Source organism: Microcoleus sp. B7-D4, from assembly GCF_036705125.1.
Taxonomy (GTDB): domain Bacteria; phylum Cyanobacteriota; class Cyanobacteriia; order Cyanobacteriales; family Microcoleaceae; genus Microcoleus.
Genome location: NZ_JAUBTT010000033.1, coordinates 1 through 57,671 on the forward strand (window position 1 = coordinate 1; position 57,671 = coordinate 57,671).

Here is a 57,671-nt window from a genome sequence, read left to right on the forward strand (position 1 = left end):
TCTTCCTTCTTCCTTCTTCCTTCTTCCTTCTTCCTTCTTCCTTCTTCCTTCTTCCTTCTTCCTTCTTCCTTCTTCCTAACTAATTGAGCCGCATAAATATAGTAGCTTTGCGAATTCCTGTTATTTCTCCCGTACTGGTGACAGTGAGCGATCGCAAGTGGTCGAACAATGGTCTTGCCGAAAGTTCAATTAACCTCAACAGCGGGATTTGTTTTTCCCAAATTGCCCTGCTGGAGGGCCAGTCTAAATAAAAATAGCCGTCGTTAGATGGCGGTAGCGGTTCAATGCTGGTTTGAAAATCTTGATTGGCAACTAAAGAGCCTGTTTCTGCTGCTTCTAGTGCTGCGTCCATTGCTTCTACTGAAGTGGTGAAAATTTCGTATTTGCCGACGGTGGCTCGGACTCCTTTTGCCTCGGTTTCGATCGCACTTTTTCTATTATTTTCTTTACCATAATTGGGGTTCGTTGTCAACTGCGTCCAAGCGGTAATTTTCTGGTTTCTGAGAGTGAAGCTGCCGATGCTGTATTCTTTGCTGCGGGCAATTTCATCGAGTTTGTCGAGATCCTTTTGGGAATCAGCAGATTTTTCGGCGGCAAAAATCCAATCGGCACTATTTGACGAATTCGGAAGCACTGCTAAAGCGTATTCTCCTTGTACCCAGCCAAATATATCCTGCGGCAGGTTGACGCCCCAAAGTTGTTGAATATCTGCCAGAGTGCGATCGACTAAATTTGAGACTTCAGCGTTAGTGGAAACCGCCGATGACAAATCAGCCCAAAAATTCCTTAAGTCGGTGCTGGCGACCGCGAAAGGACTCGCTGAGGGAATGTATTGCAAGGCTTGCACAGGTTCGGAGAGTGTGGGAGAAGCTGTGTTTTCTCGCGATGTCACTAAAGCAGTTTGAGCCAGCAATCCCCGTCGGTTGACTCCGACAGCAACTGCGAGGGAATTAAGAGAAACTTGGGGATTTTGCTCGGTTGCTGATTGCGGGAGATTGACAAATGCTAAAGCGATTCTGCCTTGAGTTAGCTGCTGCAAAGCTTTTTGATATTCCGGGGTATTGTCGAGATTTAGGTTGGCTGATTCAACGTTATTAATTGCATCTCGAATCACAATTGGGCTATTGGAAAATAAAACAAAACTTTGGTTATTCCCATAATTTAAATTACCGCCGATGGCTGCTGTTGCGAAGCTGGATGGCAACTTGGAAGTCGGCAGAGAAAACGGGTTAAAAGGCGAAAGCGAAGCAGATTTTTTCTTGGCTATGGGTGCTTGTTTATAATTAATTTTCACGCCTTTATATATTTCCGACTGCACTGTTTTATCGCCACGAGATTGTTGGCGCCAGTAGGAGTCGAGAAATTTTTGGCTGCGATCGACCTTTTGGGAGGAAACCGCCAGCAAAAACCCGGCTTGTTTGCCGTTGCTGCTGTCGCCATCGAAATCAGGGGTTGTGACGGCGAGGGTAATTTCGTCACCTATCCAAGGTTGGATATCTCGACTGTAATCCAGACCTGTATTGGCGAGGAAACTTTTTTTGATTTGCTCAAATTCTGCGTGCGATCGACTTCTTTCTTCGGGAGTGGCAAAAACTTGTCGCAATGCTTCGAGGCGATCGGGATTTACCAGCATTGAAGCTAACAAAGGTGCTTGTTTCGAGACAAACACAGCCGCAGCCGGAGTAGTTGTCGGCCCGCCGGCGAGCAAATTCAGGGGAGTGTGAGTTGTCAGCCAGTAAAAACCACCGGCACTCAAGCCTAAGAGTGCCAAGACGCCAGCAATGAGGAAAGAAAAGAACGATCGCAACTTCATACAACAAGGACTAATGACCACAGTCTATTATTAACTATAGCCTTTCTCAGTAAATGAGGTGCTCGTAGGGCATAGGGCATAGGGCATAGGGCATAGGGCATAGGACTTGCCCCCATACCTCACCACGCTTGAGAACCGCTATAGAGTAGCGCATAACCGTGGCTATCGGCAGATACTTTTTGTGCGGTTCGCAAAAAAAAAAGGCTAAAATAAAATATTCTCAATATCTAAAACCAAGTAAAATGCTAACAATATCAACGCCCCCCGAACAGCGAATTTTACTCCCCAATATCAGTTGGCACTTATATGAAAATCTCCTAGGGGAACTGGGCAACAAACGTTCCACCAGAATTGCTTATCATCAAGGTCAATTAGAAATTATGGTGCCACTACCCGAACATGAAAATCGCAACAGGCTGATCGATCGCTTAATTGTAACTCTCATAGAAGAACTCAATCTTGAGTACAACCCCTTTGGCTCGATGACTATAAAAAAACGCAAAAAAGCAGCGGGTAAAGAACCAGATTCATGCTATTATATCCAGAATGAAGCACTGGTCAGAGGGAGAACTGAATTAGACTTTGCTCAAGATCCGCCGCCAGATTTAGCACTGGAAATTGATATTACCAGCAGTTCCTTAAATCAATTCGATTTATATGCAGATTTAGGCGTACCAGAAATTTGGCGGTACGACGGACGAAGCATCAAGTTTTATCAATTGCAAAATGGTGAATATGCCGAGTGCAATTTTTCCCTGGCTTTCCCGATGCTACCGACTGCAAAAGTTGACGAATTTATCGATCGCTGTCAAACTACAGGCGCAACCGCAGCAGTGCGAGAATTCCGGGAATGGGTAAAAAATCAGTAATTGTGTAGTCTACCACGGCACTCCTCGCGCATCGGAAAAATCTGCATCTAGAACCGCCCCTCGATCGAAAACAGCATCAGTTAAATCAGCCTTTCTAAATGACGTTATCGACAATTTTTCTATCTGTTCAACAGCGATAAAAAATCCGATCGCAGTTAACCCAAGAATTACCCCAGAAACCAAAAATAAGACAATTCCCCTGAGAGTATCTCCCCCCAAAAATGTCACAATACCGCTAGCGCCGATCGCCGCAGCAGCCCCAGCCACAGCCCCCGCCACAATCCCAGCCTCGCACCGAGTCGCAGCAATCGCCGTCGCAGCGGTTCCGGCCACCGCCACAGCCCCCGCATCTGCCCCGGCAATCAGTCCAATCAAAGCCCCAGCCGTCGTCACTGTCACCGCAGTCACCCCAGCCCTAGCAATCAAATTTCTCACCCGCCTGCGGCTTTGTCCGGTTCGGACACCCTGAAAATTTGCCCCCCTCAAAATCGCCCCGGTGAAATTGCAGCCTCGAATGTCGCAACCGCTGAAATTCGCCCCTGACAAGTCAAGCCCTTTAAAAGAAAGGTTCCGCAAGTTTTGGTTAGCAAAATTGAGATTTCGAGGTAAAGTCATTCGATTTTAGATTTGAGATTTGAGATTTTAGATTAACCAACGCATTGCGCCTAGGATTGTAGATTTTAGATTAACCAACCACAGGGCATTTAGCTAAACCGCCGAAATACCCACACTAATCTGATTACAGCTATAGTGTGGGATGAATAGGCGAGTCAAGGTAGGTACGGAGTTGACCAATTAATTTTCGTAGTCACTGATCAATTTATCAACAAATTCTCTGAGACGTTCAGGCCAGTCGGGAACAGCCTTAAGTTTCTCTTTTTGTCCTTCGTAACCTTTGAATCCGATCGTTTCCTTGTCTAGAGGGCGTTTGAGCCGTTTTTTGGCGCCGAATGTATTATTTTTCTGGAATGGCATTGACACGCTTGCTGACAGTAAGTTAACTTACATATAACATAATTAACAAAATCTAGGGAATGAGAACCTCTTACCAGTATCGATTACGTCCAACAAAGTTACAAGCCATTGAGATTGACAGATGGCTGTCAATGATGTGTAGCCAGTATAACTATTTGTTGGCGGATAGGTTTAACTGGTATGAGCAAAACCGTTCTCCCATCAATGCCTGTCCTCTGGTTTGCCACTTACCCCAACTGCGGGACAACCCAGATTACTACAGTCAGAAGAAGACGTTACCTCAACTCAAGAAAACTCACCCTTGGTATGGCGAGGTTTATTCTCAAGTTCTCCAAGATGTAGTTAAACGAGTTAAGGTAACTTTTGATCGTTTCCTAAAAGGTGATAGCAATGGAAAGCGTAGCGGTAGACCTCGATTTAAACCACGCAGTCGTTACCGCACATTCACTTATCCTCAAGTTAAAGACGGCTGCTTGCAGAATAACTTAATCAACTTGCCGATGCTCGGAAAAGTTAAAGTTGTTTTACACCGTTCCATACCTGATGGATTCAAAATCAAAACCGTTTCTATCACCAAAAAAGCTGATGGGTACTATCTTACGCTCTCCCTAGAAGATTCAACAGTCCCTGAAATCAAGGCAGATTTTAATCCAAACAAGATTACTGGAATTGATGTTGGGCTGAAGGAATTTTTGACAACCTCAGAGGGCGAGACTGTTGCAATCCCTCAACATTACCGCAAAACCCAAAAACGCCTACGAACTATCCAGAAGCGAGTCTCACGCCGCAAAAAAGGTAGCAACCGCAGGCAGAAAGCAGTTAAGCAATTGGGGAAGTGTCACAAAAAAATAGCGGACAAGCGTAAAGACTTTCATTTCAAGACTGCTAACGCTCTATTGAATAAATATGATGTTATTGCGGTTGAAGACTTGAATATCAAGGGACTTTCCCGCACAAAATTAGCTAAATCTGTGTTGGATGCTGGGTGGTCAAGCTTTCTGTCGATACTAACAAATAAAGCCGTAAATGCTGGCTTGTTGGTAGTGCCAGTAAGTGCCTATAACACTTCACAAGATTGTTCAAGTTGCGACGAAAAAGTACCGAAAAAGCTGCATGAAAGATGGCATCACTGCGCTCGTTGTGGGTGTAGTCTTGACCGCGATCATAATGCAGCCATAGTGATAAGAAATAGAGCGGTGGGTCATCCCGTTCTTAACGCTCAGTCAATGTCCGAAGCAATAGCTGGAGTCGCTGAGAAACCTACACAATATTGTACTCAGTTGGTGTAGGAGTATGTCACAATAAAGCCTGTGGTTTATAACAAGTTTCCATGTCTCCCATCTCCGAATCCCCATTTTCCCCCGAACAAATTGCCGCTGAAAGACTCAAACCAGAAGAATATGAAGAAATCGTTCAGCGTCTAGGTCGCCATCCTAATAAAGCTGAATTGGGAATGTTCGGCGTCATGTGGAGCGAACACTGCTGTTACAAAAATTCGCGGCCACTATTAAAACAGTTTCCCACAGAGGGCGATCGAATTCTCGTCGGGCCTGGAGAAAATGCCGGCGTCGTAGACTTGGGAGACGGCTTGCAACTCGCCTTCAAAATTGAATCCCACAACCACCCGTCAGCAGTCGAACCTTTCCAAGGTGCAGCAACCGGTGTCGGGGGGATTCTCCGCGATATCTTCACAATGGGTGCACGCCCGATCGCACTTTTAAATTCCCTGCGTTTCGGCAACTTAGACGATGCTAAAACTCAGAGATTGTTCAAAGGCGTAGTATCGGGAATTTCCCATTATGGAAATTGCATCGGAGTACCCACAGTTGGCGGCGAAGTTTATTTCGATCCTGCTTATTCCGGCAACCCATTAGTTAACGTCATGGCCTTGGGTTTAATGGAAACTCAAGAAATCGTCAAATCCGGGGCATCCGGCATCGGAAATCCCGTGCTTTATGTCGGTTCAACTACCGGGCGAGATGGCATGGGAGGAGCAAGTTTTGCCAGTGCAGAATTGACAGACAAATCAATGGACGATCGCCCCGCAGTCCAAGTAGGAGATCCATTTTTAGAAAAATCCTTAATTGAAGCTTGTTTAGAAGCATTCAAAACCGGTGCAGTCGTCGCCGCCCAAGACATGGGTGCGGCGGGAATCACCTGTTCCACATCAGAAATGGCAGCCAAAGGTGGCGTTGGCATTGAATTCGATTTAGACAAAGTTCCCGTTCGAGAAAGCGGCATGATTCCCTACGAATACCTGCTTTCGGAATCCCAAGAACGGATGTTGTTTGTTGCCCAAAAAGGACGGGAACAGGAATTAATCGATATTTTTCACCGCTGGGGATTGCACGCGGTAGTAGCGGGGACAGTCATCGAAGAGCCGATCGTCCGAATTCTCTTTAAAGGCGAAATCGCTGCCGAAATTACCGCAACTGCTTTGGCAGATAACACACCAATTTATCACCGAGAATTGTTGACAGAGCCGCCCGAATATGCTAAAAAAGCATGGGAATGGACGGCGGATTCCCTGCCACAATCCACAGTTAAAGGTATCGAAATTAACGGCATTTTCCAAACTTGGAATCAGATTTTGCTGACGCTTTTAGATACTCCCACCATCGCTTCTAAACGCTGGGTTTATCGCCAATACGACCATCAAGTGCAAAACAATACTGTTGTTTTACCGGGAGGCGCTGATGCTGCGGTTGTCAGATTGCGTCCGCTAGAACCTTGCCACTCTTCCCTTGCTAACGGGTTAGAAGTACACCCCCTTGCTAAGGGGGATCTACTGAGAGAAAATGCTGTTTCTCTAGCTTCCGAAAGCAAACAGGAAGAAGAGGTAATTCCTCTATTTACAAAGGCACAAGGTAGGGAAACTCCCAAACTTTCTCCCCCCCTTAGCAAGGAGGAAGCGCCGCAGGGGGCTATTCCCGGAGTTGCTGCAACGGTTGATTGCAATTCTCGTTATGTTTATCTCGATCCTTATGAAGGTGCAAAAGCAGTCGTAGCGGAAGCAGCGAGAAACTTAAGTTGTGTGGGCGCTGAACCTCTGGCAGTTACGGATAATTTGAATTTTGGCAGTCCCGAAAAGCCGATCGGATATTGGCAGTTAGCGTCAGCTTGTCGCGGGATTGCTGATGCTTGTCGGGAGTTGGGAACGCCTGTTACTGGTGGCAATGTTTCTCTTTACAATGAAACGGTTGATGCTGAGGGGAATCCTCAACCAATTTATCCGACTCCGGTAATCGGAATGGTGGGGTTAATTCCCGATTTGACCAAGATTTCTGGCCAAGCTTGGCTAAAGAAAGGTGATTTAATTTATGTGCTGGGAATTGGGGAATCATCCCAAAACTCAGAACTTCCATCTGAAAGCTCAACAATCGATACTTCTCCTACTTTGGGAGGTTCGGAATATTTAGCAGCAATTCACGGGATTGTAGCTGGGAAACCGCCAAGGATAGATTTTGAGTTAGAAAGAAAAGTGCAATCGGTTTGTCGGGATGGAATTCGGCAAGGTTGGGTATGTTCTGCCCATGATTGTGCGGAAGGTGGAATTGCGATCGCCCTCGCGGAATCCTGTATTTCTGCTAAAATGGGTGCAGAAATTCATCTCAGTTTCAATTCGGCAAATGTCAGCCGCTGGGATGAAATTTTGTTTGGTGAAATGGGCAACTGCATTGTAGTTTCAGTCGCACCGAAAAATCAAGAAATTTGGGAGTCTTACCTGGAAGAACATTTGACCAAAATGTGGCATAAAATTGGTGTAGTTTGCTGTGCTGAATCACCTTTGCGGGTTGTGACTGCTGACAATCAAGCGTTAATTGAGGTGGCGATGGGTGAGATGGGCGATCGATTCTATAATGCGATCGAGCGTCGGATTGCATCTGTCTAATCCCATTCCATATACAGGGCGTTTGAAACCACGTCTACACAGTTGAAGCCGTAGGGTGCGTCGCATCAAAAATCTGTAAGGAAGATCGACAATTTCACAGCGACGCACCACACAATAGTAAGGTGCGTCGCCATCTAAAATCTGACAGCGACGCACCCTACAAATTATCACTCATAAAATCGCCTGGTTGAATCGCCCAATTAATCTATACAATATAAACAATATCATTCATAAAATAAATGATTTGCTGCATCAACCCCAACTGCGAAAAGCCTGAAAACCCCGACGGGCAAACATATTGCATCACTTGTGGCGTCAAACTCGTACCAATTCTGCGAAGCCGTTTCCGCATGATCAAATTTCTTGGTCAAGGCGGCTTCGGCAGAACCTATTTAGCAGAAGATATTGATAAACTCAATCAACGCTGTGTCGTTAAACAATTAGCACCCAATGTCCAGGGAACTTGGGCGATTAACAAAGCAGTAGAATTATTTCAGCAAGAAGCCAGACAACTACAACAGCTAGGACAACACCCCCAAATTCCATCCCTTGATGCCTATTTTGAACAAGACAACTATTTGTATCTGGTACAACAGTTTGTCGATGGTGATAATTTATTAAAGCTTTTCCAAAATCGGGGAATTTGGCAAGAAAGCCAAGTTAAGCGACTATTACTCGAACTCTTACCTGTTCTCAAGTTTATTCACGAACAAAAAATCATTCACCGCGATATCAAGCCTGAGAATATTATGCGCCGTCGCAGCGATGGTTTGTTAGTTCTCATTGATTTCGGAGTTTCCAAACAGTTGTCTGGAACAGTGATGTCGAGACTGGGAACACAAATTGGTTCGGATGGTTATGCACCGCTTGAACAAATGCAAGGGGGTGAAGCTTATCCAGCCAGCGATTTATTTAGCTTGGGGGCGACGGCTTTTCATCTACTGACGGGGGTATATCCTTTTAGTTTGTGGGTGGAACATGGTTATAGTTGGACTGCAAATTGGCAGCAACATTTGAAAATTCCCATAGACAATGGATTGGCATTGATTCTTTCTAAGTTGTTAGCAAAAGATATCCAGCAGCGCTATCAATCAGCAGAGGAAGTTCTCAAAGATTTTCGACGTCAGTCAATACCAACTTTTGCGCCGACACCAACTTTTGCGCCAATATCAACTCCCAAGCCGACACCAACTCCTGCGCCAATATCAACTCCCAAGCCGACACCCAATCCTGCGCCAATATCAACTCCCACGCTGACTTTACCAACTTTTGACTTTGAAGTGGTGACAGTTAATGCACGGGGTAATATAACTAACCGTCAACGCCATCAAGCACAATTTATTAGTGAAAATTTAGGTAGCGGTGCAATCTTGGACATGGTAGCAATTCCAGGTGGCAGTTTTGTGATGGGTTCCCCCAGTACGGAAACAGGACGAAGTGACAATGAAGGGCCACAGCATAATGTGAATATCCCTCCTTTTTTTATGGGTAAATATGAAGTCACTCAAGCACAATATCAAGCGGTGATGGGAAATAACCCATCTAATTTCAAAGGTGCGAAACGTCCAGTAGAAAATGTAAGTTGGGATGAGGCTGTGGAATTCTGCCAAAAACTTTCTGAAAAAACAGAGAAGACTTATCGTTTACCATCGGAAGCGGAATGGGAATATGCTTGTCGCGCGGGAACTACAACGCCTTTCTATTTTGGTGACACAATTACGCCAGATTTAGTTAATTATGACGGCAATAATCCCTACGGTGCTGCACCCAAAGGACTTTGGCGTGAACAAACAACAGATGTAGGGAGTTTTCCGCCGAATGCTTTTGGTTTATACGATATGCACGGCAATGTTTGGGAATGGTGCAGCGATAAATGGCATGGTAATTATAACGGCGCACCGACTGACGGAAGTTCTTGGGAACCTGGAACAAATAATAACCGAGCGCGGCGTGGCGGTTCCTGGGACAGCAATGCGGTCTATTGCCGTTGTGCCTATCGTGACTTCCTCTCGGCGGGCTTCAGGTGGAGGCTCAGGGGTTTTCGCGTAGCTCTGGTTTCCGCGTAGTCTCCGGTTTTTGGTTCTGTGCTGTAGCTAAGTAGTAGGGTGCGTCGCCCGCAACAATCTACAAATCAAATCGACAATCTCGCAGCGACGCACCGCGAGAGTCAGTCAATCGATTTTAGATTTTAGATTTTAGATTAAAGAATTCAAAAATCGACCTCACGGATGAATCCGGGGGCTTGTGAAGAGGATTCCGAGATTAGGCCGGGGCTGGTTTATTATGTTGTTGGTTCCGACATAGATGGTTGGTAAAACCCGCTCCTACCGCAGACTTAAGCCGACCGAGCTTGATAACTAATAGACATATCGCCTTACAATATCAAATAGCTACACAATTCATAAATCCCCAAATTTATATGACAATCGAAGAATTAGAAGTACAACTCCTGGCCTTAACCGCGATCGAAAAAGCTGAGGCGATCGGCATCTTAACTCAAAGCCTGAAAAACAGCGGCCGCCCGATAACCAAAACTCCCGGCGTGATGGGCGGTGATGCTTGTATTGACAAAACTCGCATTCCCGTTTGGTTGCTCGCCAGCTATCGCAATGACGGCGCTACCGATGCTTTTATCCTAGACTGCTACCCCCATCTCAGTGCTGCTGATTTGGTAAATGTTTGGGCTTATACTGAAGCTTATCCTGACGAAATTGAGTCAGCAATTCGACAGCAAGATGATGCTGACGAAATCTTAGATACACCGGAAAATATCAAATAAACCTATGGCACGTCTCTATGCAGACGAACACTTTCCCCGACAAGTTGTGCAAAATCTGCGCTCTTTGGGCCATGATATCCTGACTGTTCAAGAAGCAGGAAATGCTGGACTACCTGATGAGGATGTATTAGTATTTGCCATCAGTGACAATCGAGCTGTTTTGACCATCAATCGGCGCGATTTCTTTCAACTGCACAAGCTGAAACCTGACCATTGCGGTATTATTGCCTGCACGCGAGATGACGATATGCCTAGACTGAGTGCGAATATTAATGATGCGATATCTACTGCTGAGATACTGACGGGGAAAGTGATTCGTGTCTATCGTTCTGGGCCGCCGTCCATATCTTAATTGAATTTAATAATTCTATCTACAATCTCCAAGTAAGATGCAAATCTCACATATCCGCACCCTACAAATTAGACTACTGGACGCCCTCCGCCTTCATAAGCGGGTTTTTTACCGAATCTACGAGAGCGAACGAAGTATTTTCATAAAAAAAAACCGGTTTCTGGGCCCCATGCGTAAGTCCTATACAATATAAACAATATCATTCCTAAAATAAATGATTTGCTGTATCAATCCAGACTGCCCCAATCCTCAAAACCCCGACGGGCAAACATATTGCATCAGTTGTGGCCTTCAACTCGTACCCATCCTGCGAAATCGTTTCCGCATGATCAAACTCCTCGGTCAAGGTGGCTTCGGCAGAACCTATTTAGCAGAAGATATTGATAGACTAAATCAACGCTGTGTCGTTAAACAATTAGCACCCGATGTCCAGGGAACTTGGGCGATTAACAAAGCGGTAGAATTATTTCAGCTAGAAGCTAGACAACTGCAACAGCTAGGACAACATCCCCAAATTCCATCACTAGATGCCTACTTTGAAGACAACAAATATTTGTATCTCGTACAGCAGTTTGTTGATGGTGATAATTTGTTGACGCTTTTCCAAAATCAGGGAATTTTGCAAGAAAGCCAAGTTAAGCAACTATTACTCGAACTTCTACCTGTTCTCAAGTTTGTTCACGAACAAAAAATCATTCACCGAGATATCAAGCCTGAGAATATTATGCGCCGTCGCAGCGACGGTTTGTTAATGCTGATTGATTTCGGAGTTTCCAAACAGTTGTCGGGAACAGTGATATCGCGACAGGGAACGCAAATTGGTTCGCATGGTTATGCACCGCTTGAACAAATGCAAGGGGGTGAAGCTTATGCAGCCAGCGATTTGTTTAGCTTGGGGGCGACGGCTTTTCATCTACTGACGGGGGTACATCCTTATGGTTTGTGGACGGAACACGGTTATAGCTGGACTGGAAATTGGCAGCAACATTTGAAGAGTCCCATAGACAAGGAATTGGAATTAATTTTATCTAAGTTGTTGGCAAAAGATATCCAGCAGCGCTATCAATCAGCAGAGGAAGTTTTCAGAGATTTTCAACGTCAGTCTGGACAATCTCCCGCACCGACACCAATTCCCACAATTCCTGTGATTCCACAGCACTCTTTGCCGTTACGAACTAACACAACAAGGCGAGGTTTCTTGCAATTAGCGGGTTTTGCTGGGGGAGGATTTGCATTAGCTGTGCTGAGTCAAAGTTTGTTGAACAACAAAACTTCTTCATCTTCACCAAATCTTCCACCTTCATCCAAAAATGCGGCCCCATCTCCTAAATCATCAGCTCAAAAATCATCTCCAAAAACTACAGCCAAAAGTTCATCGCCCAAACCCTCTCCACAATCTGTAGCAGAAAGTCCATCGCCAAAACCATCTCCAAAACCATCTCCAAAACCATCTCCAAAACCCGCACCAGAAACTCCAAAACCTACGCCATCTTCCAATGCTTTAAAAAGCTTTACTTTTGAAACAGTGACAGTCAACTCAACGGGGCAAATTGCCAACCGCCGTCAAGGAAAAGCACAGGCTTTTATAGAAAATATGGGGAATGGTATTACTCTAGACATGGTAGCAATTCCTGGTGGCAGTTTTGTGATGGGTTCGCCCGATACGGAAGCCGGACGAAGTAGTTATGAAGGGCCGCAGCGTACCGTGAATATCCCTGCTTTTTTTATGGGTAAATATGAGATCACTCAAGAACAATACCAAGCGGTGATGGGAAATAACCCTTCTGAGTTCAAAGGTGCGAAACTTCCTGTCGAAAAAGTAAGCTGGAATGACGCTGTGGAATTCTGCAAGCGGCTTTCTAAAAAAACAGGCAAGACTTATCGCTTACCTTCAGAAGCGGAATGGGAATATGCTTGCCGCGCCGGAACTAAAACACCTTTCTATTTTGGTGAAACAATTACCCCAGATTTAGTTAATTATAATGGCAATAATCCCTACGCTGGGGCATCGAAGGGACTTTACCGCAAACAAACAACTGATGTCGGGAATTTTTTACCCAATGCTTTTGGACTTTATGATATGCACGGAAATGTTTGGGAATGGTGCAGTGATCTCGATAACGATCGAAGCGATCGCCGGGTGCGGTGTGGCGGTTCCTGGAAGGACGCTGCGGTGAATTGTCGCAGTGCGTATCGTCTTAGCAATTTGGCGGGCGATGGTTACTCGGACATCGGTTTTCGCGTGGCTTTGGTTTCCGCGTAGCCGGTTGAAGCCGTAGGGTGCGTCGCCCGAAACAATCTACAAGTTCGATCGACAATCTCGCAGCGACGCACCGCGAGAGTCAGTCAGGTGCGTCGCCATCTCAAATTTGTAAATTCCACCCTTAAATCTCGCAGCGACGCACCCTACAATAACGGAAATCGATCAAACCTGGTTTATTTTCGTTAAAATATGCCAAGGTCACACATCAGGAAGGATAAAAAATATGACCCTCAATCTTCCTCTTCCCGATTCAATTCAAAATTTTATTAACGAACAAGTGGCAATCGGAGGCTACAGTAATGCAGCGGAATACATCTTGCACCTAATTCGCCAAGAACAAGCAAGATCCGCGCGGGTTGAGTCGTTATTGTTGGCTGGTTTGGATAGTGGCAATTCTCTAGAGATTACCGATGATTGGTGGGAGCAAAAACGGGCTCAGTTGGTGCAGAAACTTGACCCACAGCAGCAATGACTAAACGGATTGTCATTACACCAAGAGCGAGTCAAGATTTAGACGAAAATTTTGCTTATATTGCTCAAAATAATCTTGATGCTGCATTGCGTTTTTTTGATGCAGCACGTCAGACCTTTGCGAGATTGGCTCAAATGTCGGGAATGGGTCGCCTGTATCCGGTTCAAAATCCACGGTTGGAGGGTTTGCGAAGATTGTCAGTTAGGGGTTTTGAGAATTATCTGATTTTCTATCTGTCTTTTGATAACTATATTAAGGTAGTGAGAATTCTGCACGCCGCGAGAGATTTAGAGGAAGTTTTGTCAGGAGATGAAGCTGATTGACTTTGTAGAGTAGGAAAATTTTTCAGGCTGCAAACTCTCCATCCCACCGTTAACTCCTGTCGAGATTACTTAATACTCGATCGCGCCCAAAATTGACATTACATGGTCGCACAGATTCCCATGATAATATAGTATGTCAATCTCACAGAAAAGTCAAGCTCGATCGCCCTTAAATCCTAATATTTGAAAAAGCCCATCAAGCAAGTTTCTAATTTATTTTCCATTGCACGATCGCCTATCTCTTCGTTCCCCTCTCCTGAGACGAGAGTTTTACTTTTAAGCGATTTCAAGAGACTGCTGGCGAATTTAAAAATTGTTTCACCCCTTACCCCCTAAAAATAGTGGCTTTGGACTAAATATTTAATTAACCATATAGCTATTAAGTAGCCAGAACGAAAGAAAATGCTGCATTCGTGATGTGAGGGGTAACACCCTTGGTGAATTCGCCAACAGTATTTTTCAATCGCCGAATCCCTCGCCCACAATTAATCAAGGTTAATATAGGATCAGGGGGCGATCGATACTACAATGCCATTGAACGCCGCATCGCTTCTGTCTGAAATGCTACACGAGTTGGAAATAATGACAGATCCGTGGCAAGATTAAGGGAATGTTAAGTTATGCGACGCCTTCGCAAACAAGATTTCCCGCTGAAACTGTCCCCCTAACCCACCTTCCCCATTAGGAACCCACCCATCTATGATTCCCAACCATTCCTTCGCGGCTGACGAGCATTCTAGCAAACCCGACAAGCCCGAGGAAGCTTGTGGCGTTTTCGGTATCTACGCACCGGGTGAAGATGTCGCCAAGTTGACCTACTTCGGTTTGTATGCCTTGCAGCACCGGGGTCAGGAATCAGCAGGGATTGCCACCTTTGACGGTGAAAAAGTACACCTGCACAAAGATATGGGACTGGTTTCCCAAGTCTTCAACGAATCGAGTTTAGGTCACTTGCCCGGTAACTTAGCCGTAGGACACACTCGCTACTCTACTACCGGCTCGTCGCGCGTGGTCAACGCTCAGCCTGTGGTTGTCGAAACTCGTTTGGGAAGTCTGGCATTGGCACATAACGGGAATCTTGTCAATACAAAAGAATTGCGGGAAGAATTGCTGTCTCGGAAGTGCGAATTTGTGAGCACGACGGATTCAGAGGCGATCGCCGTGGCGATCGGTTCCGAGGTAGACAAGGGCAAAGACTGGCTGGAAGCAGCGATCAGTGCGTTTGCTATGTGCCAAGGAGCCTTTAGTTTGACGATCGCCACTCCCAAAGGCGTGATGGGAGTCCGCGACCCCCAGGGCGTCCGCCCGCTGGTAATTGGCATCCTCCCCACAACTCCGGTACGATACGTTTTAGCATCGGAAACTTGTGGCTTGGATATTATCGGTGCTGAATTTTTGCGGGACGTAGAACCGGGGGAATTAGTTTGGATTACAGAGGAAGGTATGGCTTCCTTCCACTGGAGTCAGCAGCAGAAGCGCAAACTTTGCATCTTTGAAATGATCTATTTTGCTCGCCCCGATAGCCAGATGGAAGGTGAAAGTTTGTACAGCTACCGACTGCGGATCGGGCGTTTGTTGGCAGCAGAATCTCCGGCTGATGCTGATATAGTGATCGGGGTTCCCGATTCTGGAATCCCGGCGGCGATCGGCTTTTCTCAAGCTTCCGGCATTCCTTACGCCGAAGGATTGATTAAAAACCGCTACGTGGGGCGCACTTTTATTCAACCGACTCAGACAATGCGCGAGTCAGGAATCCGCATGAAACTCAACCCTCTCAAAGATGTCTTGGAAGGGAAGCGGGTAATTATTATCGATGATTCGATCGTGCGCGGTACAACCAGTCGCAAAATCGTCAAAGCCTTGCGGGATGCTGGCGCAACCGCAGTTCACATGAGAATTTCTTCGCCACCGGTGACTCATCCGTGTTTCTACGGGATCGACACCGACAATCAAGATCAGTTGATTGCTGCTACTAAGTCAGTCGCAGAAATCGGCATCCAAATAGGGGTAGATTCTTTGGCTTTCTTGAGTTGGGATGGAATGCTGAAGGCGACTAACGAAGACCCGATGAGTTTTTGTTCGGCGTGTTTCACTGGTGATTATCCGATCGACGTTCCAGAAATGGTAAAACGGTCTAAGCTCATATTAGAAAAAGCTGCAACCTAGAAAATCCAAAAGCGAGAAAGCGATCGCCCGTCACTTTCCGCAATTTAGGGATTTTCAAGTTTTTCTGGTAAGTCATTGCCAGAATGTGTGTAGAAATGTTACATTAACTTAGCTTTAGCAATTCTTGCAGAATTGGTGAACTGTAGTAAACAGTCGCTTGGGCACCACTTGTGTGAAACCCAACACTCGGATTGGAGATTGGAGATTGGAGATTTGAGACTTGTGCTTGAATCTAAAATCGCCAATCTAAAATCGATGGTTTTTCCCTACACTCTCGTTCACAATTCCTGCTCGAAACGCTGTATGCTACCTGCAGACTGGAGGTAGTTCCTCCAGATGTCCACTCTCAGATGGAAGTCGCATTTCGCACCAACAACGGGCACATGAGATTTTTTCAGATAACAGGGTCGATCGCACTAATTTTTCCGACACAAGTATTCGACAAGCCAACTTGCTTGAGAATCGCGGACGGGCTATTCATGCGAACTAAATAACTTTAGAAACCCTTGCAGAGTAAAAATATGGCTCCTTGCAGGTTGAATGTTACCTCACCTGCATAGGGGATACAACCCCCCGACTCCTGTCCGGGAGAGCCAAAAAATTTAGATATTAGTTAACCCCCCAGATTCATCTGTGGAGTGAATCTAAAATCTAAAATCTAAAATCTAAAATCGATTGACTGTTAAAAGAAGGCGGAATGCGGTTTCTCAAGTCAGCTTAAATCGGAAACTTCGTGCAATCAAATACTGTTCTCAATCCCGCGAGCAATCCAGGCTCATCCTCTCGTACAACAGAGTTACCTTTTACTCTTGCTGATATCAAGGCAGCCATTCCAGCCCACTGTTTTGAGCCCTCGGCATGGAAATCTCTGGCTTATTTCTTTTTAGATATTGGCATCATCGCAGGTTTGTATGCGATCGCCTACACCCTCGATTCCTGGCTCTTTTATCCAATCTTTTGGTTGATGCAAGGAACCATGTTTTGGGCATTGTTTGTAGTGGGCCACGACTGCGGACACGGTTCATTTTCTAAGAGCAAATGGCTCAACAACCTGATCGGACACCTTTCCCACGCTCCAATTCTCGTGCCCTTCCACGGTTGGCGGATTAGTCACAGAACCCACCACGCAAATACAGGCAGCTTAGATAACGATGAAAGCTGGTATCCGGTATCGGAAAGCAAATACAATCAAATGCCTTGGTACGAAAAGCTAGGACGCTTTTATTTGATGTTATTTGCCTACCCAATTTATCTATTTCGGCGATCGCCCGATCGGGTAGGTTCTCACTTCATGCCCGGTAGCCCGATTTTCCGTCCCTCCGAAAAATGGGATGTGTTGACAAGTTCCGCATCCTTGGTACTGATGGTAGGCTTTTTAGGCGCGCTAACCTATCAGTTTGGTTGGCTGTTTTTACTCAAGTTCTACTTGGTTCCCTATGTAGTGTTCGTGATGTGGCTGGATTTGGTAACATTCCTGCACCACACTGAGGCGGATATTCCTTGGTACCGCGGAGATGATTGGTATTTCTTGAAAGGTGCATTGTCTACGATCGATCGCGACTACGGAATCATCAATTCCATCCATCACGATATCGGCACCCACGTAGCCCACCACATTTTCTCGACAATGCCGCACTATCACTTGAAGGAAGCAACGGAAGCAATTAAACCAGTGTTGGGCGATTATTATCGCAAGTCAACCGATCCAGTTTGGAAGAGCTTTATTCGCTCTTACTGGGATTGTCATTTTGTCTCCGATACAGGTTCTGGAGTTTACTACGAATCACCTAACAGTCGGCGATCTGCTGAAGTTAAGTAGTTTAAAGAAACAATAGAATATGCAAAAACTCGGCTTCTTAAAGAAACCGGGTTTTTCTTTTTTGCGCGTGTTTGATAATAAAATGTTCCACATCTGGAGGGGTGACAAGCCACCCCAAACCCAGAGGTCTCTTCTTTGTGGAACAGGCCGGAAAGCCGGTTACGAAAAAATATATCAGCCACTGGTTTGTACCCCAAACATCCGGGATAGCCGACAGTTTTTAAATTTAAGACTGCGATTTTTCCAAAGCTTGTATTACTACTTCAGCCTTTGCAGTCCAACCAATAATACCGCCTTGGGCGCGAATCATATCGATCGCACTCTGTTTAAATTCTGGAAAGTAGCTGGCTGTAGCATCCTCAACAAGTAAACATTCAAACCCCCGATCGTTAGCCTCACGCATAGTTGTTTGAACGCAAACCTCAGTCGTGACTCCAGTAAAAATTAGGTGAGTAATCGCTTTTTCACGAAGAATTAATTCCAAATTAGTGTGATAAAAAGCGCCCTTGCCTGGTTTATTAATTACTATTTCATCAGGCATAGGTGTCAATTCTGAGATAATTGAATTCCCCGGCTCACCCAAAATTAAAATTCGTCCCATCGGGCCTCGATCGCCAATTTTTAGTGTACTTTGACCCCGCTTTTGCTTAGAGGGAGGACAATCAGAAAGGTCAGGTTGATGACCTTCAATAGTGTGAACAATAGGGAGATGGCGATCGCGAAATGCCTCTAACAACAGCTTTACCGTTGGCACGATCGCCCGTAGTTGGCTGACATCATTGCCTAAAGCTTCACCAAATCCCCCAAGCTCCAAAAAATCTCGCTGCATATCGATGATGACTAAAGCCACACCGCCAGAGGCTGGCAGTTCATAATCATAAGGTTGAGCAGATATTAAGACCATAATGATATCGGTTTTTCCCAAATTACTAGAACTATGCAACCAGCTTGACTGACAACACTGTGATTACTGTTAGGGGGATTAATCACAAAAGTTCCGGCTTTGTGTTCGCCATTTTGGTCAGTTTGCGATCCAGTTAGTACGTAAATATGTTCAAAACCAGTATGCGTGTGCCTTGGGACACTCGCTCCCGGCTGATACCGCAGTAGAGCAGCAGCCGATCCACTTGTGTTGTCACCATAAAGTCGGTAGATTTCCACCCCATCACGAAATGGTTGCCAAGCCAACTCATTCTGCCACGCGGCGATATTAGGTAAATCCTTAAGGAGCAAAGTTTTGTTCAGTAGTTCAGTCATAGGTATTCCCAAATTGATTAGTGTCCTGCCATACTCTTACCGATCTGAACAAAATCTGCATCTGCGATCGTACTTTCATAAGTAAAATTCCCGCCACTTATTACTAGAATTCGATCGGACAATTTCAGCAGTTCATCTAAATCTTCGCTCACCAATAACACAGCTACACCTCGGTTGCGAGCCTCAATAATCTGACCGTGAATGTACTCCACAGCAGCAAAATCTAGACCAAAGCAAGGATTAGCGGCAATTAGTAACCTAATATGTTCGGAAGAGAGTTCCCGCGCTAATACTGTGCGCTGTACATTTCCCCCCGACAGATTGCCGATAGGGGTATCTGGCGAAGGCGTTTTTATTTTGAAAGTATTAATTAAGCTTTGAGCCGCCTGTCTAATTTCTTTGAGGATGAGTAAGATACTTGCTTTAGCTTGGGGAGGGCGGTCAAACGTCCGCAGGGCTAAATTTTCTGCCACACTCATGTGTGGCACACAAGCATTATGAAGGGGTTCTTCTGGTAGTGCGAAGACCTGATGTTTAAACATCTCGGCTCGTGTTGCTGTATAAACTTCGCCATTAACCAGCACATCTCCACCTGTAGCAGAACGCTGACCTGCCAACACCTCCACCAGTTCCCGCTGACCATTGCCAGAGATACCTGCAATCCCAACAATTTCGCCACTGTGAACTGTGAGATTTATTCCTGTCAATACCTCCATACCGTTGTCTTTATTGGCATGAAGGTCTTTAACTTCAAGAATAGGAATAGTCGTTGGGGGGGCTATCTTTTCAACTTGTTTTGGCTCACGCCTTTCACCCATCATCATTTCCGACATATCCGAGACAGTCAGATCCTTTACCAAACCCTGACCTGCAAACTTTCCTTTACGCAGCACCGTAATGCTATCGCAAAACGCCATCACTTCCCGGAATTTGTGACTGATAATTAAGACGCTTAATCTTCCGGCAGTAACTTCTGCGCGCAGTAAACCTAAAACCTCATCCGCTTCCTGCGGAGTCAGCACCGAAGTAGGTTCGTCCAGAATCAAGATCCGACTCTGAAGATATATCTGTTTAAGAATTTCTAGCTTTTGTTTTTCCCCCGCAGCTAATTGAAAGACCGGAGTATCTAGAGGAACTTGGAAAGGAGCAGTTTTCATAAAAGCCTTTAACCGCTCATACTCGGCTTTCCAGTTAATCAAATTTGGGCTATCAAAGCGGGACAAAACCAGATTTTCGGCTACAGTCATCGCAGGCACAGAGGTGAAGTGCTGGTAAACCATGCCAATGCCATACTTATGAGCATCGCGAGGACTTGCGATCGTGCTTTCCTGTCCATCAATCAAAACTTGGCCTGAAGTAGGAGTATAGAAACCCATGACACATTTAACAAGGGTACTTTTGCCTGCTCCGTTCTCGCCCAGCAAAGCATGAAACGTCCCTGGTTTTAGCGTCATCGAGAAGTTATCAAGTGCAGTCATCGTGCCAAACCGCTTAGTCATGTTAACCACCTCTAGTTCGGGTGGTTGCAGAAACTTTTGAGTTGTGAAGTTTGAGTTTTGAGTGTCTAGATAATTTTGAGTATTTAGTGCTGAGTTTTTGGGTAGAGAGTCTTTCACTTCTGTCATGTTTTTATCTCCTGTCAAGTTTTCATTTCATCGGCTATTTATGAGATTTGATTATTTAGTTAGATGGCGGGATTCATTTCAATGCTTGAACTATTTACTTTTTGTTTCCTCAAAATTAAACACTTAAAGCTTTGATAAATGCTTCTGAATCAGCAACAGTTCCAAACACTCCTCCCTGCATCTGGATCATCTTAAGTGCCGCCAAATGGTTGCCATAATCTGTTGCGCCTGTACAGTCAGATAAGAGCAAACATTCATAACCGCGATCGTTTGCATCTCGCATTGTGGTATGGACGCAGACATCGGTTGTAATGCCAGCCAAAACAATATTTTGAATGCCCTTACGTTTCAGTAACAGATCTAGATCCGTAGCATAGAAAGAGCCTTTTCCAGGCTTGTCAATCACCGCTTCTCCAGGCAAAGGCGCGAGTTCTGGAATGATTTCCCATCCTGCTTCGCCTCGAACGAGAATTCTACCGCAGGGGCCGGGATCGCCAATTCCGGCGTTAATTTGGCGCGATCGCCACTGCTTGTTTTCTGGTAAATCTGCTAAGTCGGGGCGGTGTCCTTCGCGGGTGTGCATGATATGGAAGTGCTTCGCCCGTGCCACTTCTAAGACTTGCTTGATTGGCTCAATAGGAGCGCGAGTCAGTGACAAGTCGTAGCCCATCTTATCAACATATCCACCAATGCCGCAGAAATCAATTTGCATATCAATTATCAGCAGCACCGTATTTTCTGGGCGCAAATCGCCATTGTAAGGATAAGGATATGGTTCAGCTTCTACAAAACGTCCCATGTTTTCTTCCTTGCGATAAATTCCTGTTTTATGTGCTAGTTCCTAAAGATCCAGGCGCGCCGGTCAAAGTTCGTTTCGGCGAACAAGTAATAATCATGATCGCCAGCGTCAGGATGTAGGGCGAAGCATTGAATAAGTAGTAATAGGAATCGACCCCTACTGATTGCAAAGCGGGGCCGATCGCCTGCGCCCCCCCAAATAGCAACGAGGCGTATAAGCACTGTACAGGATTCCAACGGGCAAAAATTACCAGCGCTACCGCCATCAGTCCTTGACCACTAGAGATGCGTTCTGTCCAACTACCGGGATAGTAAAGGGATAAATAAGCACCACCAATTCCAGCTAAGAAACTGCCCGCGATAATGCAGAGCATACGAACTTTATTAATCGAGATTCCCATTGCTTTGGCAGCATCTGGACTATCCCCAACTGCACGAATAAATAACCCCCAGCGAGTTGATTTAAAGAACCACTGCATTAGAGGGGCGATCGCTACACCTAACAAAAATAGGGGACAAATTTGTAGCGCTGATTGCACCGGAGGCAGATGACTCCAAGCACCCAGAGGTAAACTAGGCAACTGGGTGGCACTTGGTTGAATAAAAGGTTTGCCAAAAAAGAAAGCAATGCCGCTACCAAAAATAATCATGGCGATGCCTACGGCAATGTCATTTACTTTTGGTTGTATGCACAGCCAAGCGTGGATACAACCTAGTACCATGCCCGCTAAACCAGCGGCTAAAACACCTAACCAAGGCGATCCAGTCTGATAAGAAATAGCATAGGCACTCATCGCACCCGTTAACAGTGTCCCTTCTAAGCCCAAATTAATCTTGCCGCTTTTTTCAGTTAGGCATTCGCCCAAACTGACGAACAAAAATGGAGCGCTACCCCGCAAAGTTCCTGCCAAGATACCTAAAGGTACTCCCCACCAACCTAATACTTCTGCTGCCATTGTGGATTCCTCCGATTTGAGATTTTGGCTTAACGTATTGCTTAGTTAGACAGTGGCTACTGATGGCTGCTCGCTAGAAGGTGGTTGCTGAGGGCTATCGGTTGACCGTTCTTTGAAAAATGGCAAACGTCCGTAGAGCGATTCGCTATACAGAACTACCAAAAAGACTAACCCTTGGAACACTAAAACCGTTGCATCGGGCAGTCCATGTGCCCGTTGCAAGATGCCACCACTAGCAAGAATGCCGCCAAGCAGAATTGCCACAATAGTTGCAGCAAGAGGGTTGTGTCGAGCAATGAATGCGACTAAGATACCGCTGTAGCCATAGTTAGCATTAAGTGATTCGTTAGCTCGACCATGCACGGCTGCGACTTCCACCATGCCTGCCAAACCCGCACAAGAGCCAGCTAAGAAACAGATTGCCATTGTCAACTTGCCGACAGGAAGTCCGGCAATTCGAGCAGCGCGGATGTTGCCTCCTGCTGTCCGCGCTGCAAAGCCAAATGTAGTACGTTGGATCAGGAAGTAGGCGATCGCACAAGCAACCAACCCATAAATTAGACCGTAGTGAACGCGGGTTCCTGGAATATTTCCTAACATATTCACATCAGGAATCGGGTAACTAGAAATTTTATTGACACTGCTGGGGTCACGCATCACGCCGCCGACTAAATGATTCAGCAGGGCGATCGCAATATAGTTCAACAACAAGCTGCTAATTGTCTCATTCACTGCCCGGTAATAGCGCAAAGCTCCCACTGCACCAATCCACACACCTCCACAGACAATTCCTGCCAGCGCCATTGCAATTTGGACTAACGTCGGCGGTGCAGAAGATAAAGCCAGTCCAGTGGCTACAGCCCCCAGACCCCCAACTACTAAAGCGCCTTCGTTGCCGATAATCACCAACCCCAAACGCGCAGGCAAAGCCGTACACAGGGAACTCAACATCAACGGTGCAGCCCTGATCAGGGTGTTTTGGAATGAATGCCAACTGCCAAACGCTGCTTTGTAGATTGAGGCATAGACAGCAAAGGGATTAGATCCAGCCGCAGCACAAAAAATTCCAAACAATACCAATGAGAAGAGGATGGCGGCGATCGGGATACCAACCGCTTCCAAAGTTGTACGCCAGTTTTGACGGTTAATCATCATCAGAATAAAAGATGAATTACTAAGAAAATGATGAGTGTTGAATGAAAAACTTGCTTGTATAGCAGTTGCCGACGGGCGTGAAATACTTTCTTAGGAATGAGAATTAAATAACTTACAATGCGTGATGGTTCTTGTGGGATGGGCGTCCCGCCCGTCCAGAAAGGGCGGGCTAAGAGTGCCCAACCCCTACTCCCCACTTTCAAGAGTGTAAATTATTTAATTCGCGATCCTAATTAACTCGTAACTTTGCCGATGACGCCTGATGCCAGCCAATTCATCTTTTCTAGTTCTGCGTCTTGCTGCTTGTAATCCTTACCTTCAGCAATCACAACTTTCCCGGTGTTATCTTTTATTTCCCCCTTATAAATGACCATGCTGCCATCAAGAAACTTACTCTTAGCAGCATCAGCATCCTTTTGCGCTTCGGCCGTTACGGCGCTACCGTAGGGCGACAGCTTCAAAAAACCATCCTTCAAACCACCACGTACTAAATGGGGAATGCCTCCGTTCATTAGCGTCTTGCCAGCATTAAGCATTTCAGCATACTTAGAATAGACATTCGTCCAGTCCCACTCGGCACCTGTTAAATATCCCTTGGGCGCAAGTTGGGCTTGACTCGCATGGTAGCCAGTACAGAAAATGCCTCGTTTCTCAGCCGTTTCTATCACCACTTTGGGGCTATCTACGTGACAGGTAATTACATCAACACCCTGGTCAGCCATACTATTAGCAGCATCAGCTTCTTTAACAGGCAAAGACCAATCTCCTGTAAAAATCACCTGAGTTGTAACTTCTGGCTTAATGCTACGTGCCCCTAATGTAAAGCTATTGATATTGCGTAATACTTGCGGTATGGGTTTAGCAGCAATAAATCCTAATTTTCCGGTTTTGGAAGCGTGGGCGGCAACAATGCCTGCTACGTACTCACCCTCATCAATGTAGCCAAAATAGCTGCCAACGTTATTTGGATGCTTACCTTCCTGATAAAGTCCACCGCAGTGGAAGAATTGCACCTCCGGGTAATCCTTTGCCAGTTTCAGAATATGGGGGTCAAAGTACCCGAAGGACGTAGGGAACAGAACCGTTGCCCCATCCTGTTCGATCATGTTCCTCATGGTTTCTTGTACCGCCGTAGTTTCAGGAACATTTGCTTCCTCTACGGTTTTTACCCAGGCTAATTTTGAAACCCCAGCGTTCCCTTCGGCTTGGGCTTGATTGTAGCCGTAGTCATCTTTGGGGCCAACATAAATAAATCCCATCACAATTGGCTTATCTTTTCCAGGGGAGTTTGCTTGAACCTCTTTAGCAGGAGTACATCCAGTCCAAAGGCGCGAGGTGACTGCAAACGCTGTAGTAGATAAAATCCCACGAATTACTTGACGCCGAGGTATAAACAATGACTTTTGGGTACTCATTCTCTATGTTCTCACTAAAAGTATTTAAGAGGAATTCATAGCTAAGCTGTAACGCTTATACTTGCTGGGAATTGCTAGATATATTCACGCTACATTTGCCAGCTTTTAGTCGAGCTATTCAGCAATGAGATTAAATGCGTTAATAACTATTTACATTCACATCACATCGTGAATTTAATGAAAAAGATACATGGTAAACCAAAACTAATTCTAATATAAAATTAGTTTTTGCTGGAAAGGTTCTTTTAGGAAAGTCGAATCCCCTAAAATTTAATGATGTTTATCTTATACCAATTACTTTTAGTGGTAACTTTTTTTATAAAAACTTAATAATATTGGCCAAATTGTCTCCCAAAAAGTTCGCTAGAAACAAAATTAAACAAGAATGTTCACCACAAACAAAAAATATGTTTTGAGTTCGGACAGGCAACTAGCTTTTTAGTCTTGGAGGCAACTTAAAAATAAGTCGAGGCTGAATCAAAAATAATAGAAATCGATCTTATAAAATCAGAAAAAATGTTATTGATTTCTAATAAGAGTCAATAATCCGAGCAAGTTTTATGAGGACTGAAGTCTTCACTACCAACTCTATAACGGTTCTTGTACCGGAGATGTTGCATCATTCTCAATAAGCTTTTTATGTAAGGATTCAGGTCAGTAAACTCCTTGCTGGGCAAAGACTTTAGATATGGAGCTTGATACTAAATCAATCTCTATTCTCAATAAACCACGAAAAACTGTCACTTCTCCTCGTTTATTGACAATTAACCACGAAAGACAAAAACCCTTATTTTGCCCTAAAACCCTTGCCAGACAAGCGTTGGAGCCGCAAGTTTTTAGACCTGAATCCTTACCTTTTTATGAACAGGCTTTTCGGCCTGTTCCACAAAGACTGAATTTTCTTGTGGAACAGGCCGAAAAGCCTGTTAAGCGAGAATGGTGCAAGATGTGAGTTGTAGCGGAGATAATATTACAGATTGCCTTTAAGCCCGATCGCCGTGACAATAGTCCACGTATCTACCAACAGCAGAAGCAGCGTACATCCCAGCAAAATAAGATACATCCAAGGCTGCGACAAAGGGCGGACATCTCTAGTATCAATACCTGTTTTTGCTTCCACCAAACCGACTAATTTACCAAATCCAGCCACTCGCATTGGCAACAAATAACCTTCACCCGAATGACTCAAAAAATAGTAAACTAAACCTCCTTGACCGGTCGATCGAGGTTTGAGAGCTTTTACCTCAGTCCAAGGTAGCGACCAACCCTTGCGAAACAAACGCGGAAACCACTTGGGATATGTGACTTCAATCCCTTCCTCGCTCAAAATTACCCTTTCACTGAGCACGCCGTAAAGGCCCACAGCCCCGACAACAATTCCTGCCCAGAGTGCGGCGGGAGGAACGGCTGCTTTCGTTACTTCCGACAAAAAAGGCAAGGGAATTGTCAGGGCTGTGTACAAACTCAACAGCGTGATTCTAATCAGGGGAGAAAGCCGGAATACCGCCGGCTCAAATACTGGGGCAGAAGATGGGGAAGAAGCAATAGGTTGTGCTGACATGGCTGAAAGTCGAGAAGCTGTTTAATGATATTTTTGCACAGTTGTCGAGGCAGCCAAGCACACTCAGGGAAATACGAAAAACCGGACAATATTTGCAGTTGTGAGTTTTGATCTAAAATTCATTTCAGAAACTTTGATTCTTAACTGTTGAGTTTTTACCGCTTTGCAGAAGTTGGAATTTTGAGCGCGGAGTTATCAATTAACTGACAATTATATAACTCAAAACTCACAACTCCGATTAATCGACGGCGGTTAGTGCCGGTACAGTCAAAGGTTCTGAGATTTCTCGGGATTTGGGGCGGCCGGCCATGATTGTTCGATCGCCCTGAACAGCCTCTGGGGATCTGCTAGGATGGACGTTTGAATAGGGGCCTTCGTTAATCTGCAAGCGATCGCAAGGAATTTTATCCGACAAAATTGCACTGGCCATCATCCCGGTGTGAATTTCCAATGCTGCAGCGGGCATCGCTTCAAACACTAAGCGCTGTCCGGGAAAAACTACTCGTTCAAAGTACCAGTTAGGAATGTTGGCGATGCGAGCAATCTGAATCTGACTGGTGGCGTTGACGTAGCAGCACAGAATCTTGCTGTCGGTGTCTGAGGGTACGGGGTCAAGAATTTGAGCCATAACTGCTGAGGGAGCCTTGCCTAAAAGTTTTAGTTATCTTCTCAGGCTAACACTAGGCGATCCCGCCTACTGTAAAGCCGACTACCAACTCCCTAATACATGAGAGACCGATCGAACTTAAATTAAAATTTATTCGTAAAATTATACTTTTTTTGACCCCCTGGTTAAATATTCGGTCAATCTACGCTGTATTTGCTTAAAAATTAGCTTTTTTCTGCTGCTCTCGCCGATCGACACCAACAAGCTCGGCTTTTAGCCAGTTTTAAAAAATTTAAGAATATTTAATGTCAAATTGCGAAAATTAGACATATTGTAAAGTTATATTAAAAGAATATTAACATAGCTGAAAAAGTTCCACTTTAGGATATGGCAATCATGGAAAACCGAGAAAACCGAGTCCTGTACGTTCGCCTCCCTTGCAATCCGATTTTCCCGATCGGAGTTGTGTATCTTTCGGATCACGTACACAAGCTGTTTCCCGATGTCGAACAACGCATTTTTGATTTAGGTGCCGTACCCCCCCTGGATTTCGCTAAAGCTTTGGATGCCAGCATAGACGAGTTTAAGCCGACTCTGCTGGTTTTCTCTTGGCGGGACATTCAAATTTACGCGCCCGTGGGCGGCAGAGGCGGCAACCCGTTGCAAAATGCCTTCGAGTTTTACTACGCCAAAAATCCGCTGATCAAGTTCCGGGGAGCACTCGGAGGACTGCGTTTAGCCGCGTCTTACTACACCGAACTCTGGCGCAATTTGGGACTGATTAAGCGCGGATTGAAGCGGGCCCGGAAATACCGCCCCGAAGCTCGTGCAGTGGTCGGAGGCGGTGCTGTGAGCGTGTTTTACGAGCAGTTGGGTCGCAGTTTGCCCACGGGAACTGTGGTTTCGGTGGGGGAAGGCGAAGCTTTGCTGGAGAAGTTGATTAAGGGCGAAGATTTGGCCGAGGAAAGGTGTTATGTGGTGGGAGAAACCGTGCCGCGCGCGAAGCTAATTCACGAAAAGCCAGCCAACATCGAGAAAAGTGCTTGCGACTATAACTACATCGAAACGATTTGGCCGGAATTTTCCTATTATCTACAGGATATGGACTTCTACGTGGGAGTGCAAACCAAGCGCGGCTGTCCTCACAATTGCTGTTACTGCATTTATACGGTGATTGAAGGGAAGCAAGTGCGGATCAATCCGGCGGATGAGGTGGTGGCGGAGATTCGGCAATTGTACGATCGAGGTATCCGCAATTTCTGGTTTACCGACGCTCAATTTATCCCAGCACGCAAATTCATTGATGATGCAGTTGAATTATTGCAAAAAATCATCGCCGCCGGCATGACTGACATACACTGGGCCGCTTACATCCGTGCGGATAATCTCACACCAGAGTTGTGCGATTTGATGGTAAAAACGGGGATGAATTACTTTGAAATCGGCATCACCAGCGGTTCCCAGGAACTGGTTCGCAAAATGCGGATGGGCTACAACTTGCGAGTAGTTTTGGAAAATTGTCGCGATTTAAAAGCAGCAGGTTACAACGATGTGGTTTCCGTTAATTACTCGTTTAACGTCATTGACGAAACCTTTGAAACCATCCGGCAAACTATTGCTTATCACCGAGAATTAGAGCGGATTTTCGGAGCCGATAAAGTAGAACCTGCGATTTTCTTTATCGGGTTGCAGCCGCACACTATTTTAGAAGAATACGCCTTTAAGAAGGATATTCTGCAACCTGGTTACGATCCCATGAGTTTGATGCCTTGGACAGCGCGCAAATTGCTATGGAATCCCGAACCTTTGGGTTCGTTTTTCGGACAAATTTGTTTAGAAGCTTGGCAGCGGAATTCCAATGATTTCGGTCGCGAAGTGATGGCAATTTTGGAGGAAAAACTCGGCTGTGCGGATTTGGAAGAGGCATTAACCGCGCCGGTGGAAATCAAAGATAAACAGTTGGCAGCCGTTAATTAATTACCAGGTTCGCAGTCAGGACGACCGTCCGTGAAAAAAGGGGAAATGGAAGAAAAAATGTGTTTTCTGTTTCCCTTTTTATTATTCAATAAATAGCTAAGCGTAAATAAACATTACCGTGTAATATCAAATCCGCCCTTCATCGTCCTGTATTCATCTCTCTGTTCTCTGACTCTGCGTTCTCTGCGTTCTCTGCGGTTTAATCATTCCAATGCAACCGGAATTGATATAACAGAGTCAGTTCGCGACATGGGGGCGCTTATTCCCGGTTTCTACGAAAATCAAAGGTTTAGTAACGAGAAATATATGAAGAAACCCGGTTTCTCAGATCGGCGTGGACAAGTCATAAAACCTTAAAAATGTCATAAATACAAGAGATTGCTTTCCTGCGATCGCATTGACATACTTATGTATTTTCACTGGTGTAGGGTGCACAGTTGGCACCTTACTTAAACCGACGGTGTACCCTTTTCCCTGCACCTCTCACCTCTGATATTAAATATTATTAATATCCAGCAAATATCGCTTAAGATGTAATTATATAGTTAAAGCCAGGAGTGACAAGATGTTTTATAAAGATACAGTTAAGGGCATTAAAGAAGTAGTTCTAGTTATGGCAGGCATTAGTGCGATTCCCTTCGGGATAGCTTCGCTTCACGGCTTTTTGACAGCCTCAGCAGAAGCAACTGCACTAAATCAACCCGCACCCAACACTTTGGGCAATAATCAACCGCTGCAAATTGCTCAAGTTGAGGGATGTCCGAGGGATCAAATGGTGCAATTTTTCGCAACGCCCAACTTTTCTATATACATTTGCAAAACCCAGGAAGGCGATATTTTTTACCGCGGCCTCAGCAAAATAAATGGCACCCAAATCAATGTCATGCAAGTAACAGCAGGTGATGACGGAAGTTATGAAGCGACTAACGGCAATATTATCTACTCGATTAACCCCCAACGCCTACAAGTCCGGCAGAATGGTAAGGTAATTTTGACCGAAGCTGTCATCAAGTAACACTCACTGTTATTCAACGATCGCTCTGATTAATTTAGGGTACATTTTATTAGCTGAACTCAAACAAATTGCAGATTCTTTCAAATTTAGGCATAATTATAAGAATAAAAGTCTGTATTATCAAAAAAGCTATCGGATTATGCCTTACAGTCAATTCACAATTACTAGAGCTAAAAAAGACTTTCAGTTAACTATCGTGGAGGGAACTCGGTTTTTTCCGGAGGTAGAATCAATTAATCCCAGTCCGAGATTGAGTAGCGAATTAGAAGATTTGCCTTGGACGATCGCAGTTGGTTCAGAAAAAGCCAGATCGGAAGCCATTGTCTACCCAGTTTTGCAAGAAGTCCGGCGCTTGATGAACCGCCAAATCAGTTTATTTTCGGGACGGGAATTCAATGTTGACCCCAGTTGCGAGCTCACCGGATACGTCGATTTTTTAATTAGCCGATCGCCCGAACAGCTTACCGTAGAAGCACCCGCGATCGTAGTTGTGGAAGCAAAAAAAGCCGATCTGAACGAAGGTATCGGTCAATGTATTGCTGAAATGGTAGCGGCACAGCGCTTTAACGAAGCAGCAGAACACCCGATCGCCACTATTTACGGTTGTATCAGCAGCGGCACTCAATGGCGTTTTCTCAAGCTTTCAGGAACAACAGTGACGATCGACCTTACCGATTATCCGCTGCTTCCGGTGGAAACCATTTTAGGATTCTTGGTGTGGATGGTTCAACAAGATTAGCTAGATTTAACTGATCCAGTAAAAAATAGGATTTCCCACGAAACCCAAAGTTTTTAGAACTTGCTTGAAAACCTCGCTGTCAACTGTCAACTGTCAACTGTTTGTTCAAATATCTTTCAATTAGGACGATCGCCACTATATCATCTACTGGCTTCGGTGGCGTCCGCATTCCCTGGGGAATCAAGCGAGAAAGGCCCGTCGGAGGGTACATTTGCCAGTAGCGTTCCCTAGCTTCTAAACTGCTGTACCTCTCGTCCACCTGAACAATTTTGAGCGCAGGCGACAAACTCTGCGTCAGTTTTTGTTTCCAACTCTTAGAAGTCGTTTGATCTCCGAGCACCAATAACTCCATCGAAAACTGTTCGCACAAAGATTGAATAGTAGATATCGCTGCTTCCGACTGCACAACTTGATGGTAGCAGACGCTTCTGTCTCTACCCATGACGGCGATGCCGCACTTGTCTTTACCCGGATCGAAACCTAAAATCATATTTATGAGTTCTGTGTTAATAAGTTTGTAGTTGCGCTGTTGTAGTCGAGGAAACCCATCGCCAACCTATATCTAATCTGGCACTTGCATTCTTGAATGTCTCAAAATCTTTGCGGGCGATCGTACTTATTTTGCTTGACTTTTTTGCAGGAGTGACATATTATATCATCATGGGAATCCGTGCGGCCATATAATGCCTAAAATCAGAAACCTGGTTTTTGCCACAATCTTTACTCCCCCGTTTTAATTTATCGAAAAAACCCGGTTTCTTTGACTCCCCGCGCAAAAACCCGGTTTCTCTCACCCCTGTGCAGGCGGTGCGTCGCTGTGAGATTGTCGATTTGATTTGCAAATTGCTGATGGCGACGCACCCTACTATTTTGAATCGCGTGTAAAGATGAGTGCAAAAAAAAATTAAAGTGCGCTGACGCACGCAAAAGGGTAAAGAGGAAAAAGGGAAAAGGGCTAAAGGGCTAAAGAGTAGAGAAGAGTCCTCACAGGGAAGACGGGGAGGAAGGGACAGCCAAAGCAACCGCAACACGAAAACCCCCGTCCAAGTACGAGTTGCCCGCAGAGCGGAAGTAGCGGCTTGCAGCACGGCAATGGACCGCACGGTACCAACACGAACCCCCACGCAGCACCCGGTAATCACTTGTTCCAGTTTCCGAAGAACTTCCGTCAGTCGGTGCGCCGTCATCGTTACTGGGCCACTTATCGCTGCACCATTCCCAAACCTCACCGTGCATATCATAAAGTCCAAAGGGATTCGGAGGAAAACTCCCCACATCCATTGTGTGTGCGCGATTAAGTCCCTTCGGTTCACCACCAAAGGGATAATTCCCATCATAATTAGCTAAATCTGTGGTAATTGTCTCGCCAAAATAGAAAGGTGTTGTAGTTCCGGCGCGACAAGCATATTCCCATTCAGATTCCGAAAGTAAGCGATAAATCTTGCCTGTTTTTTCAGAAAGTTTCCGGCAGAATTCTACAGCATCATGCCAGTTTACACTTTCTACAGGACTTTTTTCACCCCTAAAGAATGATGGAATATTTCCCATCACTGCTTGCCACTGTGCTTGGGTGATGGGGTATTTTCCTACATAAAAAGTCGGTACTGTTACTTGATGCTGCGGACGTTCGTTATCGAGCCTAGCTGATTCTGTTGCTGTCGAACCCATCATAAATGTGCCGCCAGGAATGTAAACCATGTCTAGTACAACTCCATCACCTAAGTCTTCAGGGAAGTAATGAGCAAAAGACTTTATGCGACTGTTTTCTGTTCCGTCAGCATCGACTGTGATGACCTCAAATTCAAATGTAGGAAAATAGTTTTGTAACTGTCGTTGAATCTTTTCCTCGTTTCGATATTTCAGCAGTGAATAGGCAGCACATTTCACCTGCATTGATTCATCCTGCAAAGCTTGCATTATCACATCTAAGCCAGCTTCTCCATATTTGAGTGCTTCGGAGAGTGCGGCGGTTCTCACTTCGACAATGGGTGAGGCTAATCGGCTTTTAACACCGGCTATGCCTCCCAGTACCGCAGCATTGACAGGAATTGAATTTTGACCGCCACGGACGGCATCATATTCTCTGGGTTCATTTTGATTCTCTGACATTACACCGCACGCTCCTGCATTTTAATTGAGCAAAATTTTGTTTTGTGATGCCAATATCTCAGGGTTCGATTCTTAGTTTTTCTACTTTGCTCTCTTAGCGGTGCGGTGCGTCGCTGTGAGATTATTGGTGGTGCTTCCAGATTTTTGGTGGCGACACACCCTACTAATTGGGTGCGGTGCGTCGCTGTGAGATTGTTGGTGGTGCTTCCAGATTTTTGGTGGCGACGCACCCTACGATTGCTATATATATGGCGGCACGGATTCCCATGATTTAATGATATGTCAAGGGCGCGAAAAAGTCAAGCAAAATTGTAATTCGATCGCCCAAAATTTTTGCTCAAATTCGATATGTCGATCGCACTTATTATTTAACTTTCACATCTGGGCCGCCCGGTGGTTGTTGTCCGGTGCGGAAAACAACGGCTCCGTTTTCACGAGCAACTAAATCTATTTTAAGCGGGCCGGCAATGTAAGTGACATCTGCGGCGATCGCCTGAACATCCAGCGGTTTATCGTACTGCTGCAACCGCTCGATAAAACCAGCTAAAGTTTCAACCTGATTGTCGGCCACTTGGACTCTACCGCCGACAACACCGATCAGGCGAGCGCGAAATTGACAAGCTTCTATCAATTGCAGCAACTGCTGCCGCACCTGTTCGTCGGTCAAAGTCACCGGATCGACAGCAACCCCTGCAATCACATCTCCAGCCCGGAACACAACTCGATTTATTTCTGCTTCTGCAAATACCTTAATTAGCTTTTCTTCCCGCAGGTAATTAGCACCAGCGACAATTCGCACCACGTAGTCTTGACCGTCTTTAATCTGACTAATTAGTTGATCGATTTCTGCTTTAGTAATTTGAATAACCTGGTCCCTAACCTTGGTATTTTCCGGCTGCATCAGTCCGACGGTGGTTTTATTTGCTTCTTGCAAAAGCCGATCGATCGCGCCACTTGCCATACCGGGTTCGATAATGCGAACGACGCCAGCAGCTAAAATTTGACCGCGCCTGATGGCAACTGTACCCTCGCGGATTGCCTGAAAGTCGCGTTCCAAAATTTGCACTTGTTGCTGCAAGACAGTTTGTTGCTGTTCGAGTTGAGCTTGTTGCTGTGCCAAGGTTTCTAGGAGTGCTTCCCTCTCGGCAATTACTTTGTCGCGCTCGACAATTATTCGATCGCGCTCGGCCAGATTTTGCATTCGCTGGGCAATTTCCTTGTCTCGCTGGGCAATTAGTTCGTTGCGATCGACAATTTCTCGATCGCGTTGGGCAATTTCTCGATCGCGCTGGGCAATTTGAGTTTTTACCTGCTCTCGCTGCTCGATTAACTGTTGGCGCTCTTCTTGCAGTTGGGCGATTTCCGAGCCTAAAGTCGTTTTTTGAGCAGAAACTGTTTTCAATTGGTTCTCGGTGCGATCGAGCTGAGCTTGTGTAGTCGATCGAATCGTTTCCACCAGTTTCAATTGTTCTTCGGTGCGGGATTTAGCTGCTTCCACACTGCTGAGCTGTTCTTCTGTCTTAGATTTAGCCGCTTCTACCTGACTTAACTGCTCTTCAGTTTTAGACTTGGCTGCTTGCACGCTGTTGAGCTGGGCCCGCAGCGAGTTTAATTTTGTTTGCGTCCGAGCTTGCTCGGCATTAGCTGCTTGGAGGGATTGATTAATTTGCTCCAAATTGGCTCTAGCTTGCGCTTGAGCGGCTCTGGCTTGAGCTAATTCAGTTTCAACTCGATTTTTTTCTTCAGTGGCTTGGTTGATTTCTCTGCGGGCGTTGTTGAGCCTTTTTTGAATCTCGTCTATTCTAAAAACTCCCGTTCGCAGCGGCTTGCTAGTAGCAAACAAAATGCCCAGAGTAATTGCTGACAGGATGCTGCCGGCCATCACTGTCACAACAACAGCAGTATCGCGGGGGCGAAGTTTGAACAAACTCAACCTTGCCTTGCCGACTTTCGTCCCAAGGCGATCGCTGACAGTGGCGATCACACCCCCCAACACTAAAATTACAAATACCAGGATGTATCCAGCAGTCATTCCGATTTTAGGTTTTGGATTTTGGATTTTGGATTGAATCTAAAATCCAAAATCCAAAATCCTATACTTTCTCGGCATCAAGTGAATTGCTGGCTTAAAGCCACCGGGTTGTGGACTGTGATCTTTTTCTTGTGGATCGAGATCATGGTTTCTTGCCTGAGATCGCCCAGCAAACGAGTCACCGTTACCCGCGTCGAGCCGATCGCTTCGGCGATCGCTTGGTGGGACAGCTTCAAATCAATCGTAATCCCCTCTGTACCGGGCACGCCAAAATCCCGGCACAGAATCAGCAAAAAGCTGACGAGTCTCGATCCCATATCTCGGTGGGCCAGCGTTTCGATCATCATCTCGGTTTGCAAAATCCGAGACGACAGTCCCCGCAGCATCACCATCGATAATTCCGGGTCTTCCTTAAGCGCTTTCTCGACTTGTTCGATCGGCAGCGAGATCAATTCCACCGGCGTAAAGGCTACCGCGTGGTAAAACCTGTCCGATCGGTGTCCCGTAATCAGAGACAGCACCCCAAATACGCTATTTTCGCGCAGGAGGGCGACTGTAATTTCTTCCCCTGCTTCGTACACCCTGGAGAGCTTCACAGCACCTCTAATGAGAACGTAGACGCGCTCAGCCGGGTCTCCAGGGAAAAAAATTGTCTTGCCCCGTTCAAAGGTTTCCACAATGGGTGGAAACGCCCCGCCGCTGATTTGGCGGAACACGGCTGCTAGCGGTCTATCATGCGTCACGACTAGATCCTTTGTACTAATCAATACTTTATAACTTGCGGATTAACCTTATTGAGTAAATATACTTCCCAACCTCCAATATGCAAGGATTCGGTTACTTCCATCTAATATTAAGGTAAACACACGCTGTATGATTAAATCTAGCCCTTCTCTTAACTTTTTCAATTCCCCCCCATGTAGCTCCACAGCAAAATTAATATCAATTGTGTCTCAATTGTGTCTCAATTGTGTCTCAATCAGTTAAATCTGAATCAGTTGTGTCTAAACTGGCGGGGTTGTCGCAGAGAGCCAATGAGAACGGTGCTAGTTGCTTCTAGAAGAAATACAGATGATAGATTTGACCGGAAAAAATGCTCTTGTTACGGGCATTGCCAACAATCGCTCGATCGCCTGGGGCATCGCTCAGCAGCTCCACAAAGCTGGGGCCAACCTCGGCATAACTTATTTGAAGGACGAGAAAGGCAAGCACGAGCGTAAAGTCGCTGAACTGGTGGAACCGCTCAATCCCAGTCTGTATTTGCCCTGCAATGTCCAAGACGAGAGCGAAATTGAGTCTACTTTTAAAACCATCGCCGACAAGTGGGGCAAGTTAGATGTCCTGATCCACTGTCTGGCTTTTGCCGGCAAGGACGAACTTTCGGGAGATTTCACCAACACTTCGCGCCAAGGTTTCTCCAATGCTTTGGATATTAGCGCTTACTCGCTGGTGCGGCTTTGTGCTGCTGCTAAACCGCTGATGGCCGAGGGTGGCAGTATTGTGACCCTGACTTATTTGGGCGGCGTCCGGGTAGTTCCTAACTATAATGTGATGGGAATTGCTAAGGCGGCTTTGGAAATGAATGTTCGCTATCTGGCTGCTGAACTCGGCCCGTTAAATATTCGGGTAAATGCGATTTCTTCTGGCCCGATTCGGACTCTGGCTTCGTCAGCAGTTGGCGGTATTCTGGACATGATCCACCACGTTGAGGAAGTGGCCCCGCTGCGGCGGACGGTGACTCAACAGGAAGTCGGAAATGCTGCGGCTTTTCTGTGCAGCAATCTCGCTAGCGGGATTACGGGTCAAATTTTGTATGTCGATGCCGGTTACGAAATCATGGGAATGTAACGGTAGTCGAGAGTTTTGAGTTATGTAGGGGCGGGTTTAGACAATAAACTTTTACTTTAATAAGTAAGTTTTATGCAAAAGCCGCCCCTCTCGATAGTTTTGAGTTTTGCATAATTCTCTTAACTAAACACTTGAGAATTAGCGCTTATCAAGCTGTAATCTTCAATTACTAATTATCAATAACTAATGAATGACCAATTGCGAATTATGGAGATAATCGATCGCCCTTCTGTGCCTCCTGCAAATTCAGTTCAACCAGCTAGGGCCGCCTTGGTGAAACGCACGACACTGGAAACGGATGTCACGGCCAGCCTCAATCTCGACGGTGTAGGAACTTGCAAGGCGTCTACGGGGATTCCGTTTTTAGACCATATGTTGCACCAGATTGCTTCTCACGGATTGATCGATTTGGATGTGCAGGCGATCGGGGATTTGGAGATTGACGACCACCACACGAACGAAGATGTGGGAATTACCTTGGGCCAAGCCCTAGCAAAAGCTGTCGGGGATCGATCGGGCATTTCTCGCTTCGGACATTTCATCGCACCTTTGGATGAAGCTTTAATTGAAGTAGTGCTAGACTTTTCGGGACGGCCTCACTTAAGTTACAGCTTAGAAATTCCCAACCAGCGGATCGGAACTTACGATACCGAATTAGTGAGAGAATTTTTTTCGGCGGTGGTGAACCACACTCAAATGACACTGCACATTCGACAGTTGCAGGGCGGGAATTCTCATCACATTGTGGAAGCGGCGTTTAAAGCATTTGCGCGAGCTCTGCGGATGGCGGTAGAAATCGACCCCCGGCGGGCTACTCGGATTCCGAGTTCTAAAGGAGTTTTGTAGTATGTGGTTTGTAGTAGCGTTTGGGCGCTACTACGAACCAGTCAATCAAAATATATCTGCTATATAGTTAAAAACACCTTGACTTCCCTCGCCGTACTTTCCGATAAATTCAGCGATGATTCGATCGCTACACCTTTCTATAGCTTCATCAATAGAACTTTGCGCTAAAACTTGACTAGCTGACTGACGCAAAACTTCAAACAGATTCACAGTATAGCGAGTATCTTCACTAACAAAATCCCACAGTTCTCGACCGATTAAAGTTATCATTTCCGAATTGGGCAAAATTTGCTTCAGTAAACCAAGTGTTACAGTTTTATTAGTTCTTTTGCCGTAAGCTATACCAATATAAGCGCGATCGCCCTCCTGCATTTTTTCCTCAATTTTGGCAGCCCAATATACTATCTGGTCTTTATCCATATCATTCGGGCCACTTTTTACCTGTATCCAGCATTTCTCGCCATCACTGGTAGTTTTAATTGCGTCCCATCCTGACTCTTCCGGTGCAATTTCTGCACTTTCAGAGCAAGATATCAATAGTTTTTGAATAAACAATCCCATTGAAGTGACAATAGACCTAGTAGCAGTCATATAAACATTGAGCCTGACAACTTCTTCGGGAGTGTCCAAATTTAACGCCCTAATTAAAAATGGGTTGGGATGAATTTTCCCTAAAGTCAGATTTTCCACCATAACTAGCTGTCGCCCAGTAAAATCTCGACAAATGCTGGCTAAAAAATTTTCAGCGATAGTAAGTTGCAGCGACAGTTGGCCTGAAGATATAAATGCTAAAATGCGTTCAATCTCATCGGGAGTAAATCTGAGCGCTCTTTTGCCAGATATGCTGCTGATGCCGTTTCTGAGTGTTTCTGCTTGTAAGTTAAAAAATTCTTCTAACTCCGCAAAATGACCGGCGAAAGAGCGAGACTTTCTGGCCGGCAGTCCTACTTCTTTTTCTAAAACAAATGCTAATAATTCATGAAGTTGCTCTGACACTTTTATTTCTCCTCAACTCTATTTTAAATATTAGTTAACTGAAAAGAGAAAGCTGAAGAAACTCATACTTTACTAAAATCCAAAAGCAAGAGCATCAAGCATATGCTTACCCTTCTCCCGCCCAACTTCTTGATATATATCCAAAAGTTCTTCGTAGGCAGTCTCTCCCCCTATAATATTCCAAAACTCATGTCCCATAATGACAGCTTGTTCAAAAGGCGTATACTTCCTTGCCACTGACCATTTATAATCTGAACGATTTGGCCCGTAAGGATTGTAAGCCATAGCATAATAAGATTGAGCATCGGGTCGAGACAGTCCGCACAGTAAATGATATCTCAGCAGTCGTTGAATTACCTCCAAGCATTGTCCTTTGTTGGGTTTTGACCCTTTAATTTCAAAGAAAAATTTCCTGCCGTCATGGGATAGCACGTACAAATCTGCTTTGACGGATCGCCTAACTAAATGGTTAGTTGTTTGAGCCTCAAGAACAGCTTCTATCATTTCTTCAAAAGCAGGTTTATTTGCATTTTTGTCTGCTGACTGCTCAAATAGTGCTATCTGACGCTCAATTTCATTAATAGCCTCTATGCTAACTTCGCCAGAAATTTCATAGCTTCTGCTTGCTTCTTGGTGATGTTCCAAAGCAATGAGTTTTGCACATTCTTCATATGTTGTCCCCAAGCTGCTGCTGAAACCTCTTTCAAACTCGTTAATCCGTAGCAATTCTGAGGGCATAATAGCAGCCTGAAACGGTTTCAGTTGACCTTTAGAGGATTTGCATGATAAATATGCTGCTGGAATATCAAGTTTGGGTATTAGCCGTCCTCTGTATTCATTGACAAGATTTTCGATGAAAACTTCTAAGTATGCTTTGATTATGACGCGGGTAGTTGAGCTAATGGCTGACATTATTTTACTGCAAACATTCTGTTGACTAGACTTGTGACAAAACTGTGAGACAAAATCAAGCTTACTCCCTTATTTCTTAGTCCGCGTAGGCGGACTTCGTTTGTGTAGTTGCGGTTTCAACCGCCGAATGATCTATCCAAACTTCGTCAAGAATCGGAAAGCATCGAGTACATGACTCGCACAAACGTAAGGCGAAGTATTGTAAAAAGCTTGCCAAGCCGCCGCTTTATCTTCGTCGTATTTACCCGCTCTTTCCGGGTGTTTTCCTTGCCAATTCAGCCGCACCGCGTGACCGACCAATACATCTAAAACGATGTATTCTTCTACTTGCAATTCTGGGTTGCGCTGGGCGATCGCCGCCAACTCCATCAGCGCCTCAATATTGACTTGCCGGTATTCCGGTGCGACAATTTTATTCAGCAAATGCTCAATTTGTAGCGCGAAATTCTTTTCACCCGGCGTCATTTCCGATAAAATAATATGGCTATCTAACCGATTGCGCCGCTCTAATTTGTCGCCAATTATCAAGCCTTTGCAGTGCCGCAGCAGTCCCCAAACACTCGGATAAAAATCCTTCGGTACGCGATTGACAGTACCTTCCATTTGCCGCTTCCGGCGCCATCCTCCCCCAGGCATTGTTGGTTCTTCAGAAACTGGCGCTACTACCCATTCAATATCTTTTTCCGGCTGTTTGACGCGCAGGGATTCTTGCTGTTTGAGGATTTGATTCATTTCCTCGTATTCCGTCAACACTTGGCGCAGGCGATTTTTGATTTCAAAGGGACTTAGCTGCATTAAATATTCGTAAGCTTCATTTTGCGTAACTCCTAACTCGCGGGCTAATTCGCTTGTTAAGAGCAAAATAAAGTAGCTAACTCTCAGCGTCAGCAGGCCTTTAAATAACTGGGGTTCGGCTTTAATTAACAAGCCGAGGTAGATGAGAACTTCTTGAGTTAGAACTCGATCGCGAATGTCTTCTCCACAGAATTGGCGAATTTTGTCCATCACTTCCGTGTAAGATCCCGGTCGCGAAATTATCGAATCTTCGCTGTAGGCTTTCCCCACAGCAATCTGTTTTTGCCGCACCAAAATGTCTGTCACCGCATCGGACAAGCTGATATCAACCTTGTCCAGCAAACCTGCGGCATGGCGGATGACTGCCCATTGGATTTTTGATTGCGAACTTTCTCCAGCTTTTGTATAAACTTCGTTGAGCAAATCCACAACTTTAACTGTTTCTTCCGCCCCTCCAAATCCTGTATCAAAGTTTAAACCTTTGAGGCGAACTAACGTGTGCAGCAACTCAATTTGTTCGTACAAGTTTTCTGAATCGCGTAGGCTAGTTAGCAAGAATTGAGTATTAGTTTCGCACTCTAATTTAAATTCTTGCGTATGACCCAAAGGCCAAGTTTTTTCAGGATGGTAAGTTAGATAGCTGCGCGTTTCTACTGCACCTGTCACCGGAGATTCGGTAAATTCAAAATCGTGCATGGAATCAATTCTTTCGGTGCCAGCGGTCAGCATTAACTGCTTAAGATTTCCGAGTTTAACTGGCGTGTTGTTACAGTGTCCATCCCGGAATTCCTTCATTAATTCTAACAACGCTTCCCGCCCGGTTTCCAGCATCGTGTGAGTCAGCATCAGCGTTACCGTAGGGCGTCCCAACTGATACCAGTGGTGGTGAATGTGAGCTATTTCGCTTTTGATTTGAGCTACTAAAAAATGGTAATCTAAAGTTAAGTAAAACTCTTGTCTGTTCAAAAATGAGGGGAGGAATACGATCGCCTCTTCGCGAATTTTAAACACCCGAGAAGTTGTTAAACTCCGCAGACGGCGCACGGGGCGACCGGTTAAGCCTAATGGGTCGTTGCGTCCAATTTGCGTGTAAATAGCTGATAATTCTTTAGTCTGGCGGACTTGAATAGGTTCTACCTGTTTTGGAGTTTGCGCCGCAATGCCGTTAGCTGCTAATTCTGCTTGCAAATCTTCGTCTTCAGCTAACAGTGCAATTTGCACTAAAGGTTCTCTGTGTTGGCCCACTGACAGGTGCCTTCCCAGCGGGTCAATATCGCCCACTGCGATTAATCCTTCATTTAGCAATTGACCGAGAAAATACAAACTTTGCGCCCAAACGAGGGGAATATTTTCATTGGGCAAGCGCTGCTGGCTGCTGGGATTTAGCTTTTCTGCTTCAATATTTTCGGCGGGGACGTAGTACAATTCTGGTAGTAGCGGCAAACCAGAGCGATCGACTGCTAAAGATTCCAAACGCTGCTGGTACTCCTGCACTTGGGCTTGATTTCCCTGAAATATGCCGTCCAACAATAAATAAGTGAAAAATAGCGGCCACTCGCATTCAATGTGCTCGAACTGCCTTAATTCTGTGGGTTCGTAGTGCAGGCGATCGGCATCTTCCAAAACTGTTTGGTGTCCGTCCCGCAGAAACCGCTTGCAGCCGTATTTTCCTTGCAATTTGTCAATAATCTTATTTCGAGTCCGTTCTATTAATTCTCGATCTTCCACAGCAAAAGCCGGAAAACTAATCACGCTCAATAAAGCGGCATCTACTTCTTTAGAACTAGATTCGCGAGGCAAAAGCGATTCCAAAGTTATGCGACTTCTGGCAATTTCGTCGGGCAAAACGTGAATCACCGATGCTTGAGAGCCTTTAATCCCGAACAAATCCAACCCATTTATTGCTTCCAGCGCTGCTTTAGCCATGCCAACAGAACTGGCGTTCAATTCTGCATTGCCTCGATTGATTTTATGACCTCTTTCCCAAATTCCGTAATCCGGCGTGCGGTAGGCTCTACCGATGTAGTAAACTAAATTTTGCACGAAATTGACTTCATCAATTGTAAAAATTACGTGCAGCCCGGAAGCCGTCATTTGAGCAAGAATTAATAAGAATATAGATGTAGCGTCTAACTGTAAATGTCCCCACTGGTCATCCCCGACAACAATACTTCCAGTTTGAGTATTGTATTTAGCGTGCAGGGCATCTAGCGGCGACTGAGTATTTTTAAAATGTTCTACTTTGCTCGATTGCTGCATCATCGCAAACAGCAAGCCGCGCATCAGTTTGACTGTGCTGTGTTCGAGTTCAAATGTCCTGCCCTGATCGCCATCTATTTTGCGGTAAGCTAAACCCAAACCCCAAACCGCGAGAATGCTGTACACGTTGTCGCGCACCCAGGCATCGGTGTAGTCGCCGTGGGCGTTAACGGCGGTACTCGCCGGCAGCAAACCAGTAATTGGGTTCTGGCGCTTGAGGATGATGGTTTTGATTTGCTCGTAGTAATAATCTAACCTGGTTTGCCGCTGGTTTTTTGCGATCGCCATTTCGTTTTCCTGCTTTTTCCTGATGCGAGTAGATTTGGGGTGAATAGACTTTTAAATATATCAGAGATTAGATTATTTCTCAAGTTATCCAAACACAAAAAGGTAATTGCCATGTCTACCCAAAACCACAATAACAACAGCGTCCCTTTCGTGAAAGTTGTCTACTCTACAGTGAAAATTAATGGTAAAATTGAGCTAGTACCGATGGAATGGTACGCCGACGGCTCTGTCAAAAAAATCGAACGCTAATGCTCGATCGCACTTGGCTGGCAAACTCTAATGAACTTGCGCGACCCGTCGCTTACAAAAAAACCGGTTTCTGGGCCACGGAACGATGACTTAACAGACTGTTGGTGGCACAAACCGGCTTTTTTGCGATCAAAACTGGTCTAGCGTCGATCGCCAATCTAAGCTAATTTAAATAACTAGGTGTGTAGGAATCTCAAAGAAAAAAATATGGATCGATCGCAGCCGCAATTTTCAGTGCTGGGACTACCAGTTCACATATTAGATGATTATGCAGGTTGGCTGATGCAGCGCCTGCATCAAGGGTTAGGAAGTCATGTGGTGACTTTGAATGCTGAAATGGCGATGCAAGCCGAGCAAAATCAGGCATTAGCGGATGTAATCCGCAAAGCGGAACTCGTGATTCCCGACGGTTCGGGAGTGGTGCTGTACTTGCGGCTGCGTGGCAAACCGGCCCAGCGCTATCCGGGGATTGAATTAGCAGAATCGCTGCTGCAACAAGCCGGAAAATTGCCTGATTCGGAACCACTATTTTTCTTTGGAGGTTCCCCTGGAGTGGCGGCTGCGGCGGCCCAAACTTGGCAGCAAAAAGTTAACGGATTGTCGATTGCTTCTCAACACGGTTATCTTTCCGCCGATGAAGAGAAAGACTTCCGTGAAAGCCTCAAACAAATGCAGCCCAAACTAATTTTTGTAGGCTTGGGAGTGCCGCGCCAAGAATTTTGGATTGCCGAACACCGACACCTTTGCCCTGGTTCGATTTGGGTGGGAGTTGGCGGCAGTTTCGATATTTGGGCGGGAACAAAAACCCGCGCGCCGGCTTGGTTTTGCGACAATCATTTAGAATGGCTGTACCGGCTTTATCAAGAACCTTGGCGGTGGCGCAGAATGTTAGCTTTGCCACAATTTGCCTTGAAAGCTTTGGGGGATTTTCGAGGGTAAGTTAATAGCATCAATCTTCTGTCTGATTCACAATCCTCTCGATCCCCCCTAACCCCCCTTAACAAGGGGGGGACAAGAATTGAGTCACAATCCTCTCGATCCCCCCTAACCCCCCTTAACAAGGGGGGGACAAGAATGTCGTCAAAATTTTCCTTATTAAGGGGGATTCGAGGGGCTCTAGACTCGACTACAAGCGACATAAATCCTGTTATTTCTTGAGTCCGCGCAGGCGGACTTTGTTTGTGTAGTAGCGGTTTCAACCGCCGATTCTAATCAATACGAACCTATTGCCATTAGACAATGTAAGGAGAATCGATCGCCTTTGCCCGATTAGTTGCCACCAAAGTCTGGTAAATCAAAACCGAAATCTCAGCGCGGGTAATGTCCCGAAGTGGCGAAAGCCAATCGCGGGAAGGATAATTAACTACAATCTTCAAAGCAGTTGCTGTGCCGATCGCACTCAAAGCATAATTAGGAATTTGAGAGCGATCGGTGTAAACTTTCAAAGAATCAGGATTGCCGCCCTTAAGTTCCAAACCGTTAACCAAAGACACGATCGCGTCAGCCTTAGTCAAATTCAGATTCGGGCCGAACTTCAAGCCGGGAAACCCCGCCAAAAACCCCCCCCGATTTGCCCGTTCGATCGCACTTCTCGCCCAAAAAGTAGCAGAAACATCAATAAAATTTGTAGCCGGCACCCTGGGAATCGGACTAAACGCACTCACCAACAGCGCCGCATATTGAGCACGGTTTAAACTCTCATCAGGCCTAAAAGAACCGTCAGGAAAACCGGTAACTATATTCGCCGCAGCCAAAGCTTCAATAAACTTCTGTGCCCAATGTCCAGAAATATCACTGAACACCGCACCCCCGATATTCGGATTGCCGCCGCCCTTTCTCACCGCAGCTTGCACAGCTTTAAAAGCATTCACTTTCCCGTAACCAAACCAATCGCTGCGGCCGTTGTTAGGATCGTAATTTCCCATGCGATTGCCCAACTGGGGATCGGGATCGGGATCGACAATTTTCTCAGCAGTTTGTTCGAGAATTCCCCGCACTTCCCGCGCCGTCAAACGGGGGTTAGCCGAAAGTATCAACCCTGCAACGCCAGCGACTACTGGAGTGGCGCTGGAAGTACCGCCAAAAGTATCCGTATAGTCCCCCCAGTCGTAGCCCCGATCGCCCACTCGATCGGCAGTAAACACCCCCAAACCGGGCAAATACTGCGTCACCTCCGGCGGCGTGCTGATATATCCGGTTTCTGGCAACCAAGTTCCCGGCGGCGCGTTGTTGCTGGGGGCGCAAACCGAGATGCTGGTGCCCCAGTTGCTGTAAGCTGCTTTTTTGTTGAGGGAAGTGGAAGCGCTGACGGCAATTACGTCGGGGTGGACGGCAAATCCTGCCAGCCATCTAGTTTGACCCTCCACGACGTTGTTGGGCCAGCCTTTCTCGTTAACAGTACCGTTGACTGGGCGGTTGGCATTCCCCGCTGCGAACAGAATAACGCAGCCTCTGCCGCCCCGCCCTTGGGTTGCTGCTTTGGTGATAACGGCACTCTGCCGCAGGGAAAGGGGATAGTAAACTGCCGCAGGCCCCCAACTGCAAGAAATGACGGCGGCACCTTTTTCGATCGCCCAATTAAATATTTTTTCGACAGAATTGTCATCGAGAAAACCACTGGTACGGATGGGCATCAGGGCGCATCCGGGGGCGACGCCGACAATGCCTTTGCCGTTTTCTTCAGCAACGGCGACGCCGGCACAACTTGTGCCGTGGTTGTCTGAGTCGGCGACTGGCATCGGCGAAGTGTCGCCCTCTTTTAAATCGATGGCTGAGACGATTTTGCCTTGGCCTTGAAAATCTGGGTGGGTGATGTCAACTGCATCGTCGGCGATGGCAATTACGATCGATCGAACTCCGCGAGTCATGTTCCAAGCTGGTTCTGCATAAATTTGAGCACCGCCGACAAGTTCCTTGCCGCCTTTGTTGTTGAGATACCACTGTTTGGGATAAAGCGGATCGCGGGGCGTATAATGCTGCTGCGTCTCTACTAAAATGTTGGGTTCTGCTACGAGAACTTCTGGATATCTTGTCAGGCGGTTGGCAATTTTGATCGGGTTTTCTGTTGCTTGTTTTGTGACTTCGCAGACGAAAGTGTTGGGAATTCCTTCTACTGGCCGGACTATTTTTAAAGCTGCTGCATTGGCGATCGCAGTTCGCGATTGTTCGTCTACTTGTTCGCCAAATTGAATTGTAATTTGGTCTGTCAGGTAAAAGAATGTACTCGGATTGTTCGCGGGGCAATAGACGTGGCTGGCAAAAGCTACGGCATCGCTGGCGCGGGCTGCTTGCATTGCTGCTTCTAGGCTAGAGGGCGCAACGAGATATTCTTCGAGATTGCTTTGGCCGATGCGACGGGTGAATTTTGCCCCAGTTGTTGCAGTCCAATCGTTTGAGGTTGATGCTGTTGATGAGGGGCGGACTGTAAAGCGATCGTCCGCTTTTGACAGCAGCAATTCATCGCCGCCGCGCTGCAAAATCAGTGGGAGACTTTCATCGGGAACTCCGATACCTTGATAATTTTGTAAGGTATTTGCGGAAAGTTCGATCGGTTGTGTCATCAGAAATGCCTTTGTTTAATTTTAACCCAGTCTTACTATATTCTCGCTTAACAGGCAGGATGCCTGTTCCACAAAGACTGAATTTTCTTGTGGGGAGTAGGGTTGGGCTTCTAGCCCGCCCGTAAAAGGCTTATTAACAATGATTCAGCCAATCCCTCAAACTCACATCTTGCACCATTGTCAATAAGCCTTTTCTGAACAGGCAAGATGCCTGTTCCACAAGAAAATTTATCTTTTGTGGAACAGGCATCTTGCCTGTTAAGCGAGAATGGTGCAACATCTCAGTCAGATAAACACACCAGGATTAACATTAAAAAATTCTCCCAGCGCCTTAGCTTGGGCTTTGCTAATCGCCCGTTTACCATTAACCACCTCAGAGACTACTCCTTTGGAACCAATCACACCCACCAAATCGGCTTGTTTGAGTTCGCGAACTTCGATGAAATGCAATAGAACATCCCGGGGAGTCACTTCTGGATCTGGGTAATATTTTGATTCGTATTCTTCGATCAACAGCCCCCAGAGACTCAGTAAAGTTTCTTCTTCTACTGTTAATTCTTCTTTAGACATCAGAAAATCGACTTCTGCGAGGGCAAGATCATTATCTTCTTCGTTCAGGATTGGCTTAGGCTGAGATTTAGCCAGCAGTTGACCGTAAGCTGTTCTTTCAATTGCCATATTCATGGTGCGTTCGATTGTTGAATTAGATCGGGACTTACCCATCAAAACCATTGAAACCGGGTTTTCCACCATTTTTAAAGTCTCAAAGGCAGTATTTAGGTAAAAAAAACCCGGTTTCTGCGTCCCGGACTAGATTGCCGGGATCTGTCCAATCCCCCGCGATTTCCTTGTTCAATCCAAAATCTAAAATCCAAAATCTAAAATCCAAAATCGATCGCACCCTTTGACATTTCAACAAATTTGGTTTACACTTAGCCGGTTGCGATCGCCAATGGTAAGATCGGCTCAAGCTAAATATTTTTTTAAAGCGCACAGGCGCAAAGTAATTTCATGGTATACTCTGGAACTGTTTGTTGGCTTCGCTCCACTGCCCGGATTACGATCGGGGCGATCGCAGCTTTTACCCTATTGCAACCGATCCAAGTCCAAGCACAACAACCTTCTGGGCCAGAGAACCAACCCCAAGTCGAGCCCGCCGACGACCCCACAGACCCCAACAATCTTCGCCCTCTGACGCAAGACAGCAGTCTGCTGAGCGTCCCAGGAGGTCAGCGTTTGATGACAGAAGCCAGCAGTGCTATTTCCTCTCAGAATTACGCACTGGCTACTCAAAAACTCCAAGAATCCCGCCAAATTTTCAATCAACTGTCCAACTTCTACCAACAACTGGGTAGCAGTTTTGCCGGAATTGACATCCGATTGGCCGAAAGCCACCGCACCAAAGCTGTAGAAACAGCCCAAATGCGCGACGAAGCTACCTACCGGCTGGCGTTGGTACACCGGGCGCAAAATAAACCGGAACTGGCTGTGCCCCTGCTGATTCAGATTATTCGCTCGCAGCAGCCAACTCGCGACTTGGGCAAGAAAGCTTACCAGCAGTTACTGGAATTGGGTTTTGTGGATTCGCCCTTTCCCCGACCTGCCAGCAGTCAACCGAGCTCATCGACAAAATAGTTCCACTAAAATCTAAATTACAGCCGTTTATCACAGAAACCAATGGTTACACCGTCTCAAGTAGCAGAAATGATTAAGGCAGGGTTGCCCGACGCTAAAATACAAGTTGACGATTTGACCGGTGGCGGTGACCACTACCAGGCGAGAGTCGTCTCTGCAGCCTTTGAAGGAAAAAGCCGAGTACAGCAGCACCAAATGGTCTACGGCGCTCTCAAACAGGCAATGGCTAGTGAAGCTATCCACGCTTTGGGCTTGGAAACCTTAACTCCCGCAGAATGGGAAGCGAAAAGTCAAGTTGCTTAATTGTTGCTCGGCAATTGGGTATCACAAGTTTGTGCTTCTGTCAATAGTTGCTTGAAATACAACTGCTGCACTTACGCACAAAAACCAAAGAAACCGGGTTTTTTAACCGGAATCTATGGCTGTAACGAAAGATTTTCGTAAAAAACCCGATTTCTGCGTCAGTCAACGTTTAAAAATTTTCAAACAATATTAGGAGCTACCATGACTACAGCAGCACATGAAAGAATTGACGAGTTGGTTAAGCAAAACAAAATCATGGTGTTTATGAAGGGCAATAAGTTAATGCCCCAGTGTGGTTTTTCTAATACTGTGGTGCAAATTCTCAATACTTTGGGAGTGCCTTACGAAACTGTTGATGTTTTGGCAGACCAGGAAATTCGTCAAGGCGTTAAAGAGTATTCCAACTGGCCGACAATTCCCCAAGTTTATATCAACGGCGAGTTTATTGGTGGCTCGGATATTATGATCGAGATGTATCAAAAGGGCCAATTGCAAGAAGTTGTAGAAGTGGCTTTGGCTTCTTAAATTAGACAGAAAAAACATTTCCCCGACTTCTTAAAGAAGTCGGGGAAATAACAGCAATCGCGTTTTACGTTGAATTAAGTTAATTTACTTAATTATTCGTTACCAGGCAAAGCCTAGGAACGCAATGCAGTCGGCTAGGCATCGAATTTTTAGGCTCCCAAAGCGAGGCCGAGCCTGTGGACATCGGTTCCGAGGCTGAGCCGGGAACCAGTTAAAATTGCCAATTCCCAATTCCCAATTCCCAATTCCCAATTCCCACTTCCCAAATCATCAAGGGTTTATCAAACCGAATTTGCTATTTAATAGTAGTCTGATTCAGCCTGTGTCTGTGTCTGTGGCATTGCAAAATTGGAGGGGTCGTGAATGTAACGGGCTGCTTCTTCCTCTAGTCTGTGAATCAGATAGGGTTCCAAACTGTTGGAGTGCCGCAGGGCTGCTAAATAGCCGTCTAAGTAAAGCCGCAGGTCATCGAAGCGATAACCTCTATTCCACATTTCGACGAGGGCGTCGGTGAGTTTTTGGTAGTGCCGGATTGTTTGGGTGTCTTGTAGCATGGTATGAGCTTGAAATCCTTTGTGGTTTGTATAATGACGGCGGGATTTAGGAACGGCCTCGATTGATGCTGAGTGGCTCAGCTTGAGGCTATTTCTAAATAAAACTTTTTACCCTGCTCAACAGGCTACCCTCCATAAAAAATTTCACTCGTTGCAATGCAGTTGCTCGACTTTTTGCGCGCACCTAGATAATTCGCTGTGCGTTTAATGGAGTCGGGATGTGGCTGAATTTGACGGTCAAAGTGGCTGAGTGTTCCGGCTACCGAGCGAACGGTTGGAGGAATTCTAGTTTCACTTGCGCGATTTGTCAACCTCCTGGGAATGGGGGCTGGGTCGGGGGGATCGCTTTTGGCAGGCGGTTGGGGCATGGGATCGATCGGCTTTACACTGTCTTATTTTCATTGTAAGCTTACCGCCAGAATGATTTCACCTTTCTGCAGGCTGACCCTGCCAAATTAACCTAATCTTTAAAATTCGTACCCTAGATATGTCCGCTGCTTTAAACGCAGCTAATGCTTGAGTAGCGATGGTTACAAAAGCTTGACAAAAGCTCTGTTAACCTTGTAGCAATTAGTGATATGGGAAGCTCGCCTCTGTGGAATCTGCAAGTATTTCAATTGTTGAAGGGAATCCGCACCTGCGATCGCTCTTGGGCTGGCATCTACAGCAAGTCGGTCACTGGGTGCACCAGTCAGCGGATATCAGTCACGCTAGGGAAATATTTTTCAGCCGCCAGCCAACCCTAGTCATTCTGGATGCCCAATTGCCGGATGGGGACGGTTTGGAATTTTGCCATTGGCTGCAACAGCAGCAGCAGTCGCTGATTTTGATGCTGTCGGCGCGGAATTCGGAATCGGATATTGTTGAAGGTTTGAAGGCGGGGGCAGACGATTACCTGACTAAACCCTTTGGGATGCAAGAGTTTATGGCCAGGGTGGAAGCTCTGATGCGCCGCAACCGCACGATGCTACCGCCGGCGACGCTGGAGTGCGGGCTGCTGAAAATTGATTTGGTGCAGCGCCGAGTCAGGTTGTACGACGAACATATTGAGCTGACTCCCCAGGAATTTAGCCTGCTGTACGTGCTAGCTCAAGCTGGAGGAGTGCCGCTGTCGCGATCGGATTTGCTGCGTCGGGCCTGGCCTGATGCTATTGATAACCCCCGGACGATCGACACTCACGTACTCTCTCTGCGTAAAAAAATCGAAATCGACCCGCGACAGCCGAGCCTGATTCAAACTGTACGGAATGTCGGCTACCGACTGAATCTGGAGTTGTTGAATAATGCCAATCAACATTCACCCGTGCCCAGAGCGGTGCTTTCTTAGACTACGATCGGTCTATAAGTCTGATTTTATTTTGGGAATTGATTGGCGATCGCATCGGTTTTCGCCGCCATAATAAAGTCATTGCGATGCAGTCCAGAAATCTCGTGAGTCCACCAAGTAACGGTAACTTTTCCCCACTCGGTTAACAGTGCGGGGTGATGTCCTTCAGTTTCTGCTGCTTCGCCGACGCTGTTTGTAAAGGCGATCGCACTTTTGAAATCCGGGAATTCGTAGGTGCGTTCTATTTTGGGAATGCCATTTTTTTCGATCAAATTCCAGTCGGGAATTTGAGGTTTTAGCTGGACAATTTCGTAAGCTGTGAGGCGGGCAGAGTTTGGGCTGCCGGCGGCACAGCGTTCTTTTGCTAAAGGTTCCATAAATTGCTGTTTAGCGATCGGATTATCAAAGATATTATAGACATTTCTAATCTGAATTATTTTGAACGGCAACTGTCCTTTAGGATGGACATCTTGCACCATTTTCAATAAGCTTTTTATGGGCGGGTAGGAGGCCCAACCCCTACTCCCCACAAGAAATTCACTGGGAGCATCTCAATGAAAGCAGTCAAGCTAGAAATTGGAGTTAGGAGTCAGGAGTCAGGAGAAAAGAGTCAGAAGGAAGAAGTCAGGAGCAAGAAGAAGTGTTTTTACAAATATGAAATGCTCCCAATTCACTCTTTGTGGAACAGGCCGGAAAGCCTGTTCTTGAGAATGGTGCAAGGCAGACATTGCGATCGAAATCGTTCATAAAACAGATGAGCAATCATTTAAAATTTCTGGAAATTATCGTTCACCGTGGAATCGCTTAACCGATAATATCAGGAAGGGGCGGGTTGATTTGGCTATCTCGCTGATATTGTAAACGTTAGTGAACCCGCCCCTGCAAGTGCGATCGATCAACCGATAATTTTCTTAATCAAATCCAACTTACCTAAATAGGGAGCGTACCGCCATTTTAAGTCAAGTAAAAATGACTTTTGCAGCACGCTTTTTTGATGCGAAAAGGTGTCAAAACTTGCTTTTCCGTGATAGGTGCCGATGCCGCTGTCGCCAACTCCGCCAAAAGGTAAACTTGTTACTCCGACTTGCATAACCGTGTCGTTTATGCAAACTCCGCCGGAAGAAGTTTCCCGCAAAACTCGCTCTTGTTTCTCTTTATCCTTCGAGAACAAATACAAAGCTAGGGGTTTGGGACGGGCGTTGATTTGGGCGATCGCCTCCCCGAAATCATCATACTCCAAAACTGGCAAAATCGGCCCGAAAATCTCATCCTTCATCACAGGCGCATCCCAGGAAACCTTGTCGAGAACCGTCGGTGCAATATATTTATCTTCGGGGTTTGTTTGACCGCCGACGACAACTTCTCCGTCTTTGATAAATTCTGCCAAACGTCCTAAATGATGCTGATTGATAATTCGGGAATAGTCGGGACTTTTCTGCGGATCGTCGCCGTAAAATCCGTGAATTGCTGTTTTAATTGCCTGCATCAAATCGGGTTTAACTTTTTTATCAACTAACAGGTAATCTGGAGCGATACAAGTTTGACCGGCATTGATAAATTTGCCCCACGCAATGCGTTTAGCAGTGTATTCAACTTGAATATCTGAGTCTACAATGCAAGGAGTTTTGCCGCCTAATTCTAATGTGACAGGTGTCAGGTGTTTGGCGGCGGCTTCCATGACTATTTTACCGATTTTTGTGCCACCGGTAAAGAAGATGTGGTCGAATTTTTCGGCTAATAATTGTTGGCTGATTTCGACTCCTCCTTCGACGGCGGCTACGTAGGCGGGATCGAAGGTTTTGGTAATCATGTCGGCGACAACTGCCGACGTGTGCGAGGCGATTTCAGAAGGTTTGAGGATGGCACAGTTGCCGGCGGCGATCGCCCCGACCAAGGGTGATATCATTAGCTGAAATGGGTAATTCCAAGGCCCGATGATTAAAACTACGCCCAAAGGTTCTGGGTAAATGCGGGCAGATGCTGGGAATTGATCGATCGAAGTAGGCACTTTTTTCGGCTTTGCCCACGATTTAACATTTTTGATGGCATAATTAACTTCTGCGATCGCAGCAATTTCAAAGTAAGCCTCGTACTCCGGCCTGTTCAAATCAGCCTTGACAGCATCCACAATCCGTGATTGATTGGAAACGATCGCACTTTTAAGTTTTTTCAGTTGTTCGATCCGAAAATCCACATCTTTCGTTTTCCCAGTCGCAAAAAATTGCCGCTGCTGCTGGATAATATCGCTGACGCTGATTACCATTTTTTGTCCTCCATGTCTATAAATAAATGTTACAACAGGAAAACGGAAGTTGGGTAAAGTGCGATCGGTGTTAGATCCTCGACTTATTGAACAAGTCGGGGGTCTGGCCTTTACAAATCATTGAGAAATGCTATAAATTAGAAGCTAATAATTGTGGAAATGACAATGGAGTTCGCTTATGAAAATATCTAAGAACGATTTTTTTTTCTATTCCTGCTGGCTGCTTTGCTTGCTTGCAGTAGCAGGATGTACCTCTAAGCCCGAAAAGCAAGTTGTTATCTGCTCGAAAGACTTTACCGAACAAGCCATTCTCGCAGAAATTTTAGCACAGCACATCGAAGCTAAAACAGATATCAAAGTAGAACGAGAACTGAATCTCGGAGGTTCGCTTTGCCATGAATCCCTAACAGCAGGTAAAATCGACTTGTACGTCGAATACACAGGGACTGCTTACGCCAACCTGCTCAAACAGAAACCGATTTCTGACCCCAAAAAAGTCCTCGATTACCTCAAACAAGAATATCCCAAACAGTTTAAAGCAGAATGGACGGAACCGCTGGGATTTAATAACAGTTTTGCGATTATTGTGCGGGGAGACGATGCCAAAAAACTCAATTTACAAACTCTCTCGCAACTTGGGAAAGCTGCACCTAACCTCCGGGCTGGTTTCGGCCCCGAATTTAACGAGAGAGAAGATGGATTTCCCGGATTAGCTAAAACTTACGGGATTAAATTTCGAGAACAACCGAAGGAATTGCTGTTAGGATTGCTTTATCAAGCGTTGCAACAAAAAGAAGTAGATGTGATTGCTGGTAATACGACGGATGGTTTGATTCAAAGTTTAGGTTTAGTAGTTCTCAAAGATGACAAGAACTATTTCCCGCCCTACGAAGCAGTTCCGGTTGTGCGATCGCAAATTTTGGAAAAATACCCGGAATTGCGTCCAGTGTTCGCAGAATTGGGCGGGAAAATTTCCGAAGAAGATATGCGTAAACTAAACTATCAAGTTGACGGGAAACAGCAGGAAGCCGGACAAGTGGCGCGGGAGTTTTTGCAGCAAAAGTTGGGCGGTTCCCAGCCCGCACCTAGCGCAAAGTAATCGGCAGTTTCTCTCCTAAAAGTTCACTTTATATCCGTAGCAGCTTACTTAAAAGTTGGAATTATAAATTGGTAAGTATTGGGATTTCTACGGTTTCAGCAATTTTATGAGCTAGCTTTTTAAAGTCTAGGTAAACACTTTGCACGGCCTGGACGTGAGAACCAATTGCCCCATCCGCAGGTTTGAGGTGGAACATAGGTTTATGGGCTTCTTGAGCAAGCGGCATCAGACTCTGATTGTGTTTTAGCAAAGCTAAACAGTGAGGATCTTCAGCGATGGAAAGCGTGCTATTTTCCGATTCATTGAGCACAGCTTCCCGATAAATATTAGGAATCCGTGCAATCCATCGCTGATAAGCTTTCACTGGGCGGTCTAGCCGTACCGAGTGTTGCAGGACAATATAACCAACAGGTTGCATTTGACCTTGAGGAAGCTTTAAATCAGGGGCAGGATTTTTCTCTAATCTTTCTAGCCATTCTTGCCGCCAGCGTCTGAGAGTTGGGCCGAGATTTTTCAATCCTTGCAGTGAGAATAAATCCGGTGATAGAGGAACTACTACATAGTTAGCTGCAATCAAAGCGGCCCGGTTAATCGCTCCTAAATTCGGGCCGATGTCTGTCAAAACTACATCAGCTTGATGAACTGTTGCTGCTTCTTGCAAGAGTCGCCAAAAAGCAGAGATGACCCGAAAAGAACGCTCCTTGCGATCGGTGCACCCGGGCCATTCTGCTGAGAGCTCATCTTCAAATCCAGAGAGCAATAAATCTCCTACCAAGAGTCCCAATCTTTCTTCAATCTGCTCTACTTCTGGAGTAGCAATATCACCAATTCCTCTAATTAAAGGTTGTACGCAGCGAAAAACTGTGTTAGGTCGGTTATTGCCTTCCCACAATTCTTCTAAACGTTCTTCATCTAGAAAAGCAGCAGTCAGATTGGCTTGGGGGTCTAAATCTGCTGCTAGCACCCGCAGTCCTAAATTGCGATACATCCAGGCTAAATGATAGACTAGCGAAGTTTTACCGACGCCACCTTTATTATTGAAAAAAGCAATAATGGGTACTGTCACGGATGCCTCCTAATAATTACTAAAACATGAGCATCTTCGACAACAAACTCCGGTGGTGGGCTGCCATTTTTTTGCAGTGAATTGCGAGCTATGGCGATACCAATTCCAAACCTTTGTACATAACCAAGATTTTTTAAGGCTTCTGCTAAATTTGGATTTCGGTAGTCAGTGATTCCAGGCATACCAAAATTTTGCCGATTAACTTGTCCAAAGGGCCCGCCGGGGTTTTGAATTTCAATGCGATCGCTAAACCAGGTAATTCTTACTGGTGCATACGTCCCTTCATAGGTGCGGTGCAAGAGCGCATTTCTAGCAAGCTGTTGCAATGCTACTAACGGGTAATCTGGCTGCTGGATTTCCACTGACTGAGCGGTAATATCAGAAGCTACTGAGATATGAGATTGCAGTATTTCATCTAACACTCTCAGCATCATAGAAAGTGGCCCAGCAATTTCTTTCTGGTCTTTAATGGGGTCAGTTAGCTCAGTTCCCTCAATTCGCAAAAATTGAATATAAGCCCCAGGTATCAATTGCCGGGGGTCTTTTCCTACTACCAATATACCTAAATTTGTTGGCTGAATTGACGGTAAAGTGCTAATAAACCTTACTGATGCTAATTGGTGTTCGACGGTTCTTTGATTTTCTTCTAATATGTCAATAGGCAATGTTGAAGGTAGATATTCCTGTTGAAATAAAGTTAAATTTAAGTCATCTAGTGTCCCGGAAGGCAAAGATTGAATATCAAAAGGTAAATCTCTGGAACGCCGTTTTTCTGAGAGACGGCGCTCTTCTTCGGCTGTGGCAGTAGTGCGGCGGGGGCCCACCCGTACCCAGATTCGCCCGTCATAGCGGACAGGGGGTGCATCTGATGGTTCTACAATGACTGCTACTAACTCGCATCCCGCAAGCGTTCGCTTTTGCACGGTTATCGCGGGAAAAGGCAGTATATTTCCATCTGAACGCATATCCGAGAGGGTTAGTAAAAGTTGATCGGTGATGCTCAAATTGGCACAGCTTCCATCATCATTAACACCTATAAATAGTACCCCTGGCTGTTGGTAGTTTGGCAAGTCGTTGGCAAAAGCGCATATAGCCTGACGGAGTTTACCTTTATCAGATATTGAGGCCTTGCGCTCTACTCGATCGGATTCAATGTCTTTGAGGAGAGTTTCTAACTGACTGTCATCCATGCTTTAACTTATTTCTCGTAAATAATTCTTACTGCTTGGTAACAGCAGACTGCGGCTAGTTGGGGAATTGTTAAGAGTTTAAAGAGAAAAGTTTGTTTTCAATTACTACTTACCAATTTCCCGCACCAGCCGCTAAATTAAATTTCTAATTCCCTTCACTCAGCCTCCGCAAATTCAAAATATCGCTCATCTTTTTAATTTGCATACAAGTGCGCTCGAACTGTTGTTTATCCTGGATATCCATGCACAAGTCAATTAAGGCCGGCAATCCGGGGTAGGTTTTGACTTGAGCGCTGCGGACGTTCACTTGGTTGTCCTTCAAATGCGATAAAACATCATTGAGAACTCCCACTCGATCGAGGGCTTCAATTTGAATGTTAACCGGATAAGTGTTGGGCCGAGATTCATTGCGGTTGCTGGAATTCCAACTCACAGGAACCAAGCGATCCCCAGGCACGTTCTCAACATTTGAACATCCTTGTCGGTGAATCGAAATTCCGCGGGTGCGAGTCACAACTCCAATAATTGATTCCCCAGGAATCGGACAACAACAGCCGGATAAATGGTAGAGCAATCCCTCTACACCTGCGATCGGCGATTTGCTCGGAGACGAACTCGGTACTGGTTTCGGTGCCGTCGATGCAGGTATTAGCTGGGGCAATTCGTGGGTTCCTGCAGGAGCCGCTTCAATTTTTTGCTGCACTTTTACTAAATCTCGCAGTCGATTTACTACGAGATTTAGGGTGACTTCGCCGTACCCCAAACCGGCGATTAAATCTTCGACGCTGTGGTAGTTGCAGCGCTGAGCCACAGACTGCATGGGTTCAGATTTCAGCAAGGATTCTAAGCCGTTTTTACCTAATTCTTTTTCCAGCAATTCCCGCCCGCGAGCGAGATTTTCATCTCTGTGCGATCGCTTCAACCACTGGCGAATTCGGTTTTTTGCTCCGTTTGTCTTGACAAAATTCAGCCAGTCGGAACTCGGAT

The 57,671-nt window shown here is 45.8% G+C and carries 51 protein-coding genes (1 of these 51 running past the window's edge); 24 read left to right on the forward strand and 27 right to left on the reverse strand.

Translation table 11 applies throughout. The features are described from left to right. Window positions 1-79 precede the first annotated feature (79 nt). A complete protein-coding gene (locus QUB12_RS15015) occupies window positions 80-1,834 on the reverse strand; it encodes a DUF3352 domain-containing protein (RefSeq protein ID WP_333307355.1) in 1,755 nt (584 codons plus the stop codon). A 221-nt stretch (window positions 1,835-2,055) separates the two neighbouring features. Here QUB12_RS15015 and QUB12_RS15020 point away from each other — a divergent pair, with 221 nt between their 5' ends. Then, window positions 2,056-2,682, forward strand: coding sequence for a Uma2 family endonuclease (locus tag QUB12_RS15020; RefSeq protein WP_333307358.1), 627 nt, complete (start codon window positions 2,056-2,058; stop codon window positions 2,680-2,682). Window positions 2,683-2,691: 9 nt separating this feature from the next. Here the strand turns inward: QUB12_RS15020 and QUB12_RS15025 are convergent, their stop codons facing one another. Then, on the reverse strand, window positions 2,692-3,297 hold the full coding sequence (locus tag QUB12_RS15025; RefSeq protein WP_333307361.1) for a pentapeptide repeat-containing protein: 606 nt from the start codon (window positions 3,295-3,297) through the stop codon (window positions 2,692-2,694). Window positions 3,298-3,477: 180 nt separating this feature from the next. After that, the gene (locus QUB12_RS15030) at window positions 3,478-3,657 is read right to left on the reverse strand and encodes a hypothetical protein (RefSeq protein ID WP_333307364.1); all 180 of its coding nucleotides are present in this window, start codon (window positions 3,655-3,657) and stop codon (window positions 3,478-3,480) included. Between the two features lie 59 nt (window positions 3,658-3,716). Between QUB12_RS15030 and QUB12_RS15035 the strand changes: the two genes are divergently transcribed. The 10 genes from QUB12_RS15035 to QUB12_RS15080 all read left to right on the forward strand — a co-directional run bounded on the left by QUB12_RS15035 (window position 3,717) and on the right by QUB12_RS15080 (window position 17,723). After that, a complete protein-coding gene (locus QUB12_RS15035) occupies window positions 3,717-4,946 on the forward strand; it encodes a transposase (protein ID WP_333307366.1) in 1,230 nt (409 codons plus the stop codon). A 41-nt stretch (window positions 4,947-4,987) separates the two neighbouring features. Next, entirely contained in the window at window positions 4,988-7,549 is a 2,562-nt protein-coding gene (gene purL, locus QUB12_RS15040) for a phosphoribosylformylglycinamidine synthase subunit PurL (protein WP_333307369.1), read from the forward strand. Between the two features lie 239 nt (window positions 7,550-7,788). Further along, window positions 7,789-9,615 (forward strand): bifunctional serine/threonine-protein kinase/formylglycine-generating enzyme family protein, encoded by a 1,827-nt coding sequence (locus tag QUB12_RS15045; protein ID WP_333307371.1) that lies wholly within the window; start codon window positions 7,789-7,791, stop codon window positions 9,613-9,615. A gap of 353 nt (window positions 9,616-9,968) precedes the next feature. After that, window positions 9,969-10,328, forward strand: a complete 360-nt coding sequence (locus QUB12_RS15050; RefSeq protein WP_333080638.1) for a DUF433 domain-containing protein — start codon at window positions 9,969-9,971, stop codon at window positions 10,326-10,328. A 4-nt stretch (window positions 10,329-10,332) separates the two neighbouring features. Continuing rightward, on the forward strand, window positions 10,333-10,680 hold the full coding sequence (locus QUB12_RS15055; protein WP_333144913.1) for a DUF5615 family PIN-like protein: 348 nt from the start codon (window positions 10,333-10,335) through the stop codon (window positions 10,678-10,680). A gap of 214 nt (window positions 10,681-10,894) precedes the next feature. Further along, complete coding sequence (locus tag QUB12_RS15060) at window positions 10,895-12,943, forward strand: bifunctional serine/threonine-protein kinase/formylglycine-generating enzyme family protein (protein WP_333307374.1); 2,049 nt, start codon at window positions 10,895-10,897, stop codon at window positions 12,941-12,943. Window positions 12,944-13,166: 223 nt separating this feature from the next. Beyond that, window positions 13,167-13,415, forward strand: a complete 249-nt coding sequence (locus QUB12_RS15065) for a type II toxin-antitoxin system ParD family antitoxin (RefSeq protein ID WP_333144911.1) — start codon at window positions 13,167-13,169, stop codon at window positions 13,413-13,415. After that, window positions 13,412-13,738, forward strand: a complete 327-nt coding sequence (locus QUB12_RS15070) for a type II toxin-antitoxin system RelE/ParE family toxin (protein WP_333106495.1) — start codon at window positions 13,412-13,414, stop codon at window positions 13,736-13,738. Before QUB12_RS15065 ends, QUB12_RS15070 begins: the two co-directional genes overlap by 4 nt. A gap of 699 nt (window positions 13,739-14,437) precedes the next feature. After that, on the forward strand, window positions 14,438-15,904 hold the full coding sequence (gene purF, locus QUB12_RS15075; RefSeq protein WP_333144910.1) for an amidophosphoribosyltransferase: 1,467 nt from the start codon (window positions 14,438-14,440) through the stop codon (window positions 15,902-15,904). A 733-nt stretch (window positions 15,905-16,637) separates the two neighbouring features. Continuing rightward, on the forward strand, window positions 16,638-17,723 hold the full coding sequence (locus QUB12_RS15080; RefSeq protein ID WP_333307377.1) for a DUF3474 domain-containing protein: 1,086 nt from the start codon (window positions 16,638-16,640) through the stop codon (window positions 17,721-17,723). Between the two features lie 226 nt (window positions 17,724-17,949). Here the strand turns inward: QUB12_RS15080 and QUB12_RS15085 are convergent, their stop codons facing one another. The 9 genes from QUB12_RS15085 to QUB12_RS15125 form a co-directional block, all read right to left on the reverse strand. Further along, on the reverse strand, window positions 17,950-18,627 hold the full coding sequence (locus QUB12_RS15085) for a cysteine hydrolase (RefSeq protein ID WP_333307380.1): 678 nt from the start codon (window positions 18,625-18,627) through the stop codon (window positions 17,950-17,952). After that, window positions 18,618-18,980, reverse strand: coding sequence for a cupin domain-containing protein (locus tag QUB12_RS15090; RefSeq protein ID WP_333307383.1), 363 nt, complete (start codon window positions 18,978-18,980; stop codon window positions 18,618-18,620). Before QUB12_RS15090 ends, QUB12_RS15085 begins: the two co-directional genes overlap by 10 nt. A 17-nt stretch (window positions 18,981-18,997) precedes the next feature. After that, entirely contained in the window at window positions 18,998-20,605 is a 1,608-nt protein-coding gene (locus QUB12_RS15095; RefSeq protein ID WP_333307386.1) for an ABC transporter ATP-binding protein, read from the reverse strand. Between the two features lie 115 nt (window positions 20,606-20,720). Continuing rightward, window positions 20,721-21,404, reverse strand: a complete 684-nt coding sequence (biuH, locus tag QUB12_RS15100) for a biuret amidohydrolase (RefSeq protein WP_333203546.1) — start codon at window positions 21,402-21,404, stop codon at window positions 20,721-20,723. A 28-nt stretch (window positions 21,405-21,432) separates the two neighbouring features. Beyond that, window positions 21,433-22,359, reverse strand: coding sequence for an ABC transporter permease (locus QUB12_RS15105; RefSeq protein WP_333289132.1), 927 nt, complete (start codon window positions 22,357-22,359; stop codon window positions 21,433-21,435). Between the two features lie 45 nt (window positions 22,360-22,404). Further along, entirely contained in the window at window positions 22,405-23,514 is a 1,110-nt protein-coding gene (locus QUB12_RS15110) for an ABC transporter permease (protein ID WP_333307390.1), read from the reverse strand. Window positions 23,515-23,747: 233 nt separating this feature from the next. After that, window positions 23,748-24,929 carry a BMP family ABC transporter substrate-binding protein gene (locus tag QUB12_RS15115; RefSeq protein WP_333307393.1) on the reverse strand — a complete coding sequence of 394 codons (1,182 nt, stop codon included), beginning with the start codon at window positions 24,927-24,929 and terminating at the stop codon, window positions 23,748-23,750. 970 nt (window positions 24,930-25,899) lie between these two features. Then, on the reverse strand, window positions 25,900-26,490 hold the full coding sequence (locus tag QUB12_RS15120; protein ID WP_333307395.1) for a hypothetical protein: 591 nt from the start codon (window positions 26,488-26,490) through the stop codon (window positions 25,900-25,902). A 238-nt stretch (window positions 26,491-26,728) separates the two neighbouring features. Beyond that, on the reverse strand, window positions 26,729-27,118 hold the full coding sequence (locus QUB12_RS15125) for a DUF1830 domain-containing protein (RefSeq protein ID WP_333140261.1): 390 nt from the start codon (window positions 27,116-27,118) through the stop codon (window positions 26,729-26,731). Window positions 27,119-27,493: 375 nt separating this feature from the next. Here QUB12_RS15125 and QUB12_RS15130 point away from each other — a divergent pair, with 375 nt between their 5' ends. From QUB12_RS15130 to QUB12_RS15140, 3 genes are all read left to right on the forward strand, one after another. Continuing rightward, complete coding sequence (locus QUB12_RS15130) at window positions 27,494-29,074, forward strand: photosystem II high light acclimation radical SAM protein (protein WP_333140259.1); 1,581 nt, start codon at window positions 27,494-27,496, stop codon at window positions 29,072-29,074. A gap of 565 nt (window positions 29,075-29,639) precedes the next feature. Continuing rightward, complete coding sequence (locus QUB12_RS15135; RefSeq protein ID WP_333140257.1) at window positions 29,640-30,089, forward strand: hypothetical protein; 450 nt, start codon at window positions 29,640-29,642, stop codon at window positions 30,087-30,089. A gap of 139 nt (window positions 30,090-30,228) precedes the next feature. Continuing rightward, the gene (locus QUB12_RS15140; protein ID WP_333101970.1) at window positions 30,229-30,828 is read left to right on the forward strand and encodes a hypothetical protein; all 600 of its coding nucleotides are present in this window, start codon (window positions 30,229-30,231) and stop codon (window positions 30,826-30,828) included. Between the two features lie 79 nt (window positions 30,829-30,907). On the opposite strand, the gene QUB12_RS15145 is transcribed toward QUB12_RS15140, so the two are convergent. The 4 genes from QUB12_RS15145 to ntcA form a co-directional block, all read right to left on the reverse strand. Further along, window positions 30,908-31,318 (reverse strand): pre-16S rRNA-processing nuclease YqgF, encoded by a 411-nt coding sequence (locus tag QUB12_RS15145; RefSeq protein ID WP_333307398.1) that lies wholly within the window; start codon window positions 31,316-31,318, stop codon window positions 30,908-30,910. A 494-nt stretch (window positions 31,319-31,812) separates the two neighbouring features. Continuing rightward, window positions 31,813-32,937, reverse strand: a complete 1,125-nt coding sequence (locus QUB12_RS15150) for an SUMF1/EgtB/PvdO family nonheme iron enzyme (protein ID WP_333140253.1) — start codon at window positions 32,935-32,937, stop codon at window positions 31,813-31,815. A gap of 364 nt (window positions 32,938-33,301) precedes the next feature. Beyond that, complete coding sequence (locus QUB12_RS15155) at window positions 33,302-34,969, reverse strand: DUF3084 domain-containing protein (protein WP_333140251.1); 1,668 nt, start codon at window positions 34,967-34,969, stop codon at window positions 33,302-33,304. Between the two features lie 77 nt (window positions 34,970-35,046). Then, window positions 35,047-35,712: a global nitrogen regulator NtcA gene (gene ntcA, locus QUB12_RS15160; protein ID WP_006634020.1), complete on the reverse strand. Its 666-nt coding sequence runs from the start codon at window positions 35,710-35,712 to the stop codon at window positions 35,047-35,049. A 328-nt stretch (window positions 35,713-36,040) separates the two neighbouring features. On the opposite strand from ntcA, the gene fabI reads away from it, so the two are divergent. Both fabI and hisB read left to right on the forward strand, forming a co-directional pair. Next, window positions 36,041-36,817, forward strand: a complete 777-nt coding sequence (gene fabI, locus QUB12_RS15165; protein ID WP_333140249.1) for an enoyl-ACP reductase FabI — start codon at window positions 36,041-36,043, stop codon at window positions 36,815-36,817. 207 nt (window positions 36,818-37,024) lie between these two features. Beyond that, a complete protein-coding gene (gene hisB, locus QUB12_RS15170) occupies window positions 37,025-37,663 on the forward strand; it encodes an imidazoleglycerol-phosphate dehydratase HisB (protein ID WP_333047752.1) in 639 nt (212 codons plus the stop codon). Window positions 37,664-37,708: 45 nt separating this feature from the next. On the opposite strand, the gene QUB12_RS15175 is transcribed toward hisB, so the two are convergent. From QUB12_RS15175 to QUB12_RS15185, 3 genes are all read right to left on the reverse strand, one after another. Then, on the reverse strand, window positions 37,709-38,659 hold the full coding sequence (locus QUB12_RS15175) for a PmeII family type II restriction endonuclease (RefSeq protein ID WP_333140247.1): 951 nt from the start codon (window positions 38,657-38,659) through the stop codon (window positions 37,709-37,711). A gap of 72 nt (window positions 38,660-38,731) precedes the next feature. Beyond that, entirely contained in the window at window positions 38,732-39,571 is an 840-nt protein-coding gene (locus QUB12_RS15180; RefSeq protein WP_333140244.1) for a TdeIII family type II restriction endonuclease, read from the reverse strand. Between the two features lie 132 nt (window positions 39,572-39,703). After that, the gene (locus QUB12_RS15185) at window positions 39,704-42,913 is read right to left on the reverse strand and encodes a glycoside hydrolase family 15 protein (protein WP_333140242.1); all 3,210 of its coding nucleotides are present in this window, start codon (window positions 42,911-42,913) and stop codon (window positions 39,704-39,706) included. 111 nt (window positions 42,914-43,024) lie between these two features. On the opposite strand from QUB12_RS15185, the gene QUB12_RS15190 reads away from it, so the two are divergent. Beyond that, complete coding sequence (locus tag QUB12_RS15190; RefSeq protein WP_333038037.1) at window positions 43,025-43,162, forward strand: hypothetical protein; 138 nt, start codon at window positions 43,025-43,027, stop codon at window positions 43,160-43,162. A gap of 207 nt (window positions 43,163-43,369) precedes the next feature. Continuing rightward, window positions 43,370-44,101: a WecB/TagA/CpsF family glycosyltransferase gene (locus tag QUB12_RS15195; protein WP_333140240.1), complete on the forward strand. Its 732-nt coding sequence runs from the start codon at window positions 43,370-43,372 to the stop codon at window positions 44,099-44,101. Between the two features lie 293 nt (window positions 44,102-44,394). Here the strand turns inward: QUB12_RS15195 and QUB12_RS15200 are convergent, their stop codons facing one another. Next, the gene (locus tag QUB12_RS15200; protein WP_333140238.1) at window positions 44,395-46,722 is read right to left on the reverse strand and encodes a S8 family serine peptidase; all 2,328 of its coding nucleotides are present in this window, start codon (window positions 46,720-46,722) and stop codon (window positions 44,395-44,397) included. A 285-nt stretch (window positions 46,723-47,007) separates the two neighbouring features. Beyond that, window positions 47,008-47,475, reverse strand: coding sequence for a transcriptional regulator (locus QUB12_RS15205; protein WP_333300261.1), 468 nt, complete (start codon window positions 47,473-47,475; stop codon window positions 47,008-47,010). A 258-nt stretch (window positions 47,476-47,733) separates the two neighbouring features. Here QUB12_RS15205 and QUB12_RS15210 point away from each other — a divergent pair, with 258 nt between their 5' ends. The 3 genes from QUB12_RS15210 (at window position 47,734) to grxD (ending at window position 49,185) form a co-directional block, all read left to right on the forward strand. After that, on the forward strand, window positions 47,734-48,357 hold the full coding sequence (locus QUB12_RS15210; protein ID WP_333140235.1) for a hypothetical protein: 624 nt from the start codon (window positions 47,734-47,736) through the stop codon (window positions 48,355-48,357). 42 nt (window positions 48,358-48,399) lie between these two features. Then, window positions 48,400-48,660: a BolA family transcriptional regulator gene (locus tag QUB12_RS15215; protein WP_333042760.1), complete on the forward strand. Its 261-nt coding sequence runs from the start codon at window positions 48,400-48,402 to the stop codon at window positions 48,658-48,660. A 201-nt stretch (window positions 48,661-48,861) separates the two neighbouring features. Next, a complete protein-coding gene (gene grxD, locus QUB12_RS15220; RefSeq protein ID WP_333140233.1) occupies window positions 48,862-49,185 on the forward strand; it encodes a Grx4 family monothiol glutaredoxin in 324 nt (107 codons plus the stop codon). A gap of 299 nt (window positions 49,186-49,484) precedes the next feature. Here the strand turns inward: grxD and QUB12_RS15225 are convergent, their stop codons facing one another. Continuing rightward, window positions 49,485-49,739 (reverse strand): DUF6761 family protein, encoded by a 255-nt coding sequence (locus tag QUB12_RS15225; RefSeq protein WP_333101986.1) that lies wholly within the window; start codon window positions 49,737-49,739, stop codon window positions 49,485-49,487. Between the two features lie 595 nt (window positions 49,740-50,334). Between QUB12_RS15225 and QUB12_RS15230 the strand changes: the two genes are divergently transcribed. Further along, entirely contained in the window at window positions 50,335-51,066 is a 732-nt protein-coding gene (locus QUB12_RS15230; protein ID WP_333140230.1) for a response regulator transcription factor, read from the forward strand. Between the two features lie 26 nt (window positions 51,067-51,092). Here the strand turns inward: QUB12_RS15230 and QUB12_RS15235 are convergent, their stop codons facing one another. Next, window positions 51,093-51,545 carry a 4a-hydroxytetrahydrobiopterin dehydratase gene (locus QUB12_RS15235; protein ID WP_333140229.1) on the reverse strand — a complete coding sequence of 151 codons (453 nt, stop codon included), beginning with the start codon at window positions 51,543-51,545 and terminating at the stop codon, window positions 51,093-51,095. A 75-nt stretch (window positions 51,546-51,620) separates the two neighbouring features. Between QUB12_RS15235 and QUB12_RS15240 the strand changes: the two genes are divergently transcribed. After that, on the forward strand, window positions 51,621-51,815 hold the full coding sequence (locus QUB12_RS15240) for a hypothetical protein (RefSeq protein WP_333140227.1): 195 nt from the start codon (window positions 51,621-51,623) through the stop codon (window positions 51,813-51,815). Window positions 51,816-51,961: 146 nt separating this feature from the next. Here QUB12_RS15240 and QUB12_RS15245 read toward each other — a convergent pair whose 3' ends face one another. Beyond that, complete coding sequence (locus tag QUB12_RS15245; RefSeq protein WP_333140225.1) at window positions 51,962-53,329, reverse strand: aldehyde dehydrogenase; 1,368 nt, start codon at window positions 53,327-53,329, stop codon at window positions 51,962-51,964. Window positions 53,330-53,507: 178 nt separating this feature from the next. Between QUB12_RS15245 and QUB12_RS15250 the strand changes: the two genes are divergently transcribed. Then, the gene (locus QUB12_RS15250; protein ID WP_333140223.1) at window positions 53,508-54,428 is read left to right on the forward strand and encodes a glycine betaine ABC transporter substrate-binding protein; all 921 of its coding nucleotides are present in this window, start codon (window positions 53,508-53,510) and stop codon (window positions 54,426-54,428) included. Between the two features lie 61 nt (window positions 54,429-54,489). Here QUB12_RS15250 and QUB12_RS15255 read toward each other — a convergent pair whose 3' ends face one another. From QUB12_RS15255 to QUB12_RS15265, 3 genes are all read right to left on the reverse strand, one after another. Beyond that, window positions 54,490-55,494, reverse strand: a complete 1,005-nt coding sequence (locus tag QUB12_RS15255) for an AAA family ATPase (RefSeq protein ID WP_333140221.1) — start codon at window positions 55,492-55,494, stop codon at window positions 54,490-54,492. Next, entirely contained in the window at window positions 55,491-56,684 is a 1,194-nt protein-coding gene (locus QUB12_RS15260; protein ID WP_333140219.1) for an ATP-binding protein, read from the reverse strand. The genes QUB12_RS15255 and QUB12_RS15260 overlap by 4 nt, the downstream gene beginning before the upstream one ends. A 145-nt stretch (window positions 56,685-56,829) precedes the next feature. Continuing rightward, window positions 56,830-57,671, reverse strand: partial view of a bifunctional (p)ppGpp synthetase/guanosine-3',5'-bis(diphosphate) 3'-pyrophosphohydrolase gene (locus QUB12_RS15265; protein WP_333140217.1) — the final stretch only. The gene runs 1,432 nt beyond the window's last position; the window shows 842 of its 2,274 coding nt (coding positions 1,433-2,274); its start codon lies beyond the right edge, outside the window — the gene reads right to left on this strand; it ends in the stop codon at window positions 56,830-56,832.

Excerpts from the sequence above, each read along its gene's own strand:
- QUB12_RS15020 (WP_333307358.1), top strand. The coding sequence starts at position 2,056 with ATGCTAACAATATCAACGCCCCCCGAACAGCGAATTTTACTCCCCAAT.
- QUB12_RS15025 (WP_333307361.1), bottom strand. The coding sequence starts at position 3,297 with ATGACTTTACCTCGAAATCTCAATTTTGCTAACCAAAACTTGCGGAAC.
- QUB12_RS15030 (WP_333307364.1), bottom strand. The coding sequence starts at position 3,657 with ATGCCATTCCAGAAAAATAATACATTCGGCGCCAAAAAACGGCTCAAA.
- QUB12_RS15035 (WP_333307366.1), top strand. The coding sequence starts at position 3,717 with ATGAGAACCTCTTACCAGTATCGATTACGTCCAACAAAGTTACAAGCC.
- purL (WP_333307369.1), top strand. The coding sequence starts at position 4,988 with ATGTCTCCCATCTCCGAATCCCCATTTTCCCCCGAACAAATTGCCGCT.
- QUB12_RS15045 (WP_333307371.1), top strand. The coding sequence starts at position 7,789 with ATGATTTGCTGCATCAACCCCAACTGCGAAAAGCCTGAAAACCCCGAC.
- QUB12_RS15050 (WP_333080638.1), top strand. The coding sequence starts at position 9,969 with ATGACAATCGAAGAATTAGAAGTACAACTCCTGGCCTTAACCGCGATC.
- QUB12_RS15055 (WP_333144913.1), top strand. The coding sequence starts at position 10,333 with ATGGCACGTCTCTATGCAGACGAACACTTTCCCCGACAAGTTGTGCAA.
- QUB12_RS15060 (WP_333307374.1), top strand. The coding sequence starts at position 10,895 with ATGATTTGCTGTATCAATCCAGACTGCCCCAATCCTCAAAACCCCGAC.
- QUB12_RS15065 (WP_333144911.1), top strand. The coding sequence starts at position 13,167 with ATGACCCTCAATCTTCCTCTTCCCGATTCAATTCAAAATTTTATTAAC.
- QUB12_RS15070 (WP_333106495.1), top strand. The coding sequence starts at position 13,412 with ATGACTAAACGGATTGTCATTACACCAAGAGCGAGTCAAGATTTAGAC.
- purF (WP_333144910.1), top strand. The coding sequence starts at position 14,438 with ATGATTCCCAACCATTCCTTCGCGGCTGACGAGCATTCTAGCAAACCC.
- QUB12_RS15085 (WP_333307380.1), bottom strand. The coding sequence starts at position 18,627 with ATGGTCTTAATATCTGCTCAACCTTATGATTATGAACTGCCAGCCTCT.
- QUB12_RS15090 (WP_333307383.1), bottom strand. The coding sequence starts at position 18,980 with ATGACTGAACTACTGAACAAAACTTTGCTCCTTAAGGATTTACCTAAT.
- QUB12_RS15095 (WP_333307386.1), bottom strand. The coding sequence starts at position 20,605 with ATGACAGAAGTGAAAGACTCTCTACCCAAAAACTCAGCACTAAATACT.
- biuH (WP_333203546.1), bottom strand. The coding sequence starts at position 21,404 with ATGGGACGTTTTGTAGAAGCTGAACCATATCCTTATCCTTACAATGGC.
- QUB12_RS15105 (WP_333289132.1), bottom strand. The coding sequence starts at position 22,359 with ATGGCAGCAGAAGTATTAGGTTGGTGGGGAGTACCTTTAGGTATCTTG.
- QUB12_RS15110 (WP_333307390.1), bottom strand. The coding sequence starts at position 23,514 with ATGATGATTAACCGTCAAAACTGGCGTACAACTTTGGAAGCGGTTGGT.
- QUB12_RS15115 (WP_333307393.1), bottom strand. The coding sequence starts at position 24,929 with ATGAGTACCCAAAAGTCATTGTTTATACCTCGGCGTCAAGTAATTCGT.
- QUB12_RS15120 (WP_333307395.1), bottom strand. The coding sequence starts at position 26,490 with ATGTCAGCACAACCTATTGCTTCTTCCCCATCTTCTGCCCCAGTATTT.
- QUB12_RS15125 (WP_333140261.1), bottom strand. The coding sequence starts at position 27,118 with ATGGCTCAAATTCTTGACCCCGTACCCTCAGACACCGACAGCAAGATT.
- QUB12_RS15130 (WP_333140259.1), top strand. The coding sequence starts at position 27,494 with ATGGAAAACCGAGAAAACCGAGTCCTGTACGTTCGCCTCCCTTGCAAT.
- QUB12_RS15135 (WP_333140257.1), top strand. The coding sequence starts at position 29,640 with ATGTTTTATAAAGATACAGTTAAGGGCATTAAAGAAGTAGTTCTAGTT.
- QUB12_RS15140 (WP_333101970.1), top strand. The coding sequence starts at position 30,229 with ATGCCTTACAGTCAATTCACAATTACTAGAGCTAAAAAAGACTTTCAG.
- QUB12_RS15145 (WP_333307398.1), bottom strand. The coding sequence starts at position 31,318 with ATGATTTTAGGTTTCGATCCGGGTAAAGACAAGTGCGGCATCGCCGTC.
- QUB12_RS15150 (WP_333140253.1), bottom strand. The coding sequence starts at position 32,937 with ATGTCAGAGAATCAAAATGAACCCAGAGAATATGATGCCGTCCGTGGC.
- QUB12_RS15155 (WP_333140251.1), bottom strand. The coding sequence starts at position 34,969 with ATGACTGCTGGATACATCCTGGTATTTGTAATTTTAGTGTTGGGGGGT.
- fabI (WP_333140249.1), top strand. The coding sequence starts at position 36,041 with ATGATAGATTTGACCGGAAAAAATGCTCTTGTTACGGGCATTGCCAAC.
- hisB (WP_333047752.1), top strand. The coding sequence starts at position 37,025 with ATGGAGATAATCGATCGCCCTTCTGTGCCTCCTGCAAATTCAGTTCAA.
- QUB12_RS15180 (WP_333140244.1), bottom strand. The coding sequence starts at position 39,571 with ATGTCAGCCATTAGCTCAACTACCCGCGTCATAATCAAAGCATACTTA.
- QUB12_RS15185 (WP_333140242.1), bottom strand. The coding sequence starts at position 42,913 with ATGGCGATCGCAAAAAACCAGCGGCAAACCAGGTTAGATTATTACTAC.
- QUB12_RS15190 (WP_333038037.1), top strand. The coding sequence starts at position 43,025 with ATGTCTACCCAAAACCACAATAACAACAGCGTCCCTTTCGTGAAAGTT.
- QUB12_RS15195 (WP_333140240.1), top strand. The coding sequence starts at position 43,370 with ATGGATCGATCGCAGCCGCAATTTTCAGTGCTGGGACTACCAGTTCAC.
- QUB12_RS15200 (WP_333140238.1), bottom strand. The coding sequence starts at position 46,722 with ATGACACAACCGATCGAACTTTCCGCAAATACCTTACAAAATTATCAA.
- QUB12_RS15205 (WP_333300261.1), bottom strand. The coding sequence starts at position 47,475 with ATGGTGGAAAACCCGGTTTCAATGGTTTTGATGGGTAAGTCCCGATCT.
- QUB12_RS15210 (WP_333140235.1), top strand. The coding sequence starts at position 47,734 with ATGGTATACTCTGGAACTGTTTGTTGGCTTCGCTCCACTGCCCGGATT.
- QUB12_RS15215 (WP_333042760.1), top strand. The coding sequence starts at position 48,400 with ATGGTTACACCGTCTCAAGTAGCAGAAATGATTAAGGCAGGGTTGCCC.
- grxD (WP_333140233.1), top strand. The coding sequence starts at position 48,862 with ATGACTACAGCAGCACATGAAAGAATTGACGAGTTGGTTAAGCAAAAC.
- QUB12_RS15225 (WP_333101986.1), bottom strand. The coding sequence starts at position 49,739 with ATGCTACAAGACACCCAAACAATCCGGCACTACCAAAAACTCACCGAC.
- QUB12_RS15235 (WP_333140229.1), bottom strand. The coding sequence starts at position 51,545 with ATGGTGCAAGATGTCCATCCTAAAGGACAGTTGCCGTTCAAAATAATT.
- QUB12_RS15240 (WP_333140227.1), top strand. The coding sequence starts at position 51,621 with ATGAAAGCAGTCAAGCTAGAAATTGGAGTTAGGAGTCAGGAGTCAGGA.
- QUB12_RS15245 (WP_333140225.1), bottom strand. The coding sequence starts at position 53,329 with ATGGTAATCAGCGTCAGCGATATTATCCAGCAGCAGCGGCAATTTTTT.
- QUB12_RS15250 (WP_333140223.1), top strand. The coding sequence starts at position 53,508 with ATGAAAATATCTAAGAACGATTTTTTTTTCTATTCCTGCTGGCTGCTT.
- QUB12_RS15260 (WP_333140219.1), bottom strand. The coding sequence starts at position 56,684 with ATGGATGACAGTCAGTTAGAAACTCTCCTCAAAGACATTGAATCCGAT.